We start from the raw sequence: 56,950 nt of genomic DNA on the forward strand, positions 1-56,950 counted from the left end.
GCTAACTTAGGTATGGAAGTAATGCACGAGCGCAACGCTCACAACTTCCCCTTAGACTTGGCTGCTGGTGAAGTTGCTCCTGTTGCTTTAACCGCACCTGCAATCAACGGCTAATTTTCCAGCTTAGTTGAATAGAAAAAGCCCCCCAAAAATGGGGGTCTTTTTTTGTGTATATGTGGACAATAAAAATGTCATTATGGTAATGGTGAGCAAATTCTGGAGATAAAACTACGGTTTACGCACGCCCCCTAGCACGATTAATTGAGCAATTGCAACGCCTCCCAGGAGTTGGTCCCAAATCAGCCCAGCGACTAGCTTTGCATATCTTAAAACGCCCAGAAGCAGAAGTAGAAGCTTTAGCACAAGCTTTAATTGAGGCCAAAAAGCAGATAGGCTTGTGTTCTGTTTGCTTTCACCTATCTGCTGATTCTGTTTGTGAAATTTGTCGCCATCCCCACCGTGACAACAGTTCTATTTGTGTGGTAGCAGATTCTCGTGATGTAATTGCTTTAGAAAAAACCCGGGAATATAAAGGCAAGTATCATGTTTTGGGAGGTGTGATTTCCCCCATGGATGGTGTAGGACCAGAACAGCTAACTATTCAAGCTTTAGTGCGGCGGGTGAGTCAACAAAAAACCGAAGAAGTGATTATGGCCATTAGCCCAACTATAGAAGGGGAGACAACCACCCTCTATATTGGTCAACTGTTGAAGCCATTTACCAAGGTGACACGCATTGCCTTTGGTTTACCTGTGGGTGGTGACTTAGAATATGCTGATGAAGTAACACTGGCCAGGGCTTTAGAAGGTCGCAGGGAGTTGGAATAAGTTTGATTATGGCAAAATTCCAATTAGATGCAGCAAACCATGACCGGTTACTAACTCAATCATTAAAGCAATAAAGCCCAACATAGCAATACGACCATTCCAGACTTCGGCGCTGGTGGTCATACCCCATTCCCAGTTTTCTTGGGGATACATTTTCACTCTTTTTTTCATTTGTGCTGCTTGGGAAAGCTTGAAACTGGGCTTGTCTAGGGCATCTATGACCAATTCTGCCAATGCTTTAATAAATACTGGATGAGTGTTGGGAGCCGAAGCACGACGGAAATTATCAATTCCTGACTCCTCCGCTATTTCCCGATACTCAAGATCAATTTCTTGCAGAGTCTCGATGTGTTCTGAGACAAAACTAATGGGGACAACAACTATATCTTTTACTCCTTGTGCGCCCAGTTGTTCTAAAGCATCTTCTGTATAAGGTTGGAGCCATTCCACCGGACCAACACGACTTTGGTAAGCTAGGGTGTAAAGATTGGGTCGGTGGAGGGTCTGCATGATTAAAGCAGTACATTCCTCAATTTCTTGCTCATAGGGATCTCCGGCTTCTTCTACATAGCTTTTGGGAACACCATGAGCGCTGAAGAAGATATGAGCTTGATCAGGATTTGGACATTGATCTAGTTCTTGAGCTATCAGTTCCGCCATTACCCGGAGGTAACTGGGTTGTTTGTACCAAGAAGGAATCACAGTATAGTCATGGGGCTGGAGTTCTGGATTTTCTTGCCAAAGTTTCTCTAATAGCCGAAAACTAGAACCACTGGTACTAATGGAAAATTGGGGATAGAGGGGCAAAACCACCAAGTTTTCAATCTTGTCTTGGGCAATTTGCGCGATCGCCTCTTCTGTGTAAGGATGCCAATAACGCATTCCCACATAGATATTCACTTCTTGTCCCAAATCAGCCAATTGTTGTTTTAGAGCTTGTCCTTGAGCCTCTGTAATTCGCCGCAGTGGAGAACCGCCGCCGATTTGCTTATAGTTAGCTTGAGATGTTTTGGTTCGCCGTGAAGCAATTAACCAAGCCAAGGGTTTTTGTAGCCAGCGAAAGGGTAGGCGAATAATTTCTGGGTCAGAAAATAGGTTGTACAAGAATGGCCCGACATCCTCTAACTTATCGGGACCGCCGAGATTGAGTAATAAAACGCCCACACGACTCATAGCAGTTATTTTCCCCCAATCTTTTCAGGTTTTTTACTAATGTTAACAATATATCTTTATTAAATATAAAGCTTTATCGTCTGTAATGACTAGAGTCAGCAATCTTAAAGGATTGTGTTACTATATTAGTTGTTGTATCATGACCAGCCTCGCCTATACCCATTGAACCCAGGCGCTCCAGGAGTTTTGTCCCATTCCTTTGTTTACAAATTATCTGCCCAATAGGGTTGTAACAGACCAATGACAACCGCCGGGGTTTCCAGATGAGGTAATATGCCTGTATCAGCGATCGCCCAAAAATCCTCAATAGCTGTAGTATTCAGATTAGCTAATCTTTGCCCCAACTGAATGGGGGTAAATTGTGCCTGTTCTCCCCAAAACATCACCGTAGGGGTTGTGAGTTGCTGTATATACAAACTCAAATCAAAATAAAGGTCTCCCCGCAGAAACGCCAAAGCGGAAAACTTAGCATTAGGCTGTTGTGCTGAAGTCAAATAAGCGTTGACCATTTCTGTTGAAACTCGTTGTGGTTTAGCAAACAGAAAATTTTGCAAAAAATTTCTTACAGCCAAATCATTTTCAGCCCCTATAGTATAAATTAAACTATCTAACAGGGGAGAATTAATAATTAATGATGGTAATCTTCGTCCAGCCCCCTGACCAAAGTCATCAAACCCAGAGGGACAGACTAAAAATAATCGCCGAAACAAATCACCATGACTAATAGCCAAGCGGATCACAAAAGCTGCTGTTAAAGAAGAAGCCACCACGGTAACTGGTTGGTGGCAAGTTTGGGTGATAAACTCCAGGATAGTGGTTAAATAATCTTTAATTTGATAATCCCGCACTGGATGAGCGGACTCTCCCCAACCAATTAAATCTGGTGCTAAGATGCGGTGTGTAGCGGCAAAAGCTGGGTAAACCTTAGACCATTCAAAAGCAGAAGCCCCGCCGCCAAAGTTATGCAGAAACAGTAACGGTGGTAAATCTTCGGTATGGTCATTTAACCAGGGTGCATTGGTTTGGGTATAGTAAACCATTGTCCCCAGGGATGTATTAATAACTTTACGCCCAAAGCCGGGTGGTTGAAATTGAAGCATAAATTCACCAAAAATTTAGACAAAGTAATTTATTAATTGCCTGTGATATGAATCAGTTTATCTAATTGCTCGCCACTAATTTGATATGCTGTGCCAAAACCAATGATAAAACGTCCAGCACTGGGAGTTAAGCGAAAAATACGAAAGTCTGGTAAATCGCGCAAAACTTGAATAATTCCTCCGAAACGTTCTTGAAATTGACTAACAATTTGATTCCAAGCCTCAGTTTCACGTTCTATCAACGTAGCTGTACAATCAAAACTCAAGCGGCGACGGGCAAAAATTTGGTCACTTTTAGATTCATCATCAATAAATAAAACGCTCACACCGGGATTTACCAGGATATTTTGAGTGTGGATAGCTAGACCACTGACATATATATAGATATTTTTAGCATCATCCATCACAAAAGGAGTATAACTAGCGTTGGGTATTCCAGCTTGACTAACGGTGCTAATGATGATGCTTTTAAATTCTTGGGGGAAAATTTCATACTCAGCTTGAGCCTGATCAATGTGGGTCATAAGTGAACTACCTATACTTGCTCAAATATCCTAGCGCGAATAGAGTATTCAATGGAATTCGGTTATCATTGAAGTAAAAGCAAACAATTACGAGGACGCAATTGTGGCTGATCAAAATCGTTCTCAATGGGACTTAGGCAGGTTTATCAACACCTTAACTTATTTCGAGGTGTTTCCTTGTCTCAACTGGGTAAGGCGTTTAATACCAGGTGGTTCCCATGATAGTCAAAAACCCGATGGAGGAAAAAATGTGGGTGTAATACTAGTAGCAGGTGCAACAGGAGGAGTAGGAAAACGAGTTGTACAACGACTGCTGCAACGGGGTGATCGAGTGCTAGCACTGGTGCGAGACATTGCCAAAGCACGCTCAATTCTTGGTGATGATGTAGACCTAGTAGCTGGAGATATCACTCAACCAGAAACTTTAAATTCAATGGTGATGGGGAATATCCAAGCTGTGGTTTGTTGTACCGCAGTCCGTGTACAACCAGTGGAAGGAGACACACCGGATAGGGCTAAATATAACCAAGGTGTGAAATTTTATCTGCCGGAAGTTGTGGGAGACACCCCGGAGAATGTAGAATATCAAGGTGTGAAAAACTTAGTAACAGCTGCGGCTAAATATCTACCCCCAGCCAATGAAAAAATTATATTTGATTTTACTCATGCTGACCCTAAATTAAAAAATACTTTAAAAAGTATGTGGGGTGCAGTGGATGATGTGGTTATGGGTGGTGTGAGTGCCAGTGGGATACAATTTTTAGAAAATACAGCTGTGTTTGCTGGTAACGTTTCCACAGCTAATTCTGGCGGGTTTGCTTCCATTAGAACTAAGAACTTTGAACCCCCGTTTGACTTATCTGGTTATGAGGGTGTAGAGCTACGGGTTAAAGGTGATGGTCAGCGTTACAAGTTATTTTTACGGACAGATACCAAATGGGATGGCGTTGGTTATAGCTATTCTTTTGACACCGTGGATAATACTTGGATAACTCTCCGGGTTGCTTTTCAAGATTTAATTCCTGTGTTTCGCGCCAAAGTTGTGCAAAACTCTCCGCCAATTGATCCTAGTAGGGTTTCCTCTTTTCAACTGATGTTGAGTAAATTTGAATATGATGGGGGTTTAAATCCTCACTTTTCCCCTGGTGGGTTTGCTTTAGAAATAGAATCAATCAAGGCTTATGGTGGGGAGAGTTTTCCCCAATTTATCTTGGTTAGTTCGGCTGGGGTAACTCGTCCGGGAAGACCAGGACTGAATTTAGATGAGGAACCCCCAGCAGTGAGATTAAATGACCAGTTGGGAGGAATTTTAACATGGAAATTGAAAGGGGAAGACAGTTTAAGGGCTAGTGGGATTCCCTACACAATTATTAGACCCTGCGCTTTGACTGAAGAACCTGGTGGTAAGGAGTTAATTTTTGAGCAAGGTGATAATATCAAGGGTAAAATTAGCCGGGATGATGTGGCAGAAATTTGTGTGCGATCGCTGTATCAATCAAATGCCTGTAATATCACTTTAGAAGTGAAAACAGGAGAGAATAGTGCTAATGATATCAATTGGCAGCAGCTATTTTCTAATTTACAACCTGATTTGAACTAACCTCGCCTTTGCAACTTGCTCTAATAGACTTTCGCCTAAAGAGAAATAGTAAGAGAAATAGTAGAGGTCACAAGTCCTACAGTCTTACTTTGGGACTACCCGCCCCTAGTTCGTCAAATAGATTCAGCGGTAACAAGATTAACTCATTACCGCTATTTAGCCCATTTTAGGGTATAACTTCCTCTAGGGCTTTTTCTAACTAGCAACAGTTATGACACCGGCCATACCAGCACCACGGTGAGGTTGGCAATAGAAGGTGTAGTCACCAGCAGGTGCGTCTGCGGGGATTGTGGTTGTGTTGGACTGACCAGGATTCAACATCAATTTGGCGTGAGAGAGACTTTTTGCTAAATCTTTACTTTTAGTAGGGTTTTTGGTTGGATCGAAGACAACGTTATGGGGAGGAACTTTGTTGTTGACCCACTCAATTGTGTCGCCTGGTTTAACTGTCAATTTTTTCGGTTCAAAAACTAGCAACCCTTTGTCACTACCTAGTTTTACCTGGTAGGTTTCGGCTGAAGCGGCGGGTGTAAACACAGCAAAGCTGCTAACAACTAAAAGCACTGTCAACACTGCTAAGGTAAAACGTCGCCAGGTTGAGGCAAACAATTTCATGGCTTTCTCCTAACTATATTTTTATTTTGCCTTTTGTATTTTAAATAAAATTTAGCACAAAATATGACAAGATGTCGTAGATTAAATTTTTTTTTTGCAATTTTGGGCAATTCATCAGCCAATCCACTGCAATCAACCGTTAATAGGGGGACAGTGTTCATGGTGTAAATGTCCAATCCCCCAATCCCCTAATCCAACATCTCCAGGAGTTTAGTAATAAATCTTACCACCGCCCCATTTATCGCCAAGTATTTTTGGTTGTAAAAGAACGTGACCAGCGATGGCTACTAAGTCATCTTCCTTGAGATTTCTCATTGCTGTGAAAATATCAGCACTCTTGATGCTGGGGTGTAGCTCGGAAATTTCTACTTCTCCATCATAGGTGGTGGGATTTTTCATGTAGTCCACCAATCCCTCAATATTATCCCGCTTTGGTGTTGCCAGTGCCAGAGATTCTGGGTCTAGTCCCACGTTTTGGTTAGTTTTGGTAACACCACCTGCATGACACTGGGCGCAAGCATATTGAAATAACCTTTTGCCTTCTTTGACTTGTTTAAGGCTAAGTACAACCGTTTCACCTCTGTCGTTTAATGGTACTGTTCTGATAGCTTCGTCTAGTTCTAGTGCTGTTGCGCTACCCACCAAGAACTGGAACGTCAGCAAAATAGTAGCAACAACAAGCCCAATTAGTGTTCTAAACATATTTCCCCTTAAAGATTTTAACGCTCAATACAACTAATAAAGCAATGCTCAATCTCTATGTGACTAATGACCAGCTATGATTGTTGTCATTAGTCCTGAAGTAACCCTTGGGTTGACTTAGGTTTGATTCATAGTGGTGATTCACTGACAGATACAGATTGAGTTGCTCTAATACCAATATCATGTTCAGTGTGCAATTTGTTCTTTAAAATCTGGTGACCTTTGAAGTGGGTATCAAGAGCCAATAAGTCAATATCAAATTAATATTATGTAACATATAGCCAGTTTCATTGTAGAATAGTAGCATCAGCGTAAAAATGTAACCAGTGAGGGTAGAATAGGCCTTATTTCTTAGCCTGAACAAAAAACTATGACAATCCAGCCTAGTCTCCGACGTGCATTTGCTGACCGTCGAGTTCTCAAAGTGATTAGCGGTTTAAACAACTTTGATCGCGATCGCGTTGCAGCTACCATCAAAGCAGCTGAACTTGGTGGTGCTACTTTTGTGGACATCGCCGCAGATGCTGCTTTAGTAGAACTAGCGAAAAACTTGATCAATTTACCAGTTTGTGTATCAGCAGTAGAGCCAGAAAAGTTTGTCCCAGCGGTGACTGCCGGTGCTGATTTAATTGAAATTGGTAACTTTGATAGTTTTTATGCCCAAGGACGCAAATTTGAAGCCGAGGAAGTTTTAGCACTAACTCAACAAACCCGCGCCCTCCTCCCAGAAATCACCATGACTGTGACAGTTCCCCACATTCTGGAACTAGACCAACAAGTAAAGTTAGCAGAAGAACTAGTCAAAGCAGGAGCAGATATTATCCAAACTGAAGGCGGTACTAGCAGTCAACCGTCCCATTCTGGAACCTTGGGATTAATTGAAAAAGCAGCTCCCTCCCTAGCAGCAGCTTATGAAATTTCCCGTGCTGTGTCTGTACCTGTACTTTGTGCTTCGGGTATTTCTAGCGTCACAGCACCTTTAGCCATCGCCTCTGGTGCAGCAGGTGTTGGTGTTGGTTCCGCCATCAATCAACTTAATAGCGAAGTGGCCATGATTGCTGCTGTTCGTGGGTTAGTGGAAGCTTTGGCTAATGCTAACAGCCAAGTGCTGATCTAGCATATAATTTGACACTTTAAATTGTGAAATTGTGGATTTTGGATTTAATCCAAAATCCAACACTGATTATTTCCCACCATCCAAACTATCTTTCAAAGCATAAATCACCTGGTCTTGCTGTTGGTGGGTCAATTCTGGGAACATAGGCAAAGATAGAACTTGATGACAAACTAACTCAGACATGGGTAGCTGTCCTGGCTGATAACCCAATATTTGATAAGCCGGCTGTAAATGTAAGGGGTGGGGATAGTAAACCATGGAACTCACCCCCCGCTCCTGCATTTGACCACGCACCGAGTCGCGGTAGCTGGGGTTGTGATCATTTCCCTCCGGGTTGTAGATGCGAATGGTGTATTGATTCCATACACCAACACCCCCGGCTAGTTCTTGCGGTGCAACAACACCGGGAATTTGCTGAAGAAATTGCTGGTAATAAGCGGCGATCGCTCGGCGTTGACTATTCCAAGTATCCAGATAACGCAGTTTAATTTGCAGAATGGCTGCTTGCAAACTATCCAAGCGACTATTTACACCAATTTCCTCATAAGAATAGCGATTTTTCTGCCCATGTTCCTTGATTACCCGCATTTTCGCTGCTAGTTGAGGGTCATTAGTTGCGATCGCCCCGCCATCGCCACAACCCCCTAGATTCTTGGTAGGGTAAAAACTAAAGCAGCCAATATGTCCTATACTCCCGACTTTTTCATGACCCCACATTGCACCGGTGGATTGAGCGCAATCCTCAATTACTGCTAAATTATGACACTGGGCTATGTCCATCAGTGTTGTCATATCCACAGGTTGTCCAAATAAGTGGACTGGGATAATAGCCTTAGTATTAGCTGTAATTGCTGCGGCTACTTGCCGTAAATCAAGATTAAAAGTATTAAGGTCAATATCAACAAAAACTGGTTTTGCACCCACAGCACTAATCACTTCCGCCGTAGCTACAAAGGTGAAAGGCGTAGTAATAACTTCATCACCTCCACCAATTTCTAAAGCTCGTAGAGCTAAGTATAGGGCATCAGTACCAGAATTACAAGCTATACAATTATTTACATGATGATAGGCTGCAAACTGTTGCTCAAAGCTTTCCACTACAGGTCCGCCAATATAACGCCCAGAAGCCAAAACTTCTAAAACAGCCGCACTTACTTCTGCTTCAATAGTGGCGTATTGCTGCTTAATATCAAAGGCTGGGATAGAACTTACACTTTGGATCATGAGTTTTCATTTTATTTGAAGATATAAATGATGCAATGTGACAGGGAATTTTTGGCAATTTGATCATTATCAAAAAGCTTGATCAACACCGTCGCCCTGTCTGGTATTTAATTATTGGTTAAGGATACCATTGCTGGATAGAAAATGTGTTGTTTAGTATAGCGGAAAACTTATGCAGGATTTAATCAAGCTAGATTTAGTTGATTTAGCTATTGCTGTGGGATTGATGGTTATAGCCATTGGTTTATCTGCTTGGGAGAAATTGGGACTAGAGTTAAACTTAGTTACTGCCACAGGCAGAACCATATTACAACTACTCATACTAGGATACGTTTTAGAGTTCATCTTTGCTGTTGGCAGTGTTGGGGGTATTTTGGCAATTTTAGCAGTAATTTTAACTATTGCAGCCATTGTTGCCCGAAATCGTATCAGTACCAAGATTCCCCAAGTATTACCCTTGGTATGGGGAGCAATTTTCATTAGCACTGCTTTGACGGTTCTTTATACCAACTTCTTAATTATTCAACCAGACACATGGCAAGCACGTTATGTAATTCCCCTAGCAGGGATAGTTATAGGTAATGCCATGAATGCAGCCGCCATAGCCGGGGAACGTCTGGTTACTACTCTCAACACCCAAACTGTGGAAATAGAAACTCACTTAAGCTTAGGTGCAACTCCCCAGCAAGCAGTTAACCAGTACCGCAAAGAAGCCATTAAAGCCGCATTTCTACCCACTCTCAATCAAATGATGGTGGTGGGTATGGTGACTATTCCAGGAATTACCACCGGACAGTTATTAGCAGGAATTACACCCCTCAACGCTGTAGCCTACGAAATTGTGATAATTTTTATGGTTGCTATGGCTAACTTACTGACGAGTATTTTAGTTACCAGAGGATTGTATCGTCAGTTCTTTAATTCTGCCGCTACTTCATGATGAAGTGAAAACAAAAACAACCGTAGTTTTAACACCTAGGGCATGGTAGAATATTGGTAGAATATTAGAGGTATTAGTGCAAGCAAATTAGTTGAAGAATGGGGAAGGCGATTAAAATCGCCAACGGCTAACCCCCATGTCTGAAGCCATTAGCTCTGCTCGCCGTTGATATTTCAGTCAAGGTGAGTAGGGGATTTTTGACCCTCCCAATCATATAGTAAGCGTTGCCTAGCTTGTCAGATGACCGCGTAGCAACATCAGTTTAGAATCCCCTGTGTTTTAACCAGGGGAGATGTCAGGGACTAAAATAGAAATTGACGTTTCCCAGCAGTTAAAGTGTCTGAACCTCAGTCCATAAGCGATCGCTATCTCGCCTTAATTGATGAAATTGTCGCATCCACCCTTCAGGGCAAAATTAGCTCTGGGGAAATGGTGTATCAAATGCTGCAAAAAAAAATAATTTCCGGCACGGGGGAAGTATTTGAATTAGTTTTAGGCGATCGCCTCACTAGCACTCAAAGCCAATTGGATAGTGAAACAGATGAACTCAAGAAAGCCAAAGCCAACCGCAAATTGAGAGCCATTAAAACAATTCAAAGTCAATGGCAGCGATATTCCCAGCAAAATCAAGCCACAGAAGCGATCGCCACAGCAGTTAAACAAATCACCACAGCCTCGACAGATGAACGTTTAACTATATTCTTACGTATTATTGACCCTAATCAAAAGCAACCACTCAACATCCCCCAACTACAACAGTTAGCCCAAGGCTTACAACAATTTTATCAAGTAGATCCTGATTTACAACAAATATCCCAGGGCATTACCAGTGGTTTAGCCACTTGGCAAGGACTACAAAACCACCTAGTCAGCTGGATGTATGAAACAAATCAGCAATTGGGTTTTGGTGGGGTTCCCGGAGAAAGGGGACCCTGGGCAACTTGGGCAAAGCAAGTCAAAAATAATCTCACTCAAGCACTGTTTCGCACCCTAGCCAACCAAGAATCAATCATTGAATTTGTCCAAAAGCAAAGTAGTGTCAGCCTCAGTGACTGGGTAGAAATAGCATTAACTTTACAGTACCTACAAAGAGGTTTAGTCCACTGGTTCGACCAACAAGCCCATAACATCCAAGCCGGGTCAAAGTTATCCATCTCTACATTCTTGACCTTTGCTGTAATTTGGAGTCAGTTAGCCAGTGGCTTTCATTCCCAGGTAGCATACAGTAACAGCTGCACTCAAATTATGCTGCAAATTCTGCGAAACTTTTCCCAGCGTCCATATTTTCCCTTGTACGGAGGAATTTTTGCTTCTTTTGCCGGGAACTCCCTACGGGATGCCTTGAATTATCTGGATGAACCATTGCGATCAGTGGAGGGAACTCAGGAAAAAGCCAGAATTTTAACCCTTTTAGGCTATTCACAACGAGCTTTAGGACAATATCAACGTTCTATTCAGTTTCATCAACAAGCCCTAGAAATAGCCAGAAACGCGGGCGATCGCCCCTGTGAAATTGCCAATTTCAATCACCTCAGCCGTACCTACGTAAAAGAAAAAAACTATACTGATGCTCTTAACTACAGTCAACGAGCATTAATCCTCAGCCGCCAAACCGGGGAACGGATAGGAGAAGCCAATGCACTAGTCAATTTGGGTTACAGCCAAGTTATGCAGGCGCAAAAGCTGGAACAAATAGAAACAGAAGTCTATGAAACAGCCATTCAGTATTTAGAACAAGGGTTAAAATTATCAGAACAATTAGGAGATATTCAAAGTAAAGCTTTATGTTTTAGTAGTTTAGGTATTGCTTATCTAGTTATAGGTGAATCACCAGCCGCAATACCCTATTTAGAAAATGGTTTTAAAACAGCCCAAATTGCCGGAGATTTATATCTCCAAGGGCGAAACTTGGCTTATTTATCAGAAGCTTACTATAATTTACAAAACTCAGACAAAGCTATTTACACTGGCAGTTTAGGAATGTATCTGCTAGAGCAAATTTCTTCTCATGAATGGCGACAACCAGCAGGATTACTAACAATATTACAAGGACAACTGGGAGTAGAATCATTCCAAACACTATTAAACCAACATCGCCCTAAAATCATAGGTATTATTGGTGTGGATGGATATGATTCCATTCCCCAACTGTTAGCAAAATATCAAGAAAGTATGTAACTATTTTAGCTTTCACTTGACAGCATTTGCCGCAATTCTGCCACTGTATTGGCTGTGATAATTTGCCGTAAAACTAATTGTAAATATTCTAAGTCCGAGATAGGGGCAATTTGCGCCATCAATTCCAATCCATCTTTCCCAAATTTAGCTTCTAAGCTATTTTCAATGCTCAAAATTATTCCTTCTCTCTTTCCACGTGCTTCACCACGTGCTTCACCACGTGCTTCACCGCGTGCTTGACCTTCCCGTAATATTTCCTGATACCAAGGCGACTCACGTAATACAGCCATATCCCACCTCATGATTTCTTGAACTAACTCAGTCTCTAGTACAAAGGTAGCAAAAAATGCTAACACCGTTTCCAGTTGCTTTAACTGCTCATTACTACGTAAAATTTGTAATGCTTCTCGAATTGTAGACTCATTTTCTCCATCTTTGAGAATTGGTACAAAGGGAAGCAGTGATGGTAAGGATTCTTGAAAAGCTATCCTTGCATCTACTTCCCATAAATTAATCACTCGGTAGTCTTGACGGACTTGTAAACCCCCAATATTTGCTCTGTATGTTGTAGGAATTTCTACATTGGTCGTCTTGAGAATGTTGACTAATACCGGGTAAATAGGTAAATTAAATTTTTCTTCTGCCAAACCTGCATAGGCACGAATGCGCCGGGGTATTCTAGGATCATAGCGCAACTGCACTTCATTTAGCACCAAAAATTCCTCACCTTGGGGATTTTTGACACGGATTAAAACATCACTTTCTCGGCTAATCCATTGAAATTCAGAGTTAAGAATTTCAATAGCTACAATATCAGGTATTTGTGTTACCCATCTCACCCAGTTATCTGGTGCTAAACTAATTAACTTTTTGGTACCAACGTCTGCGGGTTTAATCATCAGTTTTTCTCATCAATAATTAAGATAACTTTTTTGTGCATTATTTACTCACTACAACATATTGTGATCTAAATAAACTAAAAATGTGTTAGCCATAATGGCGGCTTGGGTGCGATCGCGCAAATTTAACCTGTTTAAAATATTCGTGACATGATTCTTTACAGTTCCTTCAGATATATAAAGTTTCTGAGAAATTTCTCTGTTATTATCACCCATGGAAATTAACCGCAGGACTTCTTTTTCTCTGGGAGTAAGTTCCGCTAAACCAGGCGGTAAAGTCGGTAACTGGTTTGCTATCACCTGGGGAAACTTAGTCGTAAATCGCGGAGATGGAGATGGTAAGGCAGCCGTAAAAACAGCGATCGCTAATAATACCCACTCCAAATACAGCAAAAATGGAAAAGGATGATTATTAAATTGAATAGGACGAGTCATGGAATTTGAGATAGTCATTTTATTTTCGGCATATTCTACATTCTGGTCATGAATCATGACTTTAGTCATGGGTGTAATCATGACTTTATTCTCATGTCAGTGTGATGGGGGATTTTTTATAATAGTGATATCCAAGCAAGAAACTACACGACACAACCCATGAGACTAAAATCATTGTCACTATTAGCTGGAGCAATTGCCTTAACCGTAACTACAATACCCTTTGCGGTTCAAGCACAAATCGCGCGCTCTTCATCTCCACAAATGGCACAAATGATGGGCGGAGAAAGAGGAGGTATGAAAGGTCCTTGGCAAAGGTTAAATTTAACAGATGCCCAAAAAGCTCAAATGCAGACTATTAGAAGTAATACCCGTGATAAAATCGAAGCAGTTCTTACCCCAGAACAAAAGGAAGCAGCACAAAACCAAATGAAAAAAAAGGTCTGGGCTGACTTGACCGAGGAACAGAAAACCCAAATCCGCCAAATCCGGGAGTTATCTAAAGAACAGATGCTACAAGTCCTCACCCCCGAACAACGCCAACAACTAGAAGAAACGCGGGAAAATATGCGATCGCGCCGTGGGCGACCCAATTTCCAATAATTCCCAAATCTTCGCTAAATATACAGTCAACACCTAGTAAAAGTTAGGAAATATGAGTTATGAGTGAATCAAAACTCTTAGCTTGATTAATATGTCCAAAGAATTCGCCATTGGTAGTAAAGTCAGGGTCATAGCACTGCCACCCTACGTCAAAACCGCAGATCCCATGCCCATGCTACGCCCCCCAGACGTTATTCGCATAGGAGAAGAGGGTACAGTGCTGGATCGTCGTCCAGGAGGATATTGGGGTATACATTTTGCTAAGGGAAACTTTCTCTTAGATAGCCAATATATTGAAAGTGTGGATATCCCAGAATCTCATCAAGGTAACAAATAATTGTAAACTTGTGTAAAGTTATAGTTTTTTATTTGTACCATGATTTCTCGGCGCAATTTTCTCAAAATATTACTGGTTAGCTGTTTTGCTGTGATGAGTTGGTTAAATCTAACTCCGGTTGCTCATGCTCTGGGTGGTAAACTACCACCACTCAATCAGCCAGCACCGGAGTTTACCTTACCAACCAACACAGGTGAAGGCCAAGTTTCTCTCTCTGACTGGCGGGGTAAGTGGGTAGTCCTTTATTTTTATCCCAAAGACTTTACCTCTGGTTGCACCATAGAAGCTCGTCGTTTTCAACAAGACCTACCCAAATACATTAAGAAAAACGTTCAGATTATTGGTGTGAGTGCTGATGATGTTGATTCCCATGCCAAATTTTGTGATTCAGAGGGGCTAAAATTTCCGCTATTAGCTGATACCACTGGAGCAGTGAGTAAAGCTTATGGTTCGTGGATCGGTTTTCTATCCATGCGCCATACTTTTATTATTGATCCCCAGGGAGTTTTGCGTGAGATTTTTCTCAAGGTTAACCCATTGGTTCACAGTACAGAAGTCCTAGGACAACTAGAAAAACTGCAATCTCTATCTAGTCCAGCCCAAGGTTAAAGCCTCTTCAGCCGCGATCGCTTAAAGATGAGGGGGATATGAAACCCAGCCCCCTCAATTATTCTCACCTTTTTCCTCCAACAGCGATCGCCAATCTGTCATAGACTGTTCTGTCCATAGCCAATTATTACTTAATTTACTTAGGTGAAAATTGATGGGATCAGTCCTCAGAACAATTTGAGATTGTTTGATTGCTTCTTTAATATACTGTGCTTGTTTAGTACCAGATTGATTAGGCGCAGACTTATACAACCCAAGAGCTAACCCAGCATAAGAAGTTAAAGCATCTTGAGGTATTGTGGTTTCCAAAGAGACAGATTTATTTTCCTGCTGGAGGGCTAAGGTCAACGCCTGAAACCAAGAGTGATTAGCTCGATCAAGATTACCTTCTGCATAGTAAGCAAACCCCAAAGCATTGTTATATAAAAGGGAATCCGGTTCAGCCTTAACAGCATTTTCCCAGTAACGCCGGGCATCGTCAATGCTGTATTTTTTGTTTCCAGTTTGCACAAACTGCCATGCTAATCGTCCTTTCAAAAAATTAACCATTCCATTCTTTAGCTGGCCTGGTGGAATTGAATTCAGGGACGTTTCCGCAGCACCCAGGGCACCACGGTTCAATAATTCTTCCACAGCTATTAGCCCTTCTCGCAAATTACCCTGGCTTAATTGTTCCGTAGCTTGGGCAGCAACCTCGTTAGTAATAGCCTTTGTGATATCTATTTTCGGCTGATTTACCCCCACTCGAGACTGAGTAGGAATTGGTGGTATATCAGATAAAAAAGATACTTGCCTACTTTGCCACCACCAACCGAAGCCGATGAGAGTAGCAAAAACGAAGATTAGCTTCCCCCACGTACTCACACCCCCAATGCGGGTAACAGGGAGCAGTTGACGAGTCCGAGGTTGAGGATTTGATATGGCTGGGGGCGATGCTCCCCTAACAGAGAGATTGTTGGGATCTTGTGTAAAATCTTGAGTAGTTTCCGTGATACTATCTGGTGTTTCCCCCCATAATTCTATTGACTGTTCCACAGCAGCAACATCCTCCCCAGCTTGATCTTCAGGAAATTGGTTACTTCTAATTAGTTGTCCAGATGCGAAATTCAGTTGCTGATTTGCAGCCTTTTGTTGGTCTAACTGACGAAATAAATCTGAAACTAAGGCTGAATCCTCTCCATAATCATCATCACCTTCAATTTCATCAACTAAATCACCCCATGTTTCTTCACCCAGCCAGTCTAAATTTGAAGTATCATGACCCAAGCCCGCAGGAATCATTTCATCAATAGGTGAAACCATTTCGGTATCATCGGTCATGGCAAAATACATAGCCGTGGCATTTACCTTCAAGGGCGGATTGTGAGTATACCCGTTGAGTGAGTCCACACTTAAAGACATTTCTGGACATAACAAGCCGTCAAAATCCTGTTGGAGATATAAAATCGGTAATGCCCAGTAACTTTGGTGAGAACCATAAGCAGAAATTAATCCCTGACGTACCCGACTAACACACAAATCCACAGGATATCCCTGGCTGAGATTGCGGTAAAACAATTGTGTCAAGGTCAACGCTACTTCGTCAGGAATTCTCTCTGACATAGCCAAAACGCCCCTAATTCCGCGCCTTACCAGGCTTTCGGTTAAGTTACGTTCACCAGTCAGATCCCCTTCGGGATCTGATGTAGCAGTGTATGTTCCCCAACAGGAATTAAACACAGCCATTTGAATATTATTGTTGACTAATAGGCCTGCTAAATCATTACCACTAAGAGTTTCTGTTAAGCCGGTTCTTCTACTAACCAGATAAATTTGCCCACCGTTAGGACCTGAGTTACTATGACCGGAATAGTGTAAAACTTGGTATCTTCCTTGTTCTAAAGCTTGGGTCAATTCTTCCCGCCCTGGTTGATCTAGCAGAGTCAACTCAATCTCCGGTAAATGATTACCACTTTCGCCTGTTCGTGGTGTTTGACGGTGAAGTTCAGCTTGGAGTTTAATAGCTTCTTGTTTGAGCAAATCAAGACGAACTTGATCAGGAGGAGAGGCCAGCACCATCAAAACCCTGACCCCACGAGTTTCTGATGTTGTTACTCTGTTTCTCGCGGGTAAGCGAGATGTTGCCATCATTCCACTTTGGTAGCGAGAAAAAGCAATGTAAGGACCGGTGGCCAAGGGGCGATCGCCTGCGTGCATCACTTCCCATGGCAAACGTGCTAACCTAATATCTTTTAGCCCCAAACGTAAACGCAGTAATTGTTGGTGATTCTGGGCAATACCTTGGGCTGTAATCCAACTATCTCTGAGGGTACCTTGAAACAGTGCGTTATAAAATTGCTGTCCCAGTACCACCAGATTAACAGAGTTTCTAGCAATGGCTTCTCCCTGCAACACCGATTTCAGTGGGTCATTCATTAGATGTCCAGCAGATGCCAACCACTCAGCTACGGGCCAAGTTACTAGTTCTTCTGCCAATGGCACCCCAGGCGCGACTTGTTCCGTCCGCACCAAATAATCATTTTGCCCTACTGGGGTTACTGAAAGGTGAAATTCCTGATTAAACTCCATAAATCAATGTTTCTAGCCATTTTGCTGACACAAATGCTCCAACAATCTACAAAAGGGTTACTTTTGGTATTTGGGCATTTATTAGGGCATAGTCTTATACTCAGGGGTAATGATCAATTAATGCTCATTTCTCATTATGACAACTGAATCATATTTTTAGTTTCTGGTATCTCTGGCGCTTCATAATGATGAAGTTCAAACAACAAGAACCATAGTTTTAATACCTAGGGCATGGTAGAATATTAGAGAAGAAGCGAAAATTAGAAGTATTAGTGCAAGCGAACTAGTTGAAGAATGGGGAAGGCGATTAAAATCGCCAACGGCTAACCCCCATGTCTGAAGCCAGTAGCTCTGCTCGCCGTTGATATTTCGGTCAATAAGGATCAATCCAAATCTTTCCGGAAAATGGTAAGTTAGGAAGGAAGATGGAATTGGTAGATGCACCCTGATAACTAACTCCCCTGACTGGTTAACACCTGTGAGGGGATTTTTTTTGCCTAATGGGCTGTGAAATTTGATTAAAAATCTTTCCGGACGGTGGTAGGGGAAGAAGGAAGATTGAATTGGTAGATGCACCCTGATAACTAACACCCCTGACTGGTTAACACCTGTGAGGGGATTTTTTTTTGTTTCTTGAAGACTAATGATGATGGTGAGTTTCTCCGGAGAATGGTAGATGTAGCAGGAAGATTTAATTAATTCCCCTATCTGACTAACACTCATTGGTTGATTTTTTTTGGCTCTCAACACTAAATATAATGGTACGTTTCTCCGGAGAGTGGTAGTCGTAATCTGAATATTGAATTGGCAGATGCAACCTGATAATTAGTTCCCCTGCCTGACTAACACTCAGTAGGGGATTTTTTTACTCTGCAAACACCAATCATCATATCATTAATGACAATTTTGTCCAGAATAAACTCAACTCTTTTATCTCAAAATAGATTCTTGATCCATGCGTCCTGATAATTAACTCCCCTAAACTGCCACCACTAAGGGATTTTTTTATGTTGGGTATGAGCAACATTCCCGTTTGTGACAATTTGATTTGGAACATCCTATTTAGTCCTAGAAAAGTTTATCAGTAGATACGCTCTAATAACTAGTTACCCTTGCTGGCTAACACCACAGGGTTTTTTATTCAAGCAAAATGACAACAAATCCTGTAAAAGATTTATCCGGAGGGCTAGACTTAACCTGAGAACATTTAATTAGTAGATGCACCCCGATAAATAACTCCCGTAGCTGACAAACATTTGAGGGATTGTTTTGGTAAGGTTTATTTATATTTGTTATCCCACCAAATAAGCTGTTGCATCTTGTACCAGTCGGAGTTTAGTTCATAGTACCACAACTAACTTATCCTAATAATAGGCCTAAACAGAAACTACTGTCTAGATGTGTTTCTAGATTATGTTACATTGTTCTGACTTAATTGGCAACCTATCCGCCGTGATAGTTTTCAAAATACTTTAACTGCTGATTACAGTTTGTAGCTTTCTTGACCCTAACACTATTACCTTTAGTGTAAAAAAATACTGCATTGCTGCTAGAATTTTGGCAGTTGCTCGAAGTATATTTTAGCTATTATACAAAACTATATCTTGTAGATGCTTAGGTTATGGTTTCCTCAATCATATCATATATTTTGGCAAAATATATATGGATTTTTGTTGATTGGTTTTGATCATTGAAAAAGCAGGGGCATCCTTTCAGTACAGGACAGACACGAAATTTGCGACTTGAACACATTGCCGTTGTCTCAAACCCTTAATTTTTTTTATAATTTTATTGTTGATTTTTTCACAATATGGTTGTCTCCATAAACCTTATATACGTATAGCCTCATGAGTTTAGCTGTTATTAAGTTTTCTTCAGAAGAGTGCGGTATCTGCCACAAAATGTCTTTTTATGACAGCAAGGTAGCTGAAGAGTTGGGTTTGCAATTTATCGATGTAAAAATGCAAGATACGGCTACTTACCGTAAGTATCGCCAAATTTTGTTGTCTCAATATCCAGATAAATCAGAAATGGGATGGCCCACTTACATTGTCTGTGATTCTCCAGAAGGGGAATTTCAGATTATAGGTGAAGTAAAGGGGGGACATCCCAAGGGTGAGTTTAGAACTCGTTTACAAGAAGTTGTTAATTCGGCGGATGGGGGATAGGAAAAAACCCTAAACTATCTCAAATGATGTGACTTCCAGGACAGGGCCAATCATGGCTGTGGTCATGATGTCTTCGCGCACCTGTCCTGTAACTTTTGCTGTTTGTCCGGCTTTGAGCAAGTTTTTGTCAGCACTTTTGAGGATTTCGTAAGTGTTACCCTCATCTGTAACTAACGCCCAAGCGCCAATACCAATATCTCGGCGTTGAATTGTACCTGTAACTGTAATGCTCATAATTAAGGAAGTAGGACTTGGGGAGTGGGGGAAATGTGGTATGCAGCCCAATTCCCTATTGTTATTTTACACTCTTTGATTTTCGGTTTTTAATGCTAAACGAGCTAGTCCATAACACAGTAAGGCATTGATCATGAGGAAGCTGCGGGCTAAGTTGCCACTCCCTAACCCCCAAACGGCTGGGTCATAAATGGCACTACAGGTCAGAAATGCAGCAAAGCCGAGGCTGGAACCAATGGCAAACAATTTCCAGCTAGGATGTCCTAATAATAATGCTATTAACACTATGGGAATTAGCACGCTGGCAAATATGGGATTTAAGGCGTTTGTTCCCTGTAGGGTGTTGCCTAGTTCGGGAATGGAACTGCCTAAAAGCCGAAAAGGCCATTGGGGTAGGTCAAAGATATATATTCCTTTGAGGAAGAATAACCCAGAACTACCAGCAATTAAGCCACTGGATAAAGACCAACCCCAGGTGAAGGGGAAGTAAACCCGTAAAAACCAAGCCAGCAGGTAGGAACCCAGTACCATGAGCAGCTTGGGTATTAATGCTACTGCACCGCCATCAATCCAAAAGCGGGGGTTAAGATAGCCGTTATCTCGCAACCAGCGAAAGAAGTCTTGGAAGCTGATTTGTCCTGTGGTGGCTAGTTTGACTGCGGCTTCCGCATTGAGTTGTCCAGCGCCGTAATAGTTTAAGCTATCCTCTTGGATAAGTCTTGCTGATTGCTTGAGGACTTTTAGTACTTCTTCTGGTTCTGCAACTCCTGAAGCTTTAATTAATGCAGCCACACCGGCAACGTGAGGGGATGCCATGCTTGTACCTTGGAGTCCGAGAAATATTCCCTCGCTGTTGTTTTCAGGGTCGATAGTTTCTTGGAGGATTTTACCAGCATCACTACCACCGGGGGCAGAAATATCAACCCCTGCGCCAAAGTTGGAGTAAGGGGCTTTTTCTCCGTCTGAACCGAAGGCAGCAACACCAATAACATGGGGATAACGTGCAGGATAACTAGCGCCGTTGTGATTTTCATTGCCGGCGGCAGCAATAATGGTTACGCCTTTTTTATAGGCGTAGTCAATGGCTTCTTTCATTAATTGGCTTTCACCACTGCCTCCTAAGCTCATGTTAATTACATCAGCACCGTTGTCAGCTGCGAATTTGATCGCTGCGGCAATATCGGCTACGGTTCCCCCTCCATAGTCACTGAGTACTTTTAAGGGCATGAGATTGGCTTGGTAAGCAATGCCAGCTACACCATATTGGTTATTGGTAGATTGGGCAATGGTGCCGGCTACGTGAGTACCATGTCCGTTGTCGTCTGCGGCTTCTGGGCGATCGCTAACAAAATCATAACCGGGGACGAATTTGGTATCTACTAGGTCACGCACGCGAGTTATACCAGTGTCAATTACCGCTACTGTAACACCGCTTCCTTTGGTTTGACTCCATGCGCCTTCTATGCCAATGTTGTGTAGATTCCACTGTTTGCTGTAATATTGATCATTAGGGCTATTTAATGAGGGATTTGCTGGATGATTTGGAGATGAAAAAATTTCTTCATATCCCGTCGCTGCGGCAGACCCAGGAATAGTGTAGATGTAATTTGGCTCGATTAATTGTGTAAGTTGGGCAAAAGGAGATTTTTTCAGTTTTTTCAGCCGCTGGGAATCGCCTTCAATAATGTACACATGATCCTGCGCCGAAAATTGGTTGTCTAATCGGGGTGTAACGCTGTATTCTTGAGCGATCGCTTGTAAATTATGCTGTAATACCTCTGGGGAAATATCTTCTCGAAAATCTAGCACAATTGTTTCAAAATCGCCTTTGGCTGCTAAACCCTGGAAATTCAGGAACCCAAAAACAGCCGCCCCAAGCCCGATGACAAATAAGCAAAGTAATATAAGTTTTTTCATTTCAACTGATCACAGCTTTTTGTCGGTTTGCTCACCACCATAACTCATCTTCATACCTCATTGCTGTACTTTGTACAATTTTTACTCAATACTGAGGAACATTTAAACAATGGAACGTGGTCTTTTATGGTTACCTTTGTTAGCAGCATTTTTCTGGTTGGCTTGGCAAGGCTCAAGGGAGTACCAAAAACTTGAGGGGTATCGTGTTTGGGCGCAGCAGTTTGACAAGTCCAAGTATGATATTTATGCGGTATTAGGTTTAAAAGATAACAAAATAACTTGGGGGAAACCCTCACCTAAAGGACTGGTAGAACTAGAAACTTTTTCTGTGCTGGATGTCAAGGAAATACGTCTTTTAGTGGATAATAAAGTTGTAGAAACAGAAAACTACCCCCGCCAAGGTGGAGTTATTCAGGTGGAATTTCTCTTGTCTGAATCTCAGTCAGTACGTATTCCATTTACAGAAGTTCCTCTAGCGGCAAATTGGGCTAAATATTTGCAAGGAGTCCGGCGTAGTTTAAATTTTGACCAATGATCAATAACTAATGAATATTGCTATAAATTCCAGAGTTCCTGTAGCTTTAACCATTGCTGGTTCAGATAGTGGGGGCGGTGCGGGTATTCAAGCTGATTTACGTACCTTTGCTTTTCATTGTGTCCACGGTACTAGTGCCATTACTTGTGTGACAGCACAAAATACTTTAGGAGTGGCGCGGGTTGATGCTATGCCAACAGAGGCGGTTATAGCCCAAATTGAAGCAGTGGCTACAGATATTGGCGTCCAAGCTGCTAAAACTGGAATGTTGCTCAACCAAGAAATTATCTCTGCCGTTGCCCAACAAGTAGAAAGGTTACAAATCAATAATTTAGTAGTTGACCCTGTAATGGTGTCACGCACGGGGGCGCAATTAATTGATGATGATGCGGTAAAGACTCTACGTAATGCTTTATTACCTAAAGCGGCCATTGTCACCCCCAATCGTTACGAGGCGCAAATTTTGAGCGGTTTACCAATTAATACTTTAGATGATATGCGGGCAGCTGCTCAAATCATACACCAAAATCTGAGGGTAAAAGCTGTTTTAGTCAAGGGGGGTGGGATGCAAGGCAATTCACGGGGGGTTGATATCTGGTTTGATGGGCAAAAACTGGAAAGTTTGATCACAAAACCAGTGGAGACCAAAAATACCCACGGTACTGGTTGTACATTATCAGCTGCGATCGCTGCTAATTTGTCCATGGGTATGGAGTTATGGTCGGCTGTACAAAAAGCAAAGGCGTATGTCACCACTGCACTCACTTACGCCCTAGATATTGGCCAAGGACAAGGCCCTGTGGGACACTTTTTTCCTCTAGTATTGGGCTAGTTCCCAGGGTCACTATACTTTGATAATATCGCTGTAACATATTATATTTGATTTTTGATACCAAGCCACAGATGCAAACAACCGCAAGTTCTATTCACCAGCACCCAGCCAAACCGCCCCAACCGCAAACCTACTCTCCCTCTGTGCCACTCTATGTCTACCGGGAGTTGGCAACAGAGTTAAAGTTAACACAAGCCAAACTAGATGTACTGACTAGCCAAAATCACCAACTAGAGGAAGAAAATCAATTACTAAGGGAGGAAATCAGCAAAGTTATACAGTCTGTTTTACATCTGCAAAAGTTGATAGATTCTAGTCCTCAACGGAAGCATAATCAAGTTAACCATGTTACTCATCAAATCAAAACTCCCCCCCAAGAATCCTCTCCGCGTCCGTCGGTAGTTAAACAAACCAGACCTGACCCTCACTTCTCAGCACCACAAGAAATAAATCACCCAACGATGCCAGAAACATATTTGATAGAAGAGGAACAGGTCAAATATTCTCCTGGTAGGGAAAAAGAAGTTAAAGAATTCAGTGGCTGGTGGTTAGCCATGACCATTGTGTTAATCATGCTCACTGCTTTTGGTGCTGGATATTTAATTGTGCGCCCTTTGTTTGAACATCAGAGATGACCAGTGATGGTATTGTTGTACAACCCGATAATATCAGGCTACATCTCCAATTGAAAAATATAGAGTTTTACGCCTATCGGGTAAATTAATAAACGAACCTATTAAAAATCAGGAGTTAAGATGATGAAAAAAGTAGAAGCAATTATTCGCCCATTTAAGCTGGATGAAGTGAAAATTGCTTTAGTCAACGCTGGTATTGTCGGTATGACTGTTTCTGAAGTCCGGGGGTTTGGACGGCAAAAAGGGCAAACAGAACGCTATCGCGGTTCTGAATACACCGTTGAGTTTCTGCAAAAACTTAAGGTAGAAATTGTCGTCGAGGACAGCCAAGTTGATATGGTGGTAGATAAAATTATTGCTGCTGCTCGCACAGGCGAAATTGGCGATGGCAAAATTTTCATCTCCCCTGTAGAGCAAGTTGTACGCATTCGGACTGGCGAGAAAAACACGGAAGCAGTTTGAGTATTGACTGCTGTTTAGTAGCTTGACTAACAGAATGCGATACAAGCCCCGTCCTTCTAGGACGGCTTTTTTTGGCTTATATCCCACATAAAATACAAAACAATACACATAGGATAAGATCATTATTTATTAAGTTTAATAAATAATAATAATGTTTTATGTCTCAATGTTACGAAAAATTGCCTAATTTAAGTATTTTTTAAAATTGCTCATAATTCTTCATTACACTTGAGATATATATAAAGAGTTTTTTGCATAGCCAGGAAATGATTAATTGACAACCTTGATTTTAAATACAAAGCTTTTTCTCATCAGGAGGGTGAAAAATGATTAATTACTGCCCTTGTTGTTCAGGATTACTTTTACCGCATATACGTGTCTCAGGCTTTGCTTGGTTTTGTCGCCGTTGTTGGCAAGATATGCCAGTATATAATCGACTAACTTCTGGTTTACCAGAACAGGTTATGACGGAAAAAACAGCAGATAAAATTCACAATCGCGACAATCAGATATTTTTTACCAGTAAAGGTAAAACTATCACCGGATGGATTGGAGTACAAGATTTGCCGGTCTAATACCAAAGACTTAATCACTAGCTTACCCAGAATCCCGATATGTTCAAGCCATCGGGATTCTTATATTTTCAATTTTCAGGAATCATAGAATCTTTACCAACCCAGTGGGCGGTTTTTATTTGCTCATTGGTTATCTTTTTTTTTGCTGATCAATCTTCTTCCCATGTTTCACTACTCAATAGATCAATAATTCTATCTCTGAGTAAAAACTCATTTCTTTCTAGTTCTAACTCAAACAATATCCAGTCGTGATTAGGAACATATTTACATAAGGAATAAATTGGCTTTTGACGGTCAATAAGACCCTTTTGAACTAGTTGGCGTGCTTCTTCCCTGATCAACCCAATATGATATTTAACAGCAGTATCCATACACCGTTCCTTTGCTTTTAATTAAGGAATTGATACTCAACACAATAAGTTTTTTTGGCTCTATCTTCAACTTATACAAAAAAAAGAGCAAAAATGTTAAGAATCAAAACATTTTGATGGTGATAGCCATTTCTTTTTCTAGTACAACAATGCAGTTACAGAGATAAATTTTTGTGATGATTCCAGCCTAAACTGACATTCACCGCCCTAACCATGAGAAATCGCGGCTTCACCCTGGGTAGTCGAGTTGGACGAACTGGGCGCAGGTGAGGTGGCTTCATGACTGACCGTGGCCCTGTGCAGCATATGAATAAACCGACTCTATGCCTCCACACTTTGCCTAGGATCGCATATTTAAACGGGAATTGCTATCAGTCTTGAGATAGACCCATCCAGAAGACTTTAAACCATGAAAAAAAATCTCAGCGATCGCCTAGTAGATGGTCTGGTAAAATTCTTTAACAATTAGCGCCAAGTATCCAGAGTTGGCAAATAAAATAGAGATTTGCCAGACTGGTGATTGATTCGCTAGGCTATAAATAGCCTATTTCTTCTTGGGTGTGCTATGGATTCTCAAAGCAAAACCACGGTTTCCAATGCTAGGAAGGGTCATACTCATCAGTCACTAAAATTGCTGCGATCTACTGAAACTGCTCTGCGTCGCCCTACTGTAGCCATGTTAATACCCATATTACCGCCAAAACTTAGTCATAAGTTACAAGTAGCATCAAATGTAGCTGATCAATCTTGGCAGGAACTGGTAGAAATTAATTTAGAACAAATTAGCGACTTTGAACTACGTCCAGCACGGATTTATATTGGTCTCTGTTTTGTTGGTTTTGGGGGGTTGATGATACTTGTACTACTGCTTTATATTAATTCTTTGCATCCTGCTCTTAACACCTTAGACCAAGTTCGCCAATATTGGTATGAGTATGTTTGGTTTGTGAGCTTGGGTATAACTGGAATGTTTATTTTAGGTAGAGAGGCGATGCGTCCTACTTTAAAAACTAAAAAATCTCAAAAACTTTAAAAAACCGTGGATGGTAATCAAAAAAAATTTAATTAATTTAACACTCAGAAGCAAGTAAAGTATAAAATTTGATGATAATCACTGCAAAAATTAAGAAGATGGGATCAAAAACCATCCTCATTGTTTTTGTGTCCCACCTTTGATTCCCCATTCTTGAATTATGACTGCTGGAGAAAATAACCCTGAGTTTGAAAATCTACTGGCTTATCTCAGACAAAGCCGACGCTTTGACTTCACTGGCTATAAGCGTTCAACTTTGATCCGTCGGGTACGTAGGCGAATGCAACATTTAGGGATAGAAATTTTTAGTATTTATTTAGACTACTTAGAACAGCATCCAGAGGAATTCAATCAACTTTTTAACACCATTCTGATCAACGTCACTGGCTTTTTTCGAGATGTCTCCGCCTGGGAATATTTAGCAGAAGAAGTTTTACCTAATATTGTCACACTCAAAAATAACTTTGAGCAAATCCGGATTTGGAGTGCGGGTTGTGCTTCTGGTGAAGAGGCGTATACTTTAGCCATGCTAATGGCTGAACTTCTGGGAGCAGAAGAATTTGGACAACGGGTAAAAATTTATGCCACAGATATAGATGAAGAAGCCTTGAATCAAGCCCGTCAAGCTGTGTATTCAGCTAAGGATGTTCAGGTGATAGAATCTGAACTGAAGGAAAAATATTTTGAGTCTGTAGGAAATAACTATGTTTTTCGCCAAGACCTACGGCGCTGTGTTATTTTTGGTCGTCATGATTTGCTCCAAGATGCACCAATTTCTCGTTTAGATTTGCTTGTGTGTCGGAATACACTGATGTATTTTAATTCGGAAACCCAAGGGCGCATTATGGCCCGGTTTCATTTTGCCCTCAATGATACAGGGTATCTTTTTTTAGGAAAAGCAGAGATGCTGCTAATACATTCTAATTTATTTACTGCTGTAAATTTGAAAAATCGCATCTTCAGCAAAGTATCAGTAACTAATTTGCGCGATCGCTTGCTAGTTATGGCAAATACAGTGGATGAAGGAGTTACCAACCGAGTATCTCCCCATATACGGCTGCGAGAAATGGCTTTTGATTTGGCATCCACTGCTCAAATAGTAGTAGATATTACTGGTATAATAGTACTTATTAATGCTCATGCTCGGACTGTGTTTGGTCTTTCATCCAAGGATTTAGGTCGTCCTTTTCAAGATTTAGAACTTTCCTATCGGCCAATAGAATTGCGATCGCCTATCGAACGGGCTTATGCAGAAAGCCGTACCATTACCCTAACAAATATAGAGCGGTATTTATCCAATACAGAAGTGCAATATTTAGATATCAGAATTATCCCTTTGAAAGATGTTGATAACTCCTGCTTAGGTGTCAGCATTGCTTTTCATGATGTCACTCGGTTTATTCAACTTCAAGAAGCTTTGCAACGCTCTCGACAAAATTTAGAAACTACCAATGAGGAACTACAATCTACCAATGAAGAATTAGAGACTACTAACGAGGAACTACAATCCACCAATGAAGAATTGGAAACAATGAACGAAGAACTACAGTCCACCAATGAAGAATTACAAACAATTAATAATGAACTCAACGAACGCACTATAGAACTCAACCGCACTAATCTTTTTTTGGTTGGTATTCTCAAAAGTCTGCAAACGGGAATAATAGTAATTGATAAAAGTTATAAGATTTTAGTTTGGAATTATATGGTAGAGGATTTGTGGGGATTAAGAGCAGAAGAAGTATTAAAAAAATCTTTATTTAGTTTAGACATTGGCTTGTCTGTGGAGGAATTGCGATCGCTAATTCGGGATTGCTTATCTGGGCAGCAGCAGTTTCAAGAAATGATATTAGATGCCATTAATCGCCGGGGTAGACAAATAAAATGTTATGTAGCTATTACACCTTTGTTCAGTACGGAAATAGAGGGGGCGGTGTTGATGATGACAGATGTAGAACGACTGCAAAGCACGATTTCTAGTATAGAAAATGTCCAAGGACAACCACCAGAAAACCCCGACTTTTCAGACTAGATGGAAAAAGTCATACACTGTGAGAATGATATATAATATAAATCTTCTCGAAGATGATTAAACCCATTACCAGTTGGTTAGAAACCCGCGCTGCTGCTCCAGTATATACCGCCTGGGTATTGGCAGGGATTGCAATTTGTTTTTTTGGTGCTGCTGTTAATACAATGGCAGGGTGGCTATATGCCATTAGTGGCATTAGTTTTGCACTTTTGGCTATGGCAGCTTTTTTACCAGCGCGATCGCTTGTGGGTTTAGTTGTCAAACGTCGTCCTATTAGACCCATATCCGCAGGGGATGACTTGACTGTGGAATTAGAAATCTGCAATCACACCCCGCGGCCCGTGAGTTTATTGCAAGTGGAAGATATAATACCTTATATCTTAGGGAAACCAGTTAAAACACCCATTGAAATAATTAATAGCCACAGTAGTTATCTTTGGGTATATTATCAACCAACTCGGCAACGGGGAATTTATCGCTGGCATACAGTGGAACTAGCTAGTGGCGCGCCTTTAGGCTTGTTTTGGTGTCGTCGTCAGCGTCAGTGTCCGGCTTACGCCATTGTTTATCCCACTGTGTTACCTTTAACTACTTGCCCCTTGGTAGATGAAATGGGACAAGAAGAGAGCAACACAGGTGATATCCGTGGTAGAATTGCTCAAGCAGCTACAACTGGGTTAGTGCGATCGCTACGTCCATACCGCATGGGCGACCCCACCCGTTTAATTCACTGGCGCACAAGCGCCCGCCACGGGGAAATACGAGTACGTGAGCTAGAAACAGTTATCAGTGGACAAGAAATAATTATTGCTCTTGACAGTAGTGGTAACTGGCAAGCAGAAAACTTTGAACAAGCAGTAATTGCCGCAGCATCTTTGTATTTTTATGCCCAGCGCCAACAAATACAAGTGCAATTATGGACAGCATCCACCGGTTTAGTTAGAGGTGATGCTGTAGTGTTAGAAACTTTAGCAGCAACACAATATCAAGAAGATGTGAGCAGTGGCCATGGTCACCGTCAGCCCATAATTTGGCTCACTCAAAACTCCATTACCCTTGCTTCCCTACCTCAAGGTAGTCGTTGGCTATTGTGGCACAGTGTGGCCTCAGCAGCCGAACCACAAGTAGTTAATCACAATTATCCTGGTATTATCGTCCAGAGCCAACAAGAACTACAACCCCAACTGCAAAAATTGTTAAGGTGAATGGCAATGTTTACCAATGATCAATGAGTTACAATGCAAAGAAATATTTAAATTATCAGAGCCGATCCATATGATCTCATCAGACAATAACAAAACATCCACTGATAAAAGCTTAGAAGCAATGCGGCATTTTTCCGAACAGTACGCCAAACGAACAGGAACATACTTCTGTTCTGAACCTTCCGTCACCGCAGTAGTAATTGAAGGACTAGCAAAACATAAAGATGAGTTAGGTGCGCCTTTGTGTCCGTGTCGCCACTACGAGGACAAGCAAGCTGAAGTCAGTGCTGCATATTGGAATTGTCCCTGTGTACCCATGAGAGAACGGAAAGAATGCCACTGTATGCTATTTCTCACCCCAGATAACGAATTTGCTGGAGACCAACAAGAAATTAGCCTAGAAACTATTAAAGAAGTGCGAGCCAGCATGGGATGAGCGAAGTTATCCCCCCGGAGTTTTGGCAAGGAGTAGAACAGTTTAACTCTGGGCAGTTCTACACTTGTCATGACACTCTAGAAGCCTTATGGATAGAAGCAAACGAACCAGAAAAAACCTTTTATCAAGGCATTTTACAAATTGCTGTAGCACAGTATCATTTAGAGAATGGTAACTGGCGAGGAGCAGTAATTTTACTGGGAGAAGGCATTAATCGCCTGCGGCGTTATCCATCTGTGTATAGTGGTATTGATGTAGACGAGTTATTGAGTCAGAGTGCAGCATTGTTGTCAGCATTACAAGAAATGGGAGCAGAAAAGTTCAGTACTGGTGACTGGGATGATCATCAGACTTTGCCTACAGCCAAAATTCTGCTAGTCAACGGCTGAACCCTATTATATTATCCCCTCAAACTCCTTCCCATCTCTACCCGGGAATGGGGCTTGGGGGGGTGACATGGGCGAAACTTTCAAGATGGAAAAACCGTCATGATTTCAGCTAACAGTTATCCCAACTTACTCCCGAATGTAGATTTGATATCTGAATAAACCAATTGAGATAATTAGTATACGAGCTGATACCCATAATTAATCAAAACATCATGTCCTGTTATCAACTGCCAGTCTCACAAATGCGTCGCCTGGGAATAGCCTTGATGTTACCAGCGGCACTCTTGGCTCCTTTGACCATTCCCAGTCATGTGCAAACTGCCACTGCACAGACATCTAGGGAAAATAGTCCGTTGACAATCAGTGCTGATGTGCAAGAATACAACGCCAACACTCAAGTGGCCACAGCACGCGGTAATGTGCAAATGTTGTATCCTGCTCGACAGATTAAAGCCACAGCAGCTCAAGCACAATTTTTTAGCAAGGAACGCCGCATTGATTTGAGTGGAAATGTATATATTTTACAACAGGGAGTAAATAGTATCCGGGCTGAGAAGGTAACTTATCTGATTGACGAAGGACGTTTTGTCGCCTTGCCTCAGTCTAACCGTCAGGTTGAGTCGGTTTATATGGTCAATGATGGTGAAATTAGTGGACAATCTAATTAGGATCAATTAACCGGACGCGAATCGTGAAAATTGTTTTAGAGAATATTCACAAATCCTACGGTAAGCGAAATATCGTCAATCGCGTCAACCTTTCCATTTCTCAAGGCGAAGTCGTCGGCTTATTGGGCCCTAATGGTGCTGGTAAAACGACGACCTTTTACATTGCCACAGGTCTAGAAAAACCCAACCAAGGAAAAGTTTGGCTGGATAATCTGGAAATTACAGCAATGCCTATGCACAAAAGAGCGCAATTAGGCATTGGTTATCTAGCTCAAGAACCAAGCGTTTTTCGTCAACTTTCAGTACAAGATAATATTCTCTTGGTACTAGAACAAACTCATGTGCCACGATGGGAATGGCCAAGACGAACCCAAAGTTTATTGCGGGAGTTTCGTTTGGAAAAAGTGGCTAAAAGCAAGGGAATTCAACTCTCCGGAGGAGAACGAAGGCGGACAGAATTAGCCCGGGCCTTGGCCGCGGGAAGAGATGGTCCAAAATTTTTATTTTTAGATGAACCATTTGCCGGGGTCGATCCCATCGCAGTGGCTGAAATTCAAGAAATTGTGGCACAATTGAGCGATCGCGGCATGGGTATCTTAATTACAGACCATAATGTGCGGGAAACTCTAGCCATTACAGACCGCGCCTATATTATGCGTGAGGGACAAATTCTGGCTTTTGGTCATCCTGAAGAACTCTATAATAATCCTCTTGTCCGTCAATACTATTTGGGTGATAATTTTCAAGTTTAATTGATTGGCACATGATTTTTTGGGTTTTGTCAAACGGTGTCCATAGTTAATTCTTATAGTTGCGTATGATATCAAAAAACCTCAATCCTTTATACAGCCTGTATTCTTGGTTGCCTTTAACACTCATGGATCGTTACCTAACTAAAGAATTGGTAGCACCATTTTTATTCGGTGTGGGTGCGTTTTCATCACTGGGTGTCACTATTGATGCTGTGTTTGAGTTAGTGAGGAAAATTGTCGAATCTGGATTACCAATCAACATTGCTATTCAGGTTTTTTTGTTAAAGTTTCCCAATTTTATTGTTTTAGCCTTCCCCATGTCTACTCTGTTGGCTAGTTTGATGACTTATAGTCGTCTTTCTAGCCAAAGCGAACTCATTGCAATGCGTGGCTGTGGGGTGAGTGTTTATCGCATGGTACTAACATCTGTGATGTTGAGTCTGGTGGTGACGGTAATGACATTTATTTTTAATGAACAAATAGCACCAGCAGCCAATTATCAAGCAACTATAACTTTAGAACAAGCCCTGAAGTCAAATAAACCGACTCTACAACAGACTAATATTTTTTATCCGGAATACCGCGATCGCTTACAGGAAGATGGCTCTAAAATTAGAGTATTGTCACGGTTATTTTATGCTGACCAGTTTGATGGTCAACAAATGAAGGGTTTAACAATCATAGACCGCAGCACAGAAGGTTTAAATCAAATTGTGGTATCGGAATCTGCCCAGTGGAATCGTGATGAAAATGTCTGGGATTTTTACAATGGTACTGTTTACTTAGTAGCTCCTGATCGCTCCTATCGTAACATTTTACGTTTTGAACACCAACAACTACAACTACCTCGCACCCCCTTAAACTTGGTGGAGAGAAGACGAGACTATGGGGAAATGAATATTACGGAGTCTTTACAACAGTTAGAAATAGAACGTATTGGCGGCGATAGACAAAAAATTCGTAAGCTGGAAGTACGTATCCAACAAAAAATGTCTTTGCCATTTGTCTGTGTGGTCTTTGGCTTAGTGGGTGCGGCTATGGGAACTAGACCCCAGCGTAGCGGAAGAGGTACAAGTTTCGGTGTGAGTGTTATAGTTATTTTTACTTATTATTTAGTTTTTTTTATCAGTGGTGCCATGGGACAAGCTGGTATTTTCTCCCCTTTCATCGGTGCTTGGTTACCTAATTTCCTGTTTTTAGGCATCGGTTTATTTTTATTGATACGAGTAGCCCAACGGTGAGACTAAGGAAGGTAGGTAAACAATGGTTCAAGTTTTACTCAAGACTAAGCTAGTAACTTTTGAGGAATTTATCAAGTGGAAACCAGAAGGAAGACCCTATGAGTTACATCACGGGGTAATTGTTGAAATGAATCAACCAGTAGGAAAACATGAAGATATTATTTGTTTTTTAAATGAAAAAATTACATCTGAATATCTGCGCTTAAATTTACCCTATGGAATCCCTAAAAATGTTTTAATTAAACCACCTGAAAGCGAATCGGCTTATTCCCCAGATATTTTAGTTTTGAATCGTCCTAATTTGGTTAATGAACCATTATGGAAAACGCAATCAACGGTTATTCAGGGATATTCAATACCGCTGGTTATTGAAGTTGTCAGCAGTAATTGGCGTATTGATTATTTGAATAAAGCAGGAGATTATGAGGAAATAGGTATTCCTGAATATTGGGTAGTGGATTATTTGGGTTTAGGTGGTAGACGATTTATTGGCAGTCCTAAACAACCAACTATTTCCATTCATGAACTGATAGATGGAGAATATCAAATCACTCAATTTAGAGGTCATGAAAGAATAGTGTCCTCAACTTTAACAGAATTATCCTTAACTGCTAACCAAATTTTTCAAGCGGGCTGCATTGCTGAAGTTTAACAAAGCTTAAATCATCGCCTTGTAGCACTCAGCACAAGTCCTGCTTGCTAATCATATACCTGACTAAGGAGGGAAAACCCCCATAAGCAACAACTAGCTTAGGTGTACACAAAATTTAAGCAATAGCTGATCCAGAAACATATATATTAGAAGTTACCCACCACATATATATATATATTATATATTGATATCTATGCCACATCGTCACTATCCTCCCCCTTATTTACGTTACCTAAAGGCTAGGTTATTGAATTTAACTAAACCTGGTTTTTGGGGAACGGCAATTTTTTTGTTTGTAATCGGGTTGGTCATCAGAGAATACTGGTCTAATCCAAAAGTCTTAACTTACACTGAAAATCAAGAAATTACTGCTCGTCCGTCTGATAATTACTCGGTTTCAGCCGAAGACCAAGCTATTGCCGCAGATATTGACACTTTACCAACTTTGTTTAATGATTTGAAACAGGCAAATTTACTGTTTATATCTAAGATACCTCCGGCAAAATCTCAGAGCAAGAATAACGATAAGTTAATCCAGAAAATTAACAAACAACAGTCTTCTAGTACTCCCCAATCAAACCCCCCACTAAACACATTTGAAGACAAGAATCCTTTTGTAGAACAGGCTCAAACTCTATTACAGTCAGTACCAGTAGGTATTGCTAGTCAGTCGCCAAGTATCAACTCTTGGGAAGAACCTGTATTTCAACTATTAGGAGTACAAACAATAGCCGTGGTTAATCAAACTGATAACAGCGAAAATACTAACTTAATTATTGACTCACCAACACTAGTTAACCAATCAACCTATCCCAGTTTGTCTGGTTTAAATAGTCCAAAACTAAATAGTCAAACTACAAATCAAATCAGCCCCTATAAACAAGTTTACTCCAAGGAAGTCTGGCAGAGCCAGCCCCACCAAGCCTCACCCAACCCAACTTTTCCCCCTGGTATTCAGTCAACCATAGCCGCACCAAACCATCTACCCCGCCACACCTATAATCATCCCAATGGTGTTGAGTCGTTGAAGATTCCAGCAAGTCCAAAAATATTAACACCTCATACTCTGCCCAGTCAAGTTTTACCCCCCACTATTCAGTCTCCCAGTCAAAATATAACAGTACCCATATCCCCGGTGGTAACTGATAACAATGGTAATTTAATCTGGCGATCTCCCACCCCCTAGCCAGAAAAGAAGCCTAAGCACCGTGAAAGCCTTGATAGATAGATTAAAATTAAATAAAGGCAGTACCTCAAAATGCCAGGGTTATATGTTTCAATCTGTAATATATTGGGGTGGAGCTAAAGGTGAATAGTAGTGATAACGACAATTTCTCATTTTCGGAAACAGTATCTATCCCCCAAGCTCCTCCTGGATTTAAATCAGGTTTTATCGGCATTGTTGGCCGCCCGAATGTCGGTAAATCTACCTTAATGAATCAATTGGTAGGACAAAAAATTGCTATCACGTCGCCAGTAGCACAAACTACACGGAACCGTTTGCGAGGAATTTTAACTACTCCCCAAGCACAATTGATTTTTGTGGATACACCAGGAATTCATAAACCCCATCATCAATTGGGAGAAGTGCTGGTAAAAAATGCTAAAAATGCTATAGAATCAGTAGACGTGGTGTTGTTTGTGGTGGATGGATCAGTGGCTGGTGGTGCTGGCGATCGCTTTATTGCGGATTTGCTGGTGCGGACTGAAACCCCTGTAATTTTGGGTTTGAATAAAATTGACCAACAACCAACAAATTCTCAGTTAATAGATGAAAGTTACCAAGCTATGGCTAAACCCCAAGCATGGCCCATGGTCAAATTTTCTGCCCATACCAATGCTGGATTACCACAATTACAACAGTTATTAACTGAATATTTAGACCCAGGACCCCTTTACTATCCCCCGGATTTGGTCACTGACCAACCAGAACGTTTTATTATGGGTGAATTGATCCGCGAACAGATTTTACTCTTAACACGAGAGGAAGTTCCTCATTCAGTGGCGATCGCTATTGATAAAGTAGAAGAAACTCCCACTATTACCCGTGTTATGGCTACTATCAATGTTGAGCGAGACTCCCAAAAAGGTATTTTGATTGGTAAAGGTGGTTCAATGCTCAAAGCCGTTGGTAGTGCAGCGAGGGAACAAATTCAAAAGCTAATCGCCGGTAAGGTGTATTTAGAGCTATTCGTGAAGGTACAACCCAAATGGCGACAGTCCCCCATGAGTTTAGCAGAGTTTGGCTACCATTTGGAAGAGTAACTGTAGACGATCATTGACATTTGTATCTCACGTGTTTAAGAAATGCTCTCATAGCTGATTATACCCAAACTCTCACCACACGACCTTTAATTTCTTGTCCTAGCCAGGGTGTATTACTAGAAAGTGTATGCAGACTGCTATTTTCTACCTTCCACAGGGCTTGGGGGTCAAATAAAGTTAGTTCGGCTTTTTCATCAGGAGTAATCATACTGGGTTTTTGTTGTAAGCATATTGCAGGTTGGGTACTTACAGCACGCCATAATTCTAAAGCTGTAAACTTGCCACTCTCAACCAAGTGCTGCCATAGTAAAGGTAATGCTAATTCTAAACCAACTGCTCCCGGCGGGGATTCTGCAAAAGCTTGGACCTTTTCTTCATAGGTGTAAGGTGCATGATCAATGGCGATGGCATCTATCACCCCTTGTTTTACTCCCGCCTGTAAAGCTTCTACATCACTGGGATTACCTAAAGGAGGATCTAGCCGTAGGCTGGTATCATAACTCTTAACTGCTGTGGTGTCAAGTAATAAGTGCATCCAAGTTGTGCTGGCGGTGATGGGTACACCCGCGGCCTTAGCACAGGCTATCAGTTCTACACTGCGGGCTGTGGAGACCCGCATAATATGTACTGGTGTACCCGTGTCTGTGACTAATTCTAACAAAGAAGCAATGGCTGTGGTCTCCGCACTCACAGGGACCGGAGGTAAACCCAAACGCAAAGCCTCTGCACCTTCCCGCATGACTCCATTTCCAGATAATAAGCGATCGCCCGGAGAAAACGCCACTGGTTTATTGGTTGGTTGGAGATATTCCAACACTCGCCGCACCAAGGCTATATTTTCCCAAGGCTGTCCATCTGTAAAACCAACCACCCCCGCGATCGCTAAATCTGTTAATTCTGTTAATTGCTTTCCCCCCAAATTTTGAGTAATTGCACCCCACACATAAACATGGGGTGTATTGTTTATTTCTCTACTTTTTTGCTGCAACTGTGCCACAATGGCAGGGTGATCAATAGCTGGAGATGTATCTGGTAGAATGTTAATTCTTGTAAATCCCCCAGCCCCAGCAGCTTGTAGTAGAGATGAGAGAGTTTCTCGTTCTTCAAATCCTGGTTGGCTACAGTGACTATATAAATCCACTAAACCAGTACCCAGAACTAACCCCCGACCATCTTGAATGTGAGTATCAGCGCTAATTTCTGAAATTTGTGTGGCCACAGTTTCAATTTCACCATCAGCAATGACTATATCAGCTACTTGGTCAATTCCCAACCCTGGATCAATTACCCTGACTTGTTTTAGCAGTTCTCTCATAAAATTACAACTAAGCATTTTAAATAGTCTAATCTTTTTGTTGTACTATTTTTATGCTTGAGACGCTCAGGGTATATTGATACCCAGCAGTTTTGCTTTCCTCTTCTGGGAGGACAAGGGCTGGGGTGGGGTGTTTAGGTTGGGGGTTACTGTTGTGTTAAAGGAAAAAGTTGTATACTCTCCCCTAGAGTTTGTAAATTTTGTAAATACTTTTTGCGGGGGTTTTCATTAGCGCCAAATACTGTCACCACTTGGTAGTCATCTAAATCTGCGATCCATACAGGAGAAGGTTTAACTTCTCTAACTACTTTCCCGCACAGATCACCATCATAATTACCCCTAAATTTTAATTCTTGACTGTGCAGAATTGCTAAACCATATAGCATTTGGTCTTAATTTGCCATTGATCTTCAAATTATTCAAATCAAAAGGTCGATCAACGTCCCTAAATCTTTGGGAGCCGTGAATTAGTTGACCTTCTAACGTAAATTTGATTTTGAAAAATTCATTTAAAGTAACTTGTAAAGTTACTTTATCTCTAGTATTTAGTTGGCCATAACCAGTATTAACTTGAGAACCTATACCTGCTTGTAGTCCAGTGATTAACCAATGTTTAACTTTCCATTCAATTGATGTCCCCAGCGAGTGGGGACCCCCCCATTTTAAACCCTTACCTGGTAAGAAGTCTAGACACGGTTTCCGAAGGTCAGGAAAAATCATAGCTAAATCACCCATAAACCCATGATCAAAATCGCTGAAACCCTTATCCAGTAAGGAACCGCAGGTTAAAACGGAAAAATAACCCTTTCAGCCATTTTAGCTGAACTGCGGCTAAACCAGAGTAATGCCGTTAGAAAACTAAATAATGATGGAGTGAGGGGGAAGAAATAAAGTAACAGCCCCCCTGGGAAAGAGGAATAATGGGGGGGGAAATTTTTTCATATTTATATTTCACAAGGTCAATTTGTGTGAATTTTGGTAATCAAATCCAAAGGCAACAAGTCATAATAGTAGTATGAAAAAGAAAAAAGTCAGTCATTGACTCCGTTATTTATAAAGTGTAGACAACCACCATGATTACTTCATTTCCATCCCTCCTGACAAGTAACAATAAAATCAAGCTCAAATCTTGCCAGGGAGATTATTTACATCGTCCAGATACGGCACAAGGTGTGACAACCAGGTATAATGGTATTGGTAATGAGTGGATAGTTGAATTAATCGGTAATAACAAAGTCAAACTCAAGTCCTGGCAAGGCGATTATTTACATCGTCGTGACACATCAAAAGGTGTAACAACCTGGACTAGTGGTATTGGTAATGAGTGGATAGTTGAATCAATCGGTAATAACAAAGTCAAACTCAAGTCCTGGAAGGGCGATTATTTACATCGTCTTGACACAGAACCTGGTTTAACAACCAGGCCAGCTGGTATTGGTACTGAGTGGATAGTTGAACTTGATTCTACAGCCCAGCAAAATGAGCCGACGGAGAATGTTAATCATGGCATCAAAGAACCAAAATTGCCAACTCAATCTGTACAATCTGGTAATAGCCTCCCGAAAACAGTCTTTATTTCAGTTGATATACAGAATGATTATTTCTCAGGGGGTTTGTGGGAACTACCAGATATGGAAATGGCAACTGTAAATGCAGTTAAATTACTGGATTTAGCACGGTCTAATAATATACCTGTAGTTCACATTCAACATATTTTTTCACCTGATTCTAATGCCACTTTTTTTATTGACGGCACTTATGGAGTTGAAATACACCAATCAGTAAAACCTTTACCTGGTGAATATGTGATCAAAAAACTCTACGCTAACAGTTTTCGTGAAACAAATTTAATGGAAGTGTTGAACCGCCTAGAGGCGAAACGATTGGTCATCTTTGGTGCAATGGTTAACAATTGTATTGAAGCCATCACTCGTGCAGCAGTTGATTTTGGCTTTGACTGCGTTGTAGTTCATGATGCTTGTGCAGCGAGACCTTTGGAATTTAGAGGGCATAAAGTGTCAGCTAAAAATGTTCATTGTGCCTTTATGGCTGCTTTGGAGTTTGCATATTGTCCAGTTGTCTCAAATGATGAGTTTTTTCAACTTCAAGCTAATTACTTCTAACAATCTCATATAGCTTTTCTTCAACACTTCTGGCACAAATGTAAAGTATCAAAGTACTGTATTGCGAGCATCCTGCTCGCTACTTAATACAGTCACCCTAAAAATGTATCTCACAATGAGGATGTTTTATAATAGTGTAGAAACAATAATTATAGTCAGACGTGGGAGAGTATTTCCTGAAATTCAATGGACGGAAGAACAAAAAGCTCAAGATAGAGCGAGAAGAAAGGCATTTTCGGATCGTTGTTGGGTGATTTTTGAACGTTTAAAACCAGAAATACTCGATAAATACTATGGTTGGTACATTGCTATTGAACCTGATAGTGGTGATTATTTTATTGATCAGGATAAGGAAGTAGTTAGTAAAATGGCTAGGGAAAAGTATCCTCATTTAATTCATCATATTTATGGCATTAATGAAACGGGAGTTAGTGGCAGAATATGATTGATAGATGGTCAAGAGTTTGAAGTTACTGTATTTGCTGGAGATGAAATACAGGAAATTTTACTGGGGTCTCGATGGTTGAAGTTATTTATTTTGGTTGCTAATTACGCTGAAAATACAGTTAAATTTGGGTTTTATTTTACTTACTCAACTTATTCCATTCAATTAATGTCCCCAGCGAGTGGGGACAAGATTCAATGATCAATGGAGTGATTGTCGAGCACGTTCAACAACGCTTGCTTGACTTGGGTTATTCAGTTGGACAACATGGTGCTGACGGTTTTTATGGAAGCGATACTGAAGCGGGAGTGAAGCTTTTCCAAAAAGAAAAAGGGTTAAAAGTGGACGGATGGGTTGGTCGGGATACTTGGAAGGTTCTTTTCAATTCAATGTCTAACCCTTGAGGAGAGGACAAACAAGCTAAAGAGGTTGCTGGATAAGTGCGATCGCTGCTTTCTTAGCTGGCGTTAATGAAATGTAACGCTAAACATCTTTGAGAAATGCGATCGCTCAATTTCCAAATAAACAAAAAAACTTGACGGTGATTTTAATCGCCGTTGATATTTCCTTCAAAAATCTTGAAACATTGGTGTACTTAAATAACGTTCTCCAAAAGAAGGCTGAATCATGACAATTAACTTATCAGCATTTTCTGGGCGTTTGCCCACTTGAATTGCAGCACACAAAGCCGCCCCGGAGGATATACCAGATAGTAGTCCTTCTTCCTTGGCTAAACGTCGGCCGTAGGTTATGGCCTGTTCATCACTAACTCTAATCACCTCATCAATTAATTCTAGGCGCAGCACATCTGGGATAAACCCAGCCCCAATACCTTGAATTTTATGAGATCCGGCCACACCACCAGACAGGATAGGACTATTACTAGGTTCAACAGCGATCGCTTGAAAACTCTGCTTGTATGATTTCATCACTTCAGCAATACCAGTAATAGTACCACCAGTACCCACCCCAGCAATGAGGATATCCACTTGACCGTCAGTATCTGCCCAAATTTCCTCACCTGTAGTTTCTCGATGTATTTTGGGGTTAGCTGAGTTGCGGAACTGTTGCAGCATAAAAGCGTTGGGAGTCTTAGCCACAATGGCTTCAGCCTGATTAATTGCTCCCCGCATTCCCTCTGTCCCTGGTGTTAATTCCAAACTTGCGCCGTAGGCTTTGAGCATAGCCCGTCGTTCTTTACTCATAGTTTCTGGCATAGTCAAAATTAAACGATAACCACGGGCTGCTGCCACCATAGCCAAAGCAATACCCGTATTGCCAGAAGTGGGTTCCACTAAAATAGTTTTACCCGGCTCAATTAAACCTTGTGCTTCTGCGGCCATCACCATACTAATTCCAATGCGGTCTTTAACTGAAGCAGCGGGGTTCATGCTTTCCAGTTTAACCACTATTCTGGCCATTACTCCTTCAGCTTGAGGAATTTTATTTAATTGCACTAAGGGAGTTTTACCAATCAATTCCGTAATATCTTTAGCAATTTTCATAAATTAACTCCAGGAACAGAGAACACAGAACCGAGGATATTTTAAAAATCTCCCTTAATGTATAAAAAAGTTTTTCTTTCTTCCTAACATCACCATTGAAAACCTTGGCTAACACCCTTTTATATATTGCCTTGATTCTATCATTAGGCTGATAAAAATTAATTTTCACACATAGAAATATATATATAGTATCCTAAGCTGCATTTTCCCCCATCCAGAAAAAATAATAGTTTTTTTTCAGCCTATAGTATATACTCCCCACAGCATCTATTGCTTTGAGTACAACCTGTAAACAGAGAAAAACTCAAGTACAAACCCTCCCCTACCATTGCCCCATATAGCTTTAGCCTTGAGTACAGAAATGCTCATACCCCAGTTAAAAAATGCCAGTACCCCCCTTGAAAAATACTAGTACCCAGACCCAAAATAATTTATATAAGTCTGAAAATATAGAACTTATCAGCTTTGAGTACTACTTTAATATATTTAATAATCTTAATTCGGCTCAGTTAAACTTGGATATAAACAGAAGGCTGCTATAAAGTTTATAGGATTTACGCAGAGATTCCCCTCTACCCCCCGAAGTTCCTAGGGTTTCACCCACAGAACCAGGGGGGACTTCTTAACTCTTCCGTTACCCAAAAATTACCATAGTGAGCAATCATGAATCTTTACTGTGAAAACTGTTGTTAAAGTGCAAATTAAAGTTAGTTAGGTAAATATCAAAATCTTTCTAGTGGTAAATACCTAGCTAAGGAGAGCAAAGATGAAAGTCAGACTTTTAAATGTTCTCGCAGTCTGTTTAGTAACTTTAGTGGTGGTTGCTCCAGGTGTGGTGGTGTTTAGCATAGTTTGGGGAAGACATTTAGAATTAGTTAAGACGCAGAATTTAGTTTGTGAACTTCACAAAAATAATTTAGATAATTCTGCTTTGCTTGCTAATCAAGTAAGTACTGGCTCATCTCCACATCAGACCAATCAAGAAACTGCTCATGGTCATTTTGTCAACCGATTATTAACTGCTGCTGAACGATATAAACTTGTTACCATCTTACAATGGTTTGTTGTCATCACCCCCATTTTCGTGGGCATAGGGATTATTGTTTACGACAGATATCTAGTTTATCGTGCCGCTATCTTAAAAGAACAAGTGGAAATGTTAGAAAAGCTCTGGCAGCGAAGTATTGACTAATTATATCATTTCTTAAACACATGAGATACAAATGTAAATGATCGTCTTGTAGCACAAGTCCTGCTTGTTGCTAAATACATCTTCGCGCGTCAGAATGTACCTCACTTGGGCAAAATTCGCTATATCACCGCCAATTATAGTTATTCTCCCAACCAAATTATCATGACAGAAGAACGCCAACTGCAATATTTTGATTTAATTGACCAATTGCTTAAATGTCCCAACGGTCAAGAACCAGAAATTTTAGAAGCTCAACCAGAATTGATTGATACTGGTTTTGTAGAAACAATGCTACAAGTGGCGGCTAGTTTTGCCCACAGTGGTAATCAAGATGGGGCTCAGTTTTTATTCTTTGTGGCTCGTGAATTAGCAAAGCAACTGGGCTTATATCAAGTCCCCAATTCTGACACCGCCCATAAGGAGTAAGTATGTTGTTAACTGCAACCGATGCAGGGAAAATAGCCTTAGAGTTCCTGATGGCTGATTGGAACATAGCAGAAGATCACAGAGAATGGTTTATGATCTTTAGCTCCCGTCCCATGGGGGAGAGTTGGTATATTGTAGAATTAGGTGTAGCCGGATTTCCTGATCGTTGGTTTATTCAAGTTTATGATACAGCAATGTGTGACCCCAACTACACATTTGTATCCCCCATTCCCGCTTCAGAAGGATTTGCAGATTTTGTAGATGTGCCAGAAATGGTGGCTGAGGTTTTAATGGCGGAGCGCAAAACTCGTTAGTCACAATTGGCAAGGAAAATCAACAATAGAAAACCCTATAGGGGGTTTCGCCCCTTAGTGAGGTACATTATTAACAAGCAGGATGCTTGTGTTACCAGGCGATAATTTACATTTGTATCTCTACATTTGTATCTCAGGTATTGTAGAAATGCTATATGTCTGAAACGAGGCTAAATCATAATTTGCCTCGTTTTTTAATAGTAAAAACCAAAAAAAAACTATAATTTGTCAGGCTTAATTGACAAAAATATGTTATATTAAATAGCGTGATGAACGCTACAGAAACATCAGTTAATATGATTGCTGAACATATCCTAGCTAAAGAATTCACACGAGTTGTCACTCACTATTACCCAAAACTTGGGGAGTTACTAGATGGATGCCATGTGAAAGTCATCACCTGTTTTTGGGGACGACCAGCCAGACGTTTACAATATGTAGGGATTTATTGCCCAGAACAAATCCTTCCCCATGTCCAAGCCCAAAAAAATCTACTCAGAGAATTGGCAGAAAATATGGGCTTAGTTCAAGTGGTTTGTCTGAACGCCAAGCGACTACTAGGAGACCCCATGTCGAATCTAAAGGAGAAAAACCCCCGCCTATGGCTAGAATTACAATGGGTAACAACGTAACAACGTAACAACGTAACAACTTAAATTCTTGATTCCATAAATACTTGTGGCAATGAAGATTATTGGTGATGTGAGGATTTGTGGCGACAAAATCAAAACATTAGCACTCAAACCTTCATCTTGAGTTTTGCCGAAAAACTGAGATAGTTTGCAGCGCTGCAACCAAGAGGCTCCAAATTATGTCTAAACTAAACTTGCTTCCCCCTGATGATTTACCACCCTCCGAAGTGACAAAACAGGATGGAATGCTGCATCTAGAGTTAGAGCGATCTACTGGTAGATGCTTTTTTCAAGCCTGCGATCGCATTACCCAAGTCTTGTTATCCAACTGTGAATGGTACTTGACCAAGAATAGCACAACGCTGATGCTAATTATTGATTGCCCTGATATGGTATCTTACTGGCATATAGTCAGTAATATTACTCAATTAGGCAATAGACTAGAGAGGTTCACCAGCAACGCCAAAATTCGTGTTTATCCGCCTTTTGGCAAAGGAATGCCCTTTGAAATCAGCGTTAATGAAATTTCTGCCTATCGGGATTGGATGTAATCACCAAACCTAATCTGATCTTCACCTTTCCCGCCCTCGGGAGGGGAATTAAAACAGACCATTAAGACAACGGCGAGCTAGTTAGAAATCAGTGTGAAAAAATCCCCTTCATTCCCAGATGGGCGCGAATATCGCTAAGTTGTACATCCCAATATTGATCCCATTTTTGAGCAATCAACTTACCTGGAGTTTGGCAACCTAAATTATAACCACGGGAAATTTCCGACATTAAATATTTACAACTATGTGGTTGATAAAGACTAATCATCACTATGCCAAAACTAACAATCATAGCACTAATAGGAATAGGTGTTTGACCGATAAAAAAGGCTTGGAGTGCGATTTCACCCACCGCATGAGTATCAAAACCAGTCATCACATGATAAATATCATGAGTAGTCCTCCACAGCATCTTCAGATAAGAAATATCATCAACTACAGGGATTGTTGTATAGAAATAGGGATTAAAGTTTCGGGACTTAATTTGAGCAGCATAAACATGACCTAAAGTTCCTTCTGGAAACTGGCTTAACTCATCCAGATGAAAAGCACTAGGAAGCCAACGTTCTTTAAACAAAACATTCACTTCGGGAATTTTCTTCAATTCATTAACAGCTAACTGTGCCATTTCCGTTTGATCAAGCGCATCTTCAAAATCAAATAATACATCAGTTCCACCAGCCTCAATCTTTAACGTATTAGATGCCAGAAATTGAATAATGTAACTCAGCAGTCCTTGATTACTGTCATAGGTAATTACATTGACCATGGTGATTTTCTGGGTTTCCCTTAAGCTATTGCTAATTAAAATTCAAGTGCATGATTTAAAGATTTAACCTTTGTGCATTACCAAAAATATGCTTCATTCATTTTTGATAAAAATAAATCATTTTTTCATTGATCTTGAGAGGGATTGCATAAACCCGTAAATTGTTGTTTAATTGGAAAGATCCACATACAGAAAACCAATAATCCCATCTAAACAATCACCGTAGAAAAGTCATTCCTACGGAGCGCTATCTCTTCGAGACGCTACCGCGTGCGATCGCATTGACCAGAAAACTTATCCCCACCTACCGTAACAATTCCACGGACTCAGCTTGATTCATTTCATCAACTACCCGCCAAATTTCTTGTAACATTGGTTCTAAACCCGTGCGGGTAACTGCGGAAATCAAAAAAACTGGACACAAACAGAGGTGATTAAGTTGGGTCGCCAACCCTTGTAAATCTACTTTTTCCCTATCCACCGCATCAATTTTATTGAGGGCTAAAATTTGGGGACGCTTGGCTAAACCCCGCCCGTAGGCTTGTAACTCCTGCTGAATAGTCTTGTATTCACCAAGTACATCTTCGCTAGTTGCATCAATCAAATGTAGTAAAACCTTTGTGCGTTCAATGTGGCGTAAGAAATCATGACCCAAACCCGCACCTTGGGAAGCACCAGCAATTAAACCGGGAATATCAGCAAAAACAGTACCATCACCAGTAGGTTTTCTCACCACACCCAAATTAGGAATAAGAGTTGTAAAAGGGTAGTCGGCGATTTTAGGGCGTGCTGAGGATAGAGACGCTATGAGTGTAGACTTACCAGCATTGGGTAAACCAATAATTCCCACCTCCGCCAACAGTTTCAACTCTAATCGCAACACCTTCATTTCTCCTGGTAGTCCTGGTAAAGCATATTCCGGGGCCCGGTTACGGTTACTCAAAAAATGCTGATTTCCCAAACCGCCCTTACCACCTTCCGCCACTAAAAAACGTTGTCCTGGTTCAACTAAATCACATAACAAAGCCCCTGTACTAGCATCATAAACAGAAGTACCACAGGGAACCTCAATGATTAAATCTTTACCATTAGCACCAGTGCGATTATTTGGACCCCCACGTCCACCATTATCCGCTTGAAACAGATGCTTGTATTTAAAATCCAACAAGGTTTGTAGATTAGTATCCACCACAAAAATCACAGAACCGCCTTTACCGCCGTTTCCACCGGAGGGACCCCCTGCTGGTACGTATTTCTCACGTCGAAAGGCGACAATACCATCACCACCTTTACCGGCTTCAATTTCAATTACTGCTTGGTCAATAAATTGCATAATATTAGTTATTACTTATTGGTTGTTGGGAAATTTAAGCTGAGTGAGATACAAATATATAGTATTTCTTAAACACGAGAGATACAGATGTAAATCATCCTGTTGTAGTGCAAGTATCCTGCTCCCTGCTTAATACAGTTCCTCTAACTAGTTTCCATCTTCTTGGTAAGTTCTTCCCAAACATACAAAAACCACCCCTCTTTACTTTAGCAGCAATAGTAAATAGCGATCGCTCTCCATCCCCAAGTTTTGGTACAATCTTTTTAACGAGAAAGAGTCTCGGTAAGCAAAGTCTCATCTCACTAGAATTAATCGTAATCAAATATACATGACATTTTACTTTGGTATTGAACACGAAGTCGCCTTCCTGAACCAACAAGGAAAATTTGCTGATTTTTCCCAAACCAAATTTGCTGACTTCAATCAAATTGTGGAAAAACTACCCACCTACCCCAAGGACTATTTACAATTGCGGGTGGGAGATGCCGGTATTAGGCAAAAAAGATGGTATATCGAAGGGTTTGAAAGATTTGCCGATTCTGACCAAGTAATTGGCTGTCTTCCCAAAGGTATAGAAATCAGAACCACTATTCACCCTGATATCCAAGGCGCTTTAACCGAATTGTCAGCCAGTTTTGACTTATTGCGTCAAGTCGCTACTAGCTACGGTTTCTCCCCAGTTTTAACTAGTTTTAACCCTTATAAAACCGCCTTTGATCCGCAACCCCCCCTAAATAAATATGAACTCAAACAATTACAGCATTATCCTGATGAACGCACAGCCAATATTTACATGGTGACCTACGGGCCAGATTTAAATATTTCCCTAGCAGACCTACCATATGAAAACCTACTTGACATTGGCAGAAAATTAACTTATTACAGTCCCTACATCATTCCTTTTACTTATAGTTCTCCTTTTTACCATGGGGAATTGTGGGATGGTTTATCAGTGAGAACTTTTGTTAGAACCGGAACCAGGTCCGCAGCCTTAGTATTTGTGGAGAAACAAGAGCAATTAATAAACAGCATACCCCCACTTACAAAAATCGCCCGCATTCCCGCTGAAGTGGGGCGCATTGAATTTAAAGCCTGTGATAGTTGTGATGACTTTTCTATTTATGGGGCTTTGTTGGCATTATTAAAAGGTTTGATTTTAGATAAAACCTTACCAGGTAGGGAAACCACACCCGACCAAAGTCTACACCAAATTTCTGCCAAACAAGGTTTTAATCATCCAGATATTTTTGCTCAGGCTGTACAGCTTTTACAAGCAGCCGAAGCAGCCCTGTCCAATGATGCAGATGTGCATTTACTAACCCCATTAAAAGAAATATTAGCTAAAGGTAAAACTAAATCCCATCAACTCATAGAAGCCTACCAGCGTTTAGGTTCCATCGAAAAAGCCCTGGAACAGACCTACTTATTTTAATCGAGAATCTTGATGATTTTTTTGCCTGGGCGGAATCCCTTCCAGAGGAATTAAGGCTTCCATCACAGCCTTAACAATTGGTGCAGCAACAGTAGAACCATAAGCATTTCCACCTTTTGGCTCATCCGCCACCGCAAAAACCACATACCGGGGAGATTCCACTGGTAAAATAGCCACAAAACTGGTAATACGGGCATTGGGCATATAACCACCATTGGGACTAGCTTTTTGAGATGTACCTGTTTTACCACCAATGCGATAACCGGGAATTTGTGCGGCTTTACCAGTGCCTTCTGCAACAACAGTTTCCATCATTTCCACTACTGTTTGAGTTGTAGCTGGTGAAAAGATTTGCCGTGGTGGGGGAAGACTGGGGGAATAGTGCATCTGTCCTTTGCTATCTACTAATCCATGTACCACATGAGGTGTAACCAATTTACCGCCATTAGCTAAAGCGCCGTGCATTTGCACCAACTGTAAAGGTGTTAAAGAAAAGCCTTGCCCAAAGGATGTAGTTGCTGGTTCAATGGGTGAACTAAGAAACTGTTTTTCACCTTTGATTTGTCCATTCACTTTAAAGGGTAAATCAGTCTCAAAGGTTTGTCCGAGTCCCAAACGTTCCAGCCAGTTGTAATAGACTGAAGGCTTCAGGCGTTGAATCATCCGCACCATGCCAATATTACTAGAAGTTTGCAGTATTTTGGCAATACTAATATCCCCATAGCTATTGTGACCAGCATTTCTGATGGTGTGTTTACCTATGCGAATAAAACCGGGGTCATGAAATACATCATCTGCTTTAATCACACCATTTTCTAGAGCAATGGCCACATTCAAAGGCTTAAAAGTTGATCCCGGCTCATAAAGATCAGCCACTGTCCAGTTTTTAAATAGAGAAATATCAGCTTGGGAATATTCATTAGGGTCATAGGTAGGATAGGAAGTTAAAGCTAGTAAGGAACCGTCGGTAGCATCCATGACAATTACTGCCCCACGTTTAGCCTTAAACTTATCTACCTGTTCTTGTAAAGCAGTACGGGCGATTCTTTGCAAACGGCTATCAATAGTTAGTTGTAATCGTAGGTCATCAAAATTTAAAAATCCCTCCGGTGCATAATCTGGTAACAAACTTCCATTACCCGCCCGACTCAGGCGGACCGTCTGCAAAGAACGTTCTAATAAATTCTCTTGGCTATATTCAATACCAGCCTGACCGCGACCTTCAACATCCACATACCCCACCACATCTGCCACCACATTTTTTTGCGGGTAATATCGGGAATCTTTTTGAATCAGTTCCAGCCCATTTAAGCGTAATGCTCTCACACGGTCAGCATTGTTCTCCGGCAGAGCAGAAGCAAGTGTAATTCCACTCTTGCGGCTATTAAAAATTTTTACTAACTCACTAGGGGTTTTATCCAAGATGGGAGCCAGACGCTCTGCGATTTGTTGATGAGACCGACTAAACAGCTTGGGATGGGCATACAAAGTATATACAGGGCGGTCAACTGCTAATACATTGTTATTGCGGTCTATCACCAGACGACGAGGCACAAAAGGCCGTAAACTCACCATTTGCTGGTTACGTGCCTTTTGGGTTAACTTTGATCCCTGAATAATTTGCAACCGATACAAATTAATACCCAACCCCAACCCTGCAGCCATTAATATGCCCCAGACAACAAATAATCGGGATTTTGGACTTAGTATCTGGTCTTGAGTCTGAAAAATCAAGCCAAACTTCTGCATCAATCCGAAAATAAAAGACTTTTTTCCTTTTTTCCTAGCTGGGTTAGAAAAATTTTTCAACTTTAACTTACTCTGTGACTTTTGCATTGACTTACTCAGGATCAAAAGTTGACCGTTTTAATATCCTAATGGTGAGGGAGTGGGTTTATGGGTTTCCGCATTTCCAGGGGTGCTTAGGAGTGTTTTACCAGAACTCTGAGATGGAGACCCTGTGGGTAAAAAAATTGTTTTGGCCGGGGTGGGTGACACTAGCCCGGATGTTTCCTTTTCGGCTTCCTCCGCCATTTTGTTCTTTAGGGTGGCGTTGGTGGTGGTTAACTGGCGTTCCTGAAGTTGCAGGTTTTGTAGCTTTTTATATCCTTGACTCCACAGTTGTTGAGAATAAACTGTCCAACCATAGACACATAAAGTTGCTGTCACCAATAAAAACGTGACTACTGAGGAATAACGATGTGAGGTATACAATCGTAGTAACCACAACGGCAATGCCCCAGAATTGGGCATTACAGGTACACCCAAAAAGTTTGACTGATGATTTCTTGGGGTGGTTGTATTTAATTGTTTAGATATGTCTGGCAAGGGGTTATTGGCAGAAATTGAGGATTTTTTTGGCGTACGCCTTTGTTTTTGGGCGGATGTTGGTAAGGGTTGGTTTTCTAGTTCATGTGTTCTAACAAGAGTTGATTTTATCCTAGTGGAGCGTCGCTTCCTTGGGGACGGGGTAGAATTTCGCTGGAACCAATTACCTGTGTTGGCGAAGGGGGATTTACGTACAACAACCATAAGTGTGGGAAGATTTTAGTTGTGAAACTTAAAATACTATGTTTTAGAGCTTTGGACTATATTGCCTGGGGCATTGAGAACAATCAATACCGCATTTAAAGTATGGCAAGACTAGAGGATAAAGAGCAAGACTCCAGAAAAATAGGCAATTTCAAAATCCTGTTTTGGTTGTATGGCAAATTTACTCTTAATTATATTGGGCTATTCAGTTATCATACTCCGTAGAGTAACTAAAATCACAACAATCAACTTAGGGGGAGCTTGAAAAAATATCAGTAGAAGGGATTTAAAAAATTAGCAACAAATAGGTTATCTTATTCAACAGGCGAATTTTTTTTCATCGCCCTTATTTTGGTGAAAGAGGAGTTTACAATGAAGACGAAAATCTTTGGTTTTGTTCTCACGCTAGGTCTGGCTGGGATTCTTGGAGCTTGTCAGCCTGCTACTCAAGAAGCACCACCAGCTGCTACTCCCGCTCCCGGTGAGCCAGCTGATACTGCTACTCCGGCCCCAACACCGGAAACCAGTCCCGCCCCAACACCGGAAACCAGTCCCTCCCCAACACCGGAAACCACTCCATAGGTTTTAACCGTGGAAATCGCCCCAGCCAAGGTTAATTATAGTAACATTTTTTACGGTAATTAATTTTAGTTTCGGGCGAATGTACAGCCGGTTTTAGAGTGGTAAAGTAAAAGTCGTAACCAAGTCAAGGCCTCAAGGACACTGGTGAACATGGATTCATCTGCAACCACGTGTCCTTCCTAGGAAATCTAAGTACAACAAGCATAACATTACTTATCCATTACCACCGGGACTGTGAGTAACCAGGAAAATGAGCAAGAATAAAAAAACATGGTTTGGGGTTTTAGGTATCAGCACCATCACCCTAGTCTGTTTAACCAGCTATTGGGGAACACCTGTAGTAGCATTGCCACCACCAGAAGACGTACCAGAAGAAATATTAAGGACGGAAATTATTATAGACGGGCGATCGCCTGTTGATGGTCAACCCCTGAATGCTGCGGAATACGCAGAATTACAAGAGCAATTACAAGTCAGTCCCCCACCCAAACTGAGGTCTGGTGTACGCCAGGCTGTTTACCTGTTAAAAATACGTAAAGCTTTACTACAAATCTTCCCTTTTCTGGATATTTGACCAATAACTATAAATAATTATTACATCTTTTATACATCTTCCCCTTTCTCAATCTTCAGTTTTCAACTTCCATTTTGATGTATTATGACTGTGGAAGTAAAGTTGTGAATGAATGTAACTAATATTAATTAGAGCCATAAATTTAGTTCTTTGTTGGCAAACCCACGCTGTACTCAACAGGGTCAGCAATGGGAATATATCAATCAATTACTTTATTAAGACGTAGGTAGCCTCATGTCCATGACTACAATTGTCCCAGAACAAGTTGATCTCATAGTGGGGAATAGGCATCATGATCCCTTTGAAATCCTCGGTTCTCATCCCATAGAACAAAATGGTAAAAAATTCTGGGCTGTGCGAGCATACCTACCAAATGCCAGTGCAGCATCGGTAGTTCTTCCTGAGCAACGTCAGGAATACCCAATGCAGACCGTACATCATCCCCATTTTTTTGAATGCAGCATTGAAGTAGCAGAACTAAAGAACTACCAGTTAAGAATCAAGGAGGGTGAACATGAGCGTGTAATTTATGACCCCTACGCCTTCCGTTATCCCAATTTAACAGACTTTGACCTGCATTTATTTGGTGAAGGCAATCATCACCGGATATATGAAAAAATGGGAGCGCATCCCACAGAAATCAACGGTGTTAAAGGCGTTTACTTTGCCGTTTGGGCACCCAATGCCCGCAATGTTTCCTTGCTGGGAGATTTCAACCTCTGGGATGGGCGTAAACACCAGATGAGAAAAGGACCCACTGGGGTATGGGAATTATTTATTCCCGAAATTGGCACAGGAGAGCCTTACAAATATGAAATTAAAAATTTTGAAGGACACATTTACGAAAAATCAGATCCCTACGGTTTCCAGCAGGAACCCCGCCCGAAAACAGCATCCATTGTCACTGACTTAAATGCTTACACTTGGACAGACCAAGACTGGATGGAGAAACGTCGTCACACCGACCCCCTCACCCAACCCATTTCTGTCTATGAAGTGCATTTAGGTTCTTGGTTACACGCCTCTAGTTCACAACCAGCCAAATTACCCAATGGTGAAACAGAACCAGTAGTTATAGTTTCCGAACTAAAACCAGGGGCGCGTTTTCTCACCTACAGAGAACTAGCAGACCGACTAATCCCCTACGTTAAACAATTAGGATACACTCACATAGAACTGCTACCCGTTGCAGAGCATCCCTTTGATGGGTCTTGGGGTTATCAAGTCACGGGTTATTATGCCCCCACCTCACGTTTTGGCAGGCCGGAAGATTTTATGTATTTTGTTGACAAGTGTCACCAAAACAACATAGGCGTAATAGTCGATTGGGTTCCTGGTCACTTTCCTAAAGATGGTCATGGTTTAGCCTTCTTTGATGGTAGTCACCTTTATGAACACGCCGACCCCCGCAAAGGCGAACACAAAGAATGGGGAACTCTAGTTTTTAACTACAATCGTCACGAAGTCAGAAACTTCCTAGTGGCAAATGCCCTCTTCTGGTTTGATAAATACCATATTGACGGAATTCGGGTTGATGCCGTAGCTTCCATGCTGTATTTAGACTATTGTCGTCAAGCAGGAGAATGGCTACCCAACCAATACGGTGGCAGAGAAAACCTAGAAGCAGCAGATTTTCTGCGTCAGGTAAATCATATTATCTTTAGCTATTTCCCCGGTATTCTCTCCATTGCCGAAGAGTCCACCGCCTGGCCTATGGTATCTTGGCCAACCTACACAGGGGGATTAGGCTTTAATTTAAAATGGAACATGGGCTGGATGCACGACATCCTAGACTATTTCAGCATGGACCCATGGTTTCGCCAATTCCATCAAAATAACGTTACCTTTAGTATGTGGTATCACCACAGCGAAAACTTCATGCTGGCTCTGTCCCATGATGAAGTAGTACATGGCAAGAGTAACATCATCGGCAAAATGCCTGGTGATACATGGCAAAAATTAGGGAATGTGCGTTGTTTATTTAGCTATATGTTCGCCCACCCAGGCAAGAAAACCATGTTTATGAGCATGGAGTTTGGGCAATGGAGTGAGTGGAACGTTTGGGCAGACTTGGAGTGGCAACTATTACAATATGATGATCACCAACAACTAAAACAGTTTTTCCAGGACCTTAACCATCTCTATCGTTCCGAACCGGCTTTATATACTCAAGACTTTGACCGGGAAGGCTTCGAGTGGATTGATTGTAGCGATAACAGTCATAGCGTGGTTTCCTTTATCCGTCGTGACAAGAACTCTGATGATTTCGTGGTCGTGGTTTGTAACTTTACACCCCAACCCCATGCGCACTACCGCATTGGTGTACCTGAACAGGGATTTTACATCGAGTTGTTTAATAGTGATGCCCGTGGCTATGGTGGCAGTAACATGGGTAATTTAGGCGGTAAATGGACAGATAATTGGTCATTACATAGTCGTCCTCACTCCCTAGATTTATGTTTACCACCTTTGGCTGTGTTAATGCTGAAGTTGGATCGGCAGAAAACAGCCGAGGTAATGTAATAACAGTGAGGGTGGGTATGGTCTCACCCTCACAAAACCTACCCAGTGCCAATCACCCGTAGGGTAAGATAAAAAGACCCCCAATGATTATTTAATAGGTGAAAAGCTATGTCAGAAACTACCCTAGCTGCACCGGATATTCAACTCCCACCCACCGAAGCTGAATTACCCTACGATGACGGTATACCGATGGAAAGCGCACGACATAAAGCTCAGATGGACCTGCTTATAGATGCCTTATTACCTTGGTTGGGAGAACGAGAAGATGGGTTTATCGGTGGTAATATGTTCGTTTACTACAGTCTCGCTCAGGTACGGAACCAAGACTTTAAAGGTCCAGATTTTTTCGCTGTATTGGGAGTTCCCCAAGGAGAACGCCGCAGTTGGGTAGTTTGGCAAGAAGGGAAAGCACCTGATGTAGTTATTGAATTACTTTCTACTAGCACAGCATCAACAGACAAAAACGAAAAAAAGTTGATTTATCAAAATCAAATGCGTGTACCAGAGTATTTTTGGTATGACCCTTTTAACCCGGAAGATTTAGCCGGTTTCTCCCTAGACAAAGGAGTTTATCAACCCATAGCTGTTAATGCTCAAAACCAGTTAGTCAGTCAATCTTTGCGTTTAGGATTACAACTGTGGCCAGGAAATTATAAAGGCATTAATGCTACTTGGTTACGCTGGGTAACCCTGGAGGGTGATTTATTACCAACACCCGCAGAACAAGAACACCAAAGAGCAGAACAAGAACGCCAAAGAGCAGATAACGCACACTCACAATTGCTACAAACTGCCCGTAATTTGCTCAACACCGGGATGAACCTAGAACAGGTAGCTAGGTTAACAGGTTTAAGTGTCTCTGAGATCGAATCCTTTTAACTGCTGATTGTTAATGGTCTTCAGTCTGGGAAACCAACATCATAAGAATGTAGAGAAGTTCCAGGGAACTTCTCTACGACAGTTCGGGAAATTGATTTGATTAACAATCAAGCTTCAGCAGCAACAGGTGATAACAATTCAATATTGGAGAAAACAAATTCTTGAATAGAAATTTTTTCCGCTGTTTCAGTACGAATTTCACGACGATTTAAAATGAAGTATTCACCAACTTTTTCATATTCATCGGTAAATTCACTTCTACCACCCTTTTGTTCTCCTGTTGTGGGGTCATGGTATACAGAGTCATAGGTGTGAGACAAGTAACCTGCTCCTGTGTCATGACTGCTAAAAGTGTTAATTGTGACGACAGTACTGTGAATAAAACGGTGAACGTGACACACTTCGTTATCGCGAACTTGATATTTATCCCCTGCACATTTACCACCGACTAAGATTTCAGTAGCCCCGGTTTCGTCAGTGTTGCCATAACTGAATGTATTGGCGCTGTGGGTATCTTCAAAGCTTCGACGGACGCGGTGAATGGCAATTTCCCAAGCCTGACCGTGGATGGCTTTTTTTGCCTGTTCATCTTCTACGTCCAACACTTCCGCTTTTAGGTTAGCATCAATAACTACTTTACCTCTAAATACTTGCTCGTCATATTTATATGTGATATCTGCTGTATAACCTGGAAAAGACTTATCCCAAGTGTAGCGATTTTCATAAGCAGCCCGGAAAAGTTCTTGAGCAGACAGTTTTGTAATGGTCATATGCTTCATTAGCGTTTTATCTTGCCTGGTATTAGGATATAAGTAAATATCAAGCTTCGCATAGTCCCCAACTGGGTACACTTATGCCTAATTCTCTTTACACTGTATTTCAGGCGATCGCTAATGTCACCAACGAGCAGCAACTACAACTGGCTGTCATGGATCAAATTCGTGAATATTTCGCTGTACAACATTGCGGTATCTATCTACTCGATGAACAGCCAACGGGGGGGAGCAATGTTCAGGTTATTCCCGCAGTATGTATGGAGAACAACCCAGTGGGGCGCTATGTGGTTGAAAGGCACGCTCCCGCCCATGAGCAATTAATATTATCACCAGGGGATTGGAGAAATTTCTGTTCCCGTCACGACCATGAACACGTGATGACCGGGCCAATTGTTGGCGATGGTCGTCTGGTGGGGACTTTAAACCTAGCCCGCAATCAAGGAACCGAAGCTTTCACCACTGATGACCTGGCTGATTTTAGCGCTTTGTGCATTCATTTATCAGCCAAACTCGCCACTCTCCGCGCGCAAAAACCTAAACTATCTAATTCTTTGTTAGTTAGTCCTTTAACCCCTCGTGAGCTAGAAATTGCCCAGTTAGTCGCCCAGGGGTTAACAAATGCGGAAATTGGCCGTCAACTCTGGATTACCCAAAATTCTGTTAAGCAAGCCCTAAAACGGATGTTTCGTAAACTGGGGGTTTCGGCTCGCAGTGAAATGGTAGCAAAACTGCATTTGATTTCGCTTAATTAGACCGATGTTCAACACTCAATAATATAGAGACGTTCCAGAGAACGTCCCTACAAAAGCTTACAAAAGAGCATATTTTAACTCTATGTCTAATAATCCGCTTTTAGCATTTGTTCCTCTAATTTTAGTAATTCTTCCACTCGTGCTTCCGTTGCTGGATGACTAGAAAATAAATTACCCAAAAACTTACCAGAAATCGGATTAATAATCAATAACGGCTCAAAAGCTGGGTTAGCATTTAAAGGAAGTTGCCTAGCTGTGGCTTCTAACCTTTGCAGCGCCTTAGCTAAAGCGCGGGGATTACCAGTTAATCTAGCAGAACCTGCATCGGCGGAAAATTCCCTGGTGCGGGAAATTGCTAACTGAATAATTGTGGCAGCTATGGGGGCAAATATTACCGTTAACAAAATACCTAAAGCATTTCCATTTCTCTCACCATTTCGCC

The 56,950-nt window shown here is 41.3% G+C and carries 61 protein-coding genes and 2 pseudogenes (1 of these 63 cut by a window edge); 40 read left to right on the top strand and 23 right to left on the bottom strand.

The annotated features are described in order from the left end of the window. Positions 1-114, top strand: a pseudogene (locus tag NWP17_RS06795) (photosystem II q(b) protein); the annotation flags it as partial. 155 nt (positions 115-269) lie between these two features. Continuing rightward, positions 270-827 (top strand): recombination mediator RecR, encoded by a 558-nt coding sequence (gene recR, locus NWP17_RS06800; protein ID WP_280654156.1) that lies wholly within the window; start codon positions 270-272, stop codon positions 825-827. 6 nt (positions 828-833) lie between these two features. Here recR and hemH read toward each other — a convergent pair whose 3' ends face one another. The 3 genes from hemH to NWP17_RS06815 form a co-directional block, all read right to left on the bottom strand. After that, positions 834-2,000: a ferrochelatase gene (hemH, locus tag NWP17_RS06805; protein ID WP_280654157.1), complete on the bottom strand. Its 1,167-nt coding sequence runs from the start codon at positions 1,998-2,000 to the stop codon at positions 834-836. 203 nt (positions 2,001-2,203) lie between these two features. After that, a complete protein-coding gene (locus NWP17_RS06810) occupies positions 2,204-3,100 on the bottom strand; it encodes an alpha/beta fold hydrolase (protein ID WP_280654158.1) in 897 nt (298 codons plus the stop codon). Positions 3,101-3,132: 32 nt separating this feature from the next. Next, positions 3,133-3,624, bottom strand: a complete 492-nt coding sequence (locus tag NWP17_RS06815) for a HugZ family pyridoxamine 5'-phosphate oxidase (RefSeq protein WP_280654159.1) — start codon at positions 3,622-3,624, stop codon at positions 3,133-3,135. A gap of 103 nt (positions 3,625-3,727) precedes the next feature. Between NWP17_RS06815 and NWP17_RS06820 the strand changes: the two genes are divergently transcribed. Next, complete coding sequence (locus tag NWP17_RS06820) at positions 3,728-5,224, top strand: CIA30 family protein (protein WP_280654160.1); 1,497 nt, start codon at positions 3,728-3,730, stop codon at positions 5,222-5,224. A 195-nt stretch (positions 5,225-5,419) separates the two neighbouring features. On the opposite strand, the gene petE is transcribed toward NWP17_RS06820, so the two are convergent. Then, complete coding sequence (petE, locus tag NWP17_RS06825) at positions 5,420-5,839, bottom strand: plastocyanin (protein WP_280654161.1); 420 nt, start codon at positions 5,837-5,839, stop codon at positions 5,420-5,422. Positions 5,840-6,049: 210 nt separating this feature from the next. Beyond that, positions 6,050-6,541, bottom strand: a complete 492-nt coding sequence (gene psbV / locus NWP17_RS06830) for a photosystem II cytochrome c-550 (RefSeq protein ID WP_280654162.1) — start codon at positions 6,539-6,541, stop codon at positions 6,050-6,052. A 370-nt stretch (positions 6,542-6,911) separates the two neighbouring features. On the opposite strand from psbV, the gene NWP17_RS06835 reads away from it, so the two are divergent. Further along, entirely contained in the window at positions 6,912-7,658 is a 747-nt protein-coding gene (locus NWP17_RS06835; protein ID WP_280654163.1) for a DUF561 domain-containing protein, read from the top strand. A gap of 66 nt (positions 7,659-7,724) precedes the next feature. On the opposite strand, the gene NWP17_RS06840 is transcribed toward NWP17_RS06835, so the two are convergent. Continuing rightward, entirely contained in the window at positions 7,725-8,882 is a 1,158-nt protein-coding gene (locus NWP17_RS06840; RefSeq protein WP_280654164.1) for a DegT/DnrJ/EryC1/StrS family aminotransferase, read from the bottom strand. 172 nt (positions 8,883-9,054) lie between these two features. Between NWP17_RS06840 and NWP17_RS06845 the strand changes: the two genes are divergently transcribed. Beyond that, a complete protein-coding gene (locus NWP17_RS06845; protein ID WP_280654165.1) occupies positions 9,055-9,822 on the top strand; it encodes an ABC transporter permease in 768 nt (255 codons plus the stop codon). Between the two features lie 336 nt (positions 9,823-10,158). Then, entirely contained in the window at positions 10,159-12,000 is a 1,842-nt protein-coding gene (locus NWP17_RS06850; RefSeq protein WP_280654166.1) for a tetratricopeptide repeat protein, read from the top strand. 5 nt (positions 12,001-12,005) lie between these two features. Here NWP17_RS06850 and NWP17_RS06855 read toward each other — a convergent pair whose 3' ends face one another. Then, positions 12,006-12,899 carry an RpnC/YadD family protein gene (locus tag NWP17_RS06855; protein ID WP_280654167.1) on the bottom strand — a complete coding sequence of 298 codons (894 nt, stop codon included), beginning with the start codon at positions 12,897-12,899 and terminating at the stop codon, positions 12,006-12,008. 51 nt (positions 12,900-12,950) lie between these two features. Then, positions 12,951-13,268: pseudogene (locus NWP17_RS06860) on the bottom strand (helix-turn-helix domain-containing protein); the annotation flags it as partial. 225 nt (positions 13,269-13,493) lie between these two features. Here NWP17_RS06860 and NWP17_RS06865 point away from each other — a divergent pair. The 3 genes from NWP17_RS06865 to NWP17_RS06875 all read left to right on the top strand — a co-directional run bounded on the left by NWP17_RS06865 (position 13,494) and on the right by NWP17_RS06875 (position 14,883). Beyond that, the gene (locus NWP17_RS06865) at positions 13,494-13,937 is read left to right on the top strand and encodes a Spy/CpxP family protein refolding chaperone (protein ID WP_280654168.1); all 444 of its coding nucleotides are present in this window, start codon (positions 13,494-13,496) and stop codon (positions 13,935-13,937) included. Between the two features lie 91 nt (positions 13,938-14,028). Then, a complete protein-coding gene (gene sipA / locus NWP17_RS06870) occupies positions 14,029-14,274 on the top strand; it encodes a regulatory protein SipA (protein WP_280654169.1) in 246 nt (81 codons plus the stop codon). A 39-nt stretch (positions 14,275-14,313) separates the two neighbouring features. Continuing rightward, complete coding sequence (locus NWP17_RS06875; RefSeq protein ID WP_280654170.1) at positions 14,314-14,883, top strand: peroxiredoxin; 570 nt, start codon at positions 14,314-14,316, stop codon at positions 14,881-14,883. A 54-nt stretch (positions 14,884-14,937) separates the two neighbouring features. On the opposite strand, the gene hetF is transcribed toward NWP17_RS06875, so the two are convergent. After that, positions 14,938-17,451, bottom strand: a complete 2,514-nt coding sequence (hetF, locus tag NWP17_RS06880; protein ID WP_280654171.1) for a cell division protein HetF — start codon at positions 17,449-17,451, stop codon at positions 14,938-14,940. Between the two features lie 195 nt (positions 17,452-17,646). Continuing rightward, on the bottom strand, positions 17,647-18,174 hold the full coding sequence (locus tag NWP17_RS06885; RefSeq protein WP_280654172.1) for a hypothetical protein: 528 nt from the start codon (positions 18,172-18,174) through the stop codon (positions 17,647-17,649). A gap of 1,124 nt (positions 18,175-19,298) precedes the next feature. Here NWP17_RS06885 and NWP17_RS06890 point away from each other — a divergent pair. Beyond that, positions 19,299-19,619, top strand: a complete 321-nt coding sequence (locus tag NWP17_RS06890) for a thioredoxin family protein (protein ID WP_280654173.1) — start codon at positions 19,299-19,301, stop codon at positions 19,617-19,619. A 9-nt stretch (positions 19,620-19,628) separates the two neighbouring features. On the opposite strand, the gene NWP17_RS06895 is transcribed toward NWP17_RS06890, so the two are convergent. Next, complete coding sequence (locus NWP17_RS06895) at positions 19,629-19,853, bottom strand: hypothetical protein (RefSeq protein ID WP_280654174.1); 225 nt, start codon at positions 19,851-19,853, stop codon at positions 19,629-19,631. A gap of 66 nt (positions 19,854-19,919) precedes the next feature. Further along, positions 19,920-21,770 (bottom strand): S8 family peptidase, encoded by a 1,851-nt coding sequence (locus NWP17_RS06900; RefSeq protein ID WP_280654175.1) that lies wholly within the window; start codon positions 21,768-21,770, stop codon positions 19,920-19,922. Between the two features lie 109 nt (positions 21,771-21,879). Between NWP17_RS06900 and NWP17_RS06905 the strand changes: the two genes are divergently transcribed. The 5 genes from NWP17_RS06905 (at position 21,880) to NWP17_RS06925 (ending at position 24,809) form a co-directional block, all read left to right on the top strand. Beyond that, positions 21,880-22,305: a hypothetical protein gene (locus tag NWP17_RS06905; RefSeq protein WP_280654176.1), complete on the top strand. Its 426-nt coding sequence runs from the start codon at positions 21,880-21,882 to the stop codon at positions 22,303-22,305. Positions 22,306-22,315: 10 nt separating this feature from the next. After that, the gene (gene thiD / locus NWP17_RS06910; protein WP_280654177.1) at positions 22,316-23,137 is read left to right on the top strand and encodes a bifunctional hydroxymethylpyrimidine kinase/phosphomethylpyrimidine kinase; all 822 of its coding nucleotides are present in this window, start codon (positions 22,316-22,318) and stop codon (positions 23,135-23,137) included. A gap of 71 nt (positions 23,138-23,208) precedes the next feature. After that, a complete protein-coding gene (locus NWP17_RS06915; RefSeq protein WP_280654178.1) occupies positions 23,209-23,772 on the top strand; it encodes a hypothetical protein in 564 nt (187 codons plus the stop codon). A 123-nt stretch (positions 23,773-23,895) separates the two neighbouring features. Next, entirely contained in the window at positions 23,896-24,234 is a 339-nt protein-coding gene (locus tag NWP17_RS06920; RefSeq protein WP_017317688.1) for a P-II family nitrogen regulator, read from the top strand. A 326-nt stretch (positions 24,235-24,560) separates the two neighbouring features. After that, positions 24,561-24,809, top strand: coding sequence for a hypothetical protein (locus tag NWP17_RS06925; RefSeq protein ID WP_280654179.1), 249 nt, complete (start codon positions 24,561-24,563; stop codon positions 24,807-24,809). 149 nt (positions 24,810-24,958) lie between these two features. On the opposite strand, the gene NWP17_RS06930 is transcribed toward NWP17_RS06925, so the two are convergent. After that, entirely contained in the window at positions 24,959-25,180 is a 222-nt protein-coding gene (locus NWP17_RS06930) for a DUF4327 family protein (protein WP_280654180.1), read from the bottom strand. A gap of 155 nt (positions 25,181-25,335) precedes the next feature. Further along, positions 25,336-25,461 carry a hypothetical protein gene (locus NWP17_RS06935; protein WP_280654181.1) on the bottom strand — a complete coding sequence of 42 codons (126 nt, stop codon included), beginning with the start codon at positions 25,459-25,461 and terminating at the stop codon, positions 25,336-25,338. A 284-nt stretch (positions 25,462-25,745) separates the two neighbouring features. Between NWP17_RS06935 and NWP17_RS06940 the strand changes: the two genes are divergently transcribed. From NWP17_RS06940 to era, 11 genes are all read left to right on the top strand, one after another. Continuing rightward, positions 25,746-26,213 (top strand): hypothetical protein, encoded by a 468-nt coding sequence (locus tag NWP17_RS06940; RefSeq protein ID WP_280654182.1) that lies wholly within the window; start codon positions 25,746-25,748, stop codon positions 26,211-26,213. Positions 26,214-26,373: 160 nt separating this feature from the next. Then, positions 26,374-28,245 (top strand): CheR family methyltransferase, encoded by a 1,872-nt coding sequence (locus tag NWP17_RS06945; protein WP_280654183.1) that lies wholly within the window; start codon positions 26,374-26,376, stop codon positions 28,243-28,245. Positions 28,246-28,298: 53 nt separating this feature from the next. After that, complete coding sequence (locus NWP17_RS06950; RefSeq protein ID WP_280654184.1) at positions 28,299-29,450, top strand: DUF58 domain-containing protein; 1,152 nt, start codon at positions 28,299-28,301, stop codon at positions 29,448-29,450. 70 nt (positions 29,451-29,520) lie between these two features. After that, positions 29,521-29,886 (top strand): ferredoxin thioredoxin reductase catalytic beta subunit, encoded by a 366-nt coding sequence (locus NWP17_RS06955; protein WP_280654185.1) that lies wholly within the window; start codon positions 29,521-29,523, stop codon positions 29,884-29,886. Continuing rightward, on the top strand, positions 29,883-30,275 hold the full coding sequence (locus NWP17_RS06960) for a DUF309 domain-containing protein (protein WP_280654186.1): 393 nt from the start codon (positions 29,883-29,885) through the stop codon (positions 30,273-30,275). Before NWP17_RS06955 ends, NWP17_RS06960 begins: the two co-directional genes overlap by 4 nt. 209 nt (positions 30,276-30,484) lie before the next feature. Continuing rightward, the gene (locus tag NWP17_RS06965) at positions 30,485-30,943 is read left to right on the top strand and encodes an LptA/OstA family protein (protein WP_280654218.1); all 459 of its coding nucleotides are present in this window, start codon (positions 30,485-30,487) and stop codon (positions 30,941-30,943) included. A 23-nt stretch (positions 30,944-30,966) separates the two neighbouring features. After that, positions 30,967-31,695: an LPS export ABC transporter ATP-binding protein gene (gene lptB, locus NWP17_RS06970; protein WP_280654187.1), complete on the top strand. Its 729-nt coding sequence runs from the start codon at positions 30,967-30,969 to the stop codon at positions 31,693-31,695. A gap of 125 nt (positions 31,696-31,820) precedes the next feature. After that, complete coding sequence (locus NWP17_RS06975) at positions 31,821-32,936, top strand: LptF/LptG family permease (protein WP_280654188.1); 1,116 nt, start codon at positions 31,821-31,823, stop codon at positions 32,934-32,936. 22 nt (positions 32,937-32,958) lie between these two features. Continuing rightward, positions 32,959-33,588: a Uma2 family endonuclease gene (locus NWP17_RS06980; protein WP_280654189.1), complete on the top strand. Its 630-nt coding sequence runs from the start codon at positions 32,959-32,961 to the stop codon at positions 33,586-33,588. Positions 33,589-33,781: 193 nt separating this feature from the next. Beyond that, complete coding sequence (locus tag NWP17_RS06985; RefSeq protein ID WP_280654190.1) at positions 33,782-34,774, top strand: hypothetical protein; 993 nt, start codon at positions 33,782-33,784, stop codon at positions 34,772-34,774. Positions 34,775-34,896: 122 nt separating this feature from the next. Next, a complete protein-coding gene (gene era, locus NWP17_RS06990; protein WP_280654191.1) occupies positions 34,897-35,853 on the top strand; it encodes a GTPase Era in 957 nt (318 codons plus the stop codon). Between the two features lie 58 nt (positions 35,854-35,911). Here the strand turns inward: era and NWP17_RS06995 are convergent, their stop codons facing one another. Beyond that, positions 35,912-37,168 (bottom strand): dihydroorotase, encoded by a 1,257-nt coding sequence (locus tag NWP17_RS06995; protein WP_280654192.1) that lies wholly within the window; start codon positions 37,166-37,168, stop codon positions 35,912-35,914. A gap of 146 nt (positions 37,169-37,314) precedes the next feature. Beyond that, complete coding sequence (locus tag NWP17_RS07000) at positions 37,315-37,554, bottom strand: hypothetical protein (protein WP_280654193.1); 240 nt, start codon at positions 37,552-37,554, stop codon at positions 37,315-37,317. A 687-nt stretch (positions 37,555-38,241) separates the two neighbouring features. Between NWP17_RS07000 and NWP17_RS07005 the strand changes: the two genes are divergently transcribed. The 3 genes from NWP17_RS07005 (at position 38,242) to NWP17_RS07015 (ending at position 40,140) form a co-directional block, all read left to right on the top strand. After that, positions 38,242-39,291 carry an isochorismatase family protein gene (locus tag NWP17_RS07005; RefSeq protein WP_280654194.1) on the top strand — a complete coding sequence of 350 codons (1,050 nt, stop codon included), beginning with the start codon at positions 38,242-38,244 and terminating at the stop codon, positions 39,289-39,291. A 121-nt stretch (positions 39,292-39,412) separates the two neighbouring features. Continuing rightward, positions 39,413-39,736, top strand: a complete 324-nt coding sequence (locus NWP17_RS07010; protein WP_280654195.1) for a hypothetical protein — start codon at positions 39,413-39,415, stop codon at positions 39,734-39,736. Positions 39,737-39,933: 197 nt separating this feature from the next. Further along, entirely contained in the window at positions 39,934-40,140 is a 207-nt protein-coding gene (locus tag NWP17_RS07015; RefSeq protein ID WP_280654196.1) for a peptidoglycan-binding domain-containing protein, read from the top strand. A gap of 165 nt (positions 40,141-40,305) precedes the next feature. On the opposite strand, the gene cysK is transcribed toward NWP17_RS07015, so the two are convergent. Further along, entirely contained in the window at positions 40,306-41,241 is a 936-nt protein-coding gene (cysK, locus tag NWP17_RS07020; RefSeq protein ID WP_280654197.1) for a cysteine synthase A, read from the bottom strand. A 766-nt stretch (positions 41,242-42,007) separates the two neighbouring features. Here cysK and NWP17_RS07025 point away from each other — a divergent pair. The 5 genes from NWP17_RS07025 (at position 42,008) to NWP17_RS07045 (ending at position 44,356) form a co-directional block, all read left to right on the top strand. After that, the gene (locus tag NWP17_RS07025) at positions 42,008-42,433 is read left to right on the top strand and encodes a hypothetical protein (protein ID WP_280654198.1); all 426 of its coding nucleotides are present in this window, start codon (positions 42,008-42,010) and stop codon (positions 42,431-42,433) included. Between the two features lie 162 nt (positions 42,434-42,595). Continuing rightward, positions 42,596-42,859 carry a hypothetical protein gene (locus NWP17_RS07030; RefSeq protein ID WP_280654199.1) on the top strand — a complete coding sequence of 88 codons (264 nt, stop codon included), beginning with the start codon at positions 42,596-42,598 and terminating at the stop codon, positions 42,857-42,859. Positions 42,860-42,861: 2 nt separating this feature from the next. Beyond that, positions 42,862-43,173, top strand: coding sequence for a hypothetical protein (locus NWP17_RS07035; protein WP_280654200.1), 312 nt, complete (start codon positions 42,862-42,864; stop codon positions 43,171-43,173). Between the two features lie 269 nt (positions 43,174-43,442). After that, complete coding sequence (locus NWP17_RS07040) at positions 43,443-43,805, top strand: hypothetical protein (protein WP_280654201.1); 363 nt, start codon at positions 43,443-43,445, stop codon at positions 43,803-43,805. Positions 43,806-43,984: 179 nt separating this feature from the next. Next, complete coding sequence (locus NWP17_RS07045) at positions 43,985-44,356, top strand: hypothetical protein (protein WP_280654202.1); 372 nt, start codon at positions 43,985-43,987, stop codon at positions 44,354-44,356. An 88-nt stretch (positions 44,357-44,444) separates the two neighbouring features. Here the strand turns inward: NWP17_RS07045 and NWP17_RS07050 are convergent, their stop codons facing one another. Both NWP17_RS07050 and obgE read right to left on the bottom strand, forming a co-directional pair. Continuing rightward, positions 44,445-45,125 (bottom strand): Coq4 family protein, encoded by a 681-nt coding sequence (locus tag NWP17_RS07050; RefSeq protein ID WP_280654203.1) that lies wholly within the window; start codon positions 45,123-45,125, stop codon positions 44,445-44,447. Between the two features lie 304 nt (positions 45,126-45,429). Beyond that, the gene (obgE, locus tag NWP17_RS07055; RefSeq protein ID WP_280654204.1) at positions 45,430-46,458 is read right to left on the bottom strand and encodes a GTPase ObgE; all 1,029 of its coding nucleotides are present in this window, start codon (positions 46,456-46,458) and stop codon (positions 45,430-45,432) included. A 328-nt stretch (positions 46,459-46,786) separates the two neighbouring features. On the opposite strand from obgE, the gene NWP17_RS07060 reads away from it, so the two are divergent. After that, positions 46,787-47,890 (top strand): glutamate--cysteine ligase, encoded by a 1,104-nt coding sequence (locus NWP17_RS07060; protein ID WP_280654205.1) that lies wholly within the window; start codon positions 46,787-46,789, stop codon positions 47,888-47,890. On the opposite strand, the gene NWP17_RS07065 is transcribed toward NWP17_RS07060, so the two are convergent. Both NWP17_RS07065 and NWP17_RS07070 read right to left on the bottom strand, forming a co-directional pair. Beyond that, positions 47,882-49,726, bottom strand: a complete 1,845-nt coding sequence (locus NWP17_RS07065; protein WP_280654206.1) for a peptidoglycan D,D-transpeptidase FtsI family protein — start codon at positions 49,724-49,726, stop codon at positions 47,882-47,884. The two genes, NWP17_RS07060 and NWP17_RS07065, sit on opposite strands and share 9 nt — an antisense overlap. Positions 49,727-49,756: 30 nt before the next feature. Next, positions 49,757-50,422 (bottom strand): hypothetical protein, encoded by a 666-nt coding sequence (locus NWP17_RS07070; RefSeq protein ID WP_280654207.1) that lies wholly within the window; start codon positions 50,420-50,422, stop codon positions 49,757-49,759. A gap of 372 nt (positions 50,423-50,794) precedes the next feature. Between NWP17_RS07070 and NWP17_RS07075 the strand changes: the two genes are divergently transcribed. The 4 genes from NWP17_RS07075 (at position 50,795) to NWP17_RS07090 (ending at position 54,980) form a co-directional block, all read left to right on the top strand. Continuing rightward, positions 50,795-51,004 carry a hypothetical protein gene (locus tag NWP17_RS07075; RefSeq protein WP_280654208.1) on the top strand — a complete coding sequence of 70 codons (210 nt, stop codon included), beginning with the start codon at positions 50,795-50,797 and terminating at the stop codon, positions 51,002-51,004. A 250-nt stretch (positions 51,005-51,254) separates the two neighbouring features. Next, positions 51,255-51,578 carry a hypothetical protein gene (locus tag NWP17_RS07080; RefSeq protein ID WP_280654209.1) on the top strand — a complete coding sequence of 108 codons (324 nt, stop codon included), beginning with the start codon at positions 51,255-51,257 and terminating at the stop codon, positions 51,576-51,578. A 234-nt stretch (positions 51,579-51,812) separates the two neighbouring features. Continuing rightward, positions 51,813-54,101 carry a 1,4-alpha-glucan branching enzyme gene (gene glgB, locus NWP17_RS07085; RefSeq protein WP_280654210.1) on the top strand — a complete coding sequence of 763 codons (2,289 nt, stop codon included), beginning with the start codon at positions 51,813-51,815 and terminating at the stop codon, positions 54,099-54,101. Positions 54,102-54,209: 108 nt separating this feature from the next. Next, complete coding sequence (locus NWP17_RS07090) at positions 54,210-54,980, top strand: Uma2 family endonuclease (protein WP_280654211.1); 771 nt, start codon at positions 54,210-54,212, stop codon at positions 54,978-54,980. 107 nt (positions 54,981-55,087) lie between these two features. On the opposite strand, the gene NWP17_RS07095 is transcribed toward NWP17_RS07090, so the two are convergent. After that, on the bottom strand, positions 55,088-55,750 hold the full coding sequence (locus NWP17_RS07095) for a DUF3386 domain-containing protein (RefSeq protein ID WP_280654212.1): 663 nt from the start codon (positions 55,748-55,750) through the stop codon (positions 55,088-55,090). An 83-nt stretch (positions 55,751-55,833) separates the two neighbouring features. On the opposite strand from NWP17_RS07095, the gene NWP17_RS07100 reads away from it, so the two are divergent. Beyond that, complete coding sequence (locus NWP17_RS07100) at positions 55,834-56,508, top strand: LuxR C-terminal-related transcriptional regulator (RefSeq protein WP_280654213.1); 675 nt, start codon at positions 55,834-55,836, stop codon at positions 56,506-56,508. An 86-nt stretch (positions 56,509-56,594) separates the two neighbouring features. On the opposite strand, the gene NWP17_RS07105 is transcribed toward NWP17_RS07100, so the two are convergent. Continuing rightward, positions 56,595-56,950, bottom strand: partial view of a M48 family metalloprotease gene (locus NWP17_RS07105; protein WP_280654214.1) — the final stretch only. The gene runs 511 nt beyond the window's last position; the window shows 356 of its 867 coding nt (coding positions 512-867); the start codon falls outside the window, past its right edge; its stop codon occupies positions 56,595-56,597.

This window comes from Chrysosporum bergii ANA360D, from assembly GCF_029891735.1.
Taxonomy (GTDB): Bacteria; Cyanobacteriota; Cyanobacteriia; order Cyanobacteriales; family Nostocaceae; genus Umezakia; species Umezakia bergii.

Bases quoted from the DNA above. Each gene is read 5' to 3' on its own strand.
- hemH (WP_280654157.1), bottom strand. From the start codon at position 2,000: ATGAGTCGTGTGGGCGTTTTATTACTCAATCTCGGCGGTCCCGATAAG.
- NWP17_RS06810 (WP_280654158.1), bottom strand. From the start codon at position 3,100: ATGCTTCAATTTCAACCACCCGGCTTTGGGCGTAAAGTTATTAATACA.
- NWP17_RS06815 (WP_280654159.1), bottom strand. From the start codon at position 3,624: ATGACCCACATTGATCAGGCTCAAGCTGAGTATGAAATTTTCCCCCAA.
- petE (WP_280654161.1), bottom strand. From the start codon at position 5,839: ATGAAATTGTTTGCCTCAACCTGGCGACGTTTTACCTTAGCAGTGTTG.
- psbV (WP_280654162.1), bottom strand. From the start codon at position 6,541: ATGTTTAGAACACTAATTGGGCTTGTTGTTGCTACTATTTTGCTGACG.
- NWP17_RS06835 (WP_280654163.1), top strand. From the start codon at position 6,912: ATGACAATCCAGCCTAGTCTCCGACGTGCATTTGCTGACCGTCGAGTT.
- NWP17_RS06840 (WP_280654164.1), bottom strand. From the start codon at position 8,882: ATGATCCAAAGTGTAAGTTCTATCCCAGCCTTTGATATTAAGCAGCAA.
- NWP17_RS06845 (WP_280654165.1), top strand. From the start codon at position 9,055: ATGCAGGATTTAATCAAGCTAGATTTAGTTGATTTAGCTATTGCTGTG.
- NWP17_RS06855 (WP_280654167.1), bottom strand. From the start codon at position 12,899: ATGATTAAACCCGCAGACGTTGGTACCAAAAAGTTAATTAGTTTAGCA.
- NWP17_RS06865 (WP_280654168.1), top strand. From the start codon at position 13,494: ATGAGACTAAAATCATTGTCACTATTAGCTGGAGCAATTGCCTTAACC.
- sipA (WP_280654169.1), top strand. From the start codon at position 14,029: ATGTCCAAAGAATTCGCCATTGGTAGTAAAGTCAGGGTCATAGCACTG.
- NWP17_RS06875 (WP_280654170.1), top strand. From the start codon at position 14,314: ATGATTTCTCGGCGCAATTTTCTCAAAATATTACTGGTTAGCTGTTTT.
- hetF (WP_280654171.1), bottom strand. From the start codon at position 17,451: ATGGAGTTTAATCAGGAATTTCACCTTTCAGTAACCCCAGTAGGGCAA.
- NWP17_RS06885 (WP_280654172.1), bottom strand. From the start codon at position 18,174: ATGAGTGTTAGTCAGATAGGGGAATTAATTAAATCTTCCTGCTACATC.
- NWP17_RS06890 (WP_280654173.1), top strand. From the start codon at position 19,299: ATGAGTTTAGCTGTTATTAAGTTTTCTTCAGAAGAGTGCGGTATCTGC.
- NWP17_RS06895 (WP_280654174.1), bottom strand. From the start codon at position 19,853: ATGAGCATTACAGTTACAGGTACAATTCAACGCCGAGATATTGGTATT.
- NWP17_RS06900 (WP_280654175.1), bottom strand. From the start codon at position 21,770: ATGAAAAAACTTATATTACTTTGCTTATTTGTCATCGGGCTTGGGGCG.
- NWP17_RS06905 (WP_280654176.1), top strand. From the start codon at position 21,880: ATGGAACGTGGTCTTTTATGGTTACCTTTGTTAGCAGCATTTTTCTGG.
- thiD (WP_280654177.1), top strand. From the start codon at position 22,316: ATGAATATTGCTATAAATTCCAGAGTTCCTGTAGCTTTAACCATTGCT.
- NWP17_RS06915 (WP_280654178.1), top strand. From the start codon at position 23,209: ATGCAAACAACCGCAAGTTCTATTCACCAGCACCCAGCCAAACCGCCC.
- NWP17_RS06920 (WP_017317688.1), top strand. From the start codon at position 23,896: ATGAAAAAAGTAGAAGCAATTATTCGCCCATTTAAGCTGGATGAAGTG.
- NWP17_RS06925 (WP_280654179.1), top strand. From the start codon at position 24,561: ATGATTAATTACTGCCCTTGTTGTTCAGGATTACTTTTACCGCATATA.
- NWP17_RS06930 (WP_280654180.1), bottom strand. From the start codon at position 25,180: ATGGATACTGCTGTTAAATATCATATTGGGTTGATCAGGGAAGAAGCA.
- NWP17_RS06935 (WP_280654181.1), bottom strand. From the start codon at position 25,461: ATGAAGCCACCTCACCTGCGCCCAGTTCGTCCAACTCGACTACCCAGG.
- NWP17_RS06940 (WP_280654182.1), top strand. From the start codon at position 25,746: ATGGATTCTCAAAGCAAAACCACGGTTTCCAATGCTAGGAAGGGTCAT.
- NWP17_RS06945 (WP_280654183.1), top strand. From the start codon at position 26,374: ATGACTGCTGGAGAAAATAACCCTGAGTTTGAAAATCTACTGGCTTAT.
- NWP17_RS06950 (WP_280654184.1), top strand. From the start codon at position 28,299: ATGATTAAACCCATTACCAGTTGGTTAGAAACCCGCGCTGCTGCTCCA.
- NWP17_RS06955 (WP_280654185.1), top strand. From the start codon at position 29,521: ATGATCTCATCAGACAATAACAAAACATCCACTGATAAAAGCTTAGAA.
- NWP17_RS06960 (WP_280654186.1), top strand. From the start codon at position 29,883: ATGAGCGAAGTTATCCCCCCGGAGTTTTGGCAAGGAGTAGAACAGTTT.
- NWP17_RS06975 (WP_280654188.1), top strand. From the start codon at position 31,821: ATGGATCGTTACCTAACTAAAGAATTGGTAGCACCATTTTTATTCGGT.
- NWP17_RS06980 (WP_280654189.1), top strand. From the start codon at position 32,959: ATGGTTCAAGTTTTACTCAAGACTAAGCTAGTAACTTTTGAGGAATTT.
- NWP17_RS06985 (WP_280654190.1), top strand. From the start codon at position 33,782: ATGCCACATCGTCACTATCCTCCCCCTTATTTACGTTACCTAAAGGCT.
- NWP17_RS06995 (WP_280654192.1), bottom strand. From the start codon at position 37,168: ATGAGAGAACTGCTAAAACAAGTCAGGGTAATTGATCCAGGGTTGGGA.
- NWP17_RS07000 (WP_280654193.1), bottom strand. From the start codon at position 37,554: ATGCTATATGGTTTAGCAATTCTGCACAGTCAAGAATTAAAATTTAGG.
- NWP17_RS07005 (WP_280654194.1), top strand. From the start codon at position 38,242: ATGATTACTTCATTTCCATCCCTCCTGACAAGTAACAATAAAATCAAG.
- NWP17_RS07010 (WP_280654195.1), top strand. From the start codon at position 39,413: ATGTTTTATAATAGTGTAGAAACAATAATTATAGTCAGACGTGGGAGA.
- NWP17_RS07015 (WP_280654196.1), top strand. From the start codon at position 39,934: ATGATCAATGGAGTGATTGTCGAGCACGTTCAACAACGCTTGCTTGAC.
- cysK (WP_280654197.1), bottom strand. From the start codon at position 41,241: ATGAAAATTGCTAAAGATATTACGGAATTGATTGGTAAAACTCCCTTA.
- NWP17_RS07025 (WP_280654198.1), top strand. From the start codon at position 42,008: ATGAAAGTCAGACTTTTAAATGTTCTCGCAGTCTGTTTAGTAACTTTA.
- NWP17_RS07030 (WP_280654199.1), top strand. From the start codon at position 42,596: ATGACAGAAGAACGCCAACTGCAATATTTTGATTTAATTGACCAATTG.
- NWP17_RS07035 (WP_280654200.1), top strand. From the start codon at position 42,862: ATGTTGTTAACTGCAACCGATGCAGGGAAAATAGCCTTAGAGTTCCTG.
- NWP17_RS07040 (WP_280654201.1), top strand. From the start codon at position 43,443: ATGAACGCTACAGAAACATCAGTTAATATGATTGCTGAACATATCCTA.
- NWP17_RS07045 (WP_280654202.1), top strand. From the start codon at position 43,985: ATGTCTAAACTAAACTTGCTTCCCCCTGATGATTTACCACCCTCCGAA.
- NWP17_RS07050 (WP_280654203.1), bottom strand. From the start codon at position 45,125: ATGGTCAATGTAATTACCTATGACAGTAATCAAGGACTGCTGAGTTAC.
- obgE (WP_280654204.1), bottom strand. From the start codon at position 46,458: ATGCAATTTATTGACCAAGCAGTAATTGAAATTGAAGCCGGTAAAGGT.
- NWP17_RS07060 (WP_280654205.1), top strand. From the start codon at position 46,787: ATGACATTTTACTTTGGTATTGAACACGAAGTCGCCTTCCTGAACCAA.
- NWP17_RS07065 (WP_280654206.1), bottom strand. From the start codon at position 49,726: ATGCAAAAGTCACAGAGTAAGTTAAAGTTGAAAAATTTTTCTAACCCA.
- NWP17_RS07070 (WP_280654207.1), bottom strand. From the start codon at position 50,422: ATGGTTGTTGTACGTAAATCCCCCTTCGCCAACACAGGTAATTGGTTC.
- NWP17_RS07075 (WP_280654208.1), top strand. From the start codon at position 50,795: ATGAAGACGAAAATCTTTGGTTTTGTTCTCACGCTAGGTCTGGCTGGG.
- NWP17_RS07080 (WP_280654209.1), top strand. From the start codon at position 51,255: ATGAGCAAGAATAAAAAAACATGGTTTGGGGTTTTAGGTATCAGCACC.
- glgB (WP_280654210.1), top strand. From the start codon at position 51,813: ATGTCCATGACTACAATTGTCCCAGAACAAGTTGATCTCATAGTGGGG.
- NWP17_RS07090 (WP_280654211.1), top strand. From the start codon at position 54,210: ATGTCAGAAACTACCCTAGCTGCACCGGATATTCAACTCCCACCCACC.
- NWP17_RS07095 (WP_280654212.1), bottom strand. From the start codon at position 55,750: ATGACCATTACAAAACTGTCTGCTCAAGAACTTTTCCGGGCTGCTTAT.
- NWP17_RS07100 (WP_280654213.1), top strand. From the start codon at position 55,834: ATGCCTAATTCTCTTTACACTGTATTTCAGGCGATCGCTAATGTCACC.